Annotated in this window: 52 protein-coding genes and 2 pseudogenes (2 of these 54 running past the window's edge); 7 read left to right on the top strand and 47 right to left on the bottom strand. The window is 45.8% G+C overall.

The features are described from left to right. The 4 genes and pseudogenes from ACFSVM_RS24515 to ACFSVM_RS24530 all read left to right on the top strand — a co-directional run. On the top strand, positions 1-429 hold the 3' portion of the coding sequence (locus ACFSVM_RS24515) for a helix-turn-helix domain-containing protein (RefSeq protein ID WP_251629725.1). It extends 135 nt beyond the left edge of the window; the window shows 429 of its 564 coding nt (coding positions 136-564); the start codon falls outside the window, past its left edge; it ends in the stop codon at positions 427-429. Next, positions 422-586 carry a hypothetical protein gene (locus tag ACFSVM_RS24520; protein ID WP_251629723.1) on the top strand — a complete coding sequence of 55 codons (165 nt, stop codon included), beginning with the start codon at positions 422-424 and terminating at the stop codon, positions 584-586. Before ACFSVM_RS24515 ends, ACFSVM_RS24520 begins: the two co-directional genes overlap by 8 nt. Positions 587-641: 55 nt before the next feature. Continuing rightward, a complete protein-coding gene (locus ACFSVM_RS24525) occupies positions 642-1016 on the top strand; it encodes a hypothetical protein (RefSeq protein ID WP_379265095.1) in 375 nt (124 codons plus the stop codon). Positions 1017-1073: 57 nt separating this feature from the next. Beyond that, a pseudogene (locus ACFSVM_RS24530) lies at positions 1074-2111 on the top strand (recombinase family protein); the annotation flags it as partial. A 630-nt stretch (positions 2112-2741) separates the two neighbouring features. Here the strand turns inward: ACFSVM_RS24530 and rlmH are convergent. The 7 genes from rlmH to ACFSVM_RS24565 form a co-directional block, all read right to left on the bottom strand. Then, positions 2742-3221, bottom strand: coding sequence for a 23S rRNA (pseudouridine(1915)-N(3))-methyltransferase RlmH (gene rlmH / locus ACFSVM_RS24535; RefSeq protein WP_379265097.1), 480 nt, complete (start codon positions 3219-3221; stop codon positions 2742-2744). Positions 3222-3324: 103 nt separating this feature from the next. Next, the gene (locus ACFSVM_RS24540) at positions 3325-4521 is read right to left on the bottom strand and encodes an ATP-binding protein (RefSeq protein ID WP_379265244.1); all 1197 of its coding nucleotides are present in this window, start codon (positions 4519-4521) and stop codon (positions 3325-3327) included. A gap of 211 nt (positions 4522-4732) precedes the next feature. Further along, complete coding sequence (locus tag ACFSVM_RS24545; protein WP_379265099.1) at positions 4733-7636, bottom strand: glycoside hydrolase family 3 C-terminal domain-containing protein; 2904 nt, start codon at positions 7634-7636, stop codon at positions 4733-4735. A gap of 101 nt (positions 7637-7737) precedes the next feature. Next, the gene (locus ACFSVM_RS24550) at positions 7738-10962 is read right to left on the bottom strand and encodes a glycosyl hydrolase 53 family protein (protein WP_379265101.1); all 3225 of its coding nucleotides are present in this window, start codon (positions 10960-10962) and stop codon (positions 7738-7740) included. 258 nt (positions 10963-11220) lie between these two features. Next, positions 11221-11388, bottom strand: coding sequence for a CxxH/CxxC protein (locus ACFSVM_RS24555; RefSeq protein ID WP_076314175.1), 168 nt, complete (start codon positions 11386-11388; stop codon positions 11221-11223). 324 nt (positions 11389-11712) lie between these two features. Beyond that, positions 11713-12258: an SMI1/KNR4 family protein gene (locus ACFSVM_RS24560; protein ID WP_379265103.1), complete on the bottom strand. Its 546-nt coding sequence runs from the start codon at positions 12256-12258 to the stop codon at positions 11713-11715. Positions 12259-12978: 720 nt separating this feature from the next. Further along, a complete protein-coding gene (locus tag ACFSVM_RS24565; RefSeq protein ID WP_379265106.1) occupies positions 12979-14220 on the bottom strand; it encodes a S1C family serine protease in 1242 nt (413 codons plus the stop codon). A gap of 374 nt (positions 14221-14594) precedes the next feature. Here ACFSVM_RS24565 and ACFSVM_RS24570 point away from each other — a divergent pair, with 374 nt between their 5' ends. After that, positions 14595-14801 (top strand): hypothetical protein, encoded by a 207-nt coding sequence (locus tag ACFSVM_RS24570; protein ID WP_076314172.1) that lies wholly within the window; start codon positions 14595-14597, stop codon positions 14799-14801. On the opposite strand, the gene ACFSVM_RS24575 is transcribed toward ACFSVM_RS24570, so the two are convergent. From ACFSVM_RS24575 to ACFSVM_RS24755, 37 genes and pseudogenes are all read right to left on the bottom strand, one after another. Next, positions 14770-15576, bottom strand: a complete 807-nt coding sequence (locus ACFSVM_RS24575; protein ID WP_076314171.1) for an MBL fold metallo-hydrolase — start codon at positions 15574-15576, stop codon at positions 14770-14772. The two genes, ACFSVM_RS24570 and ACFSVM_RS24575, sit on opposite strands and share 32 nt — an antisense overlap. 13 nt (positions 15577-15589) lie before the next feature. Continuing rightward, complete coding sequence (yycI, locus tag ACFSVM_RS24580) at positions 15590-16330, bottom strand: two-component system regulatory protein YycI (RefSeq protein WP_379265109.1); 741 nt, start codon at positions 16328-16330, stop codon at positions 15590-15592. Positions 16331-16390: 60 nt separating this feature from the next. Next, complete coding sequence (locus tag ACFSVM_RS24585; protein WP_379265111.1) at positions 16391-17671, bottom strand: YycH family regulatory protein; 1281 nt, start codon at positions 17669-17671, stop codon at positions 16391-16393. Then, positions 17672-19495, bottom strand: coding sequence for a cell wall metabolism sensor histidine kinase WalK (gene walK, locus ACFSVM_RS24590; protein ID WP_076314168.1), 1824 nt, complete (start codon positions 19493-19495; stop codon positions 17672-17674). Continuing rightward, entirely contained in the window at positions 19496-20221 is a 726-nt protein-coding gene (yycF, locus tag ACFSVM_RS24595; RefSeq protein ID WP_076314167.1) for a response regulator YycF, read from the bottom strand. A gap of 165 nt (positions 20222-20386) precedes the next feature. Continuing rightward, a complete protein-coding gene (locus ACFSVM_RS24600; RefSeq protein ID WP_076314166.1) occupies positions 20387-21865 on the bottom strand; it encodes a M23 family metallopeptidase in 1479 nt (492 codons plus the stop codon). Between the two features lie 303 nt (positions 21866-22168). Continuing rightward, positions 22169-22936, bottom strand: coding sequence for a hypothetical protein (locus ACFSVM_RS24605; RefSeq protein WP_090725029.1), 768 nt, complete (start codon positions 22934-22936; stop codon positions 22169-22171). 287 nt (positions 22937-23223) lie between these two features. Next, positions 23224-24510, bottom strand: a complete 1287-nt coding sequence (locus ACFSVM_RS24610) for an adenylosuccinate synthase (protein ID WP_047912588.1) — start codon at positions 24508-24510, stop codon at positions 23224-23226. Positions 24511-24931: 421 nt separating this feature from the next. Next, entirely contained in the window at positions 24932-26293 is a 1362-nt protein-coding gene (dnaB, locus tag ACFSVM_RS24615; protein ID WP_047912587.1) for a replicative DNA helicase, read from the bottom strand. 1 nt (position 26294) lies between these two features. Further along, positions 26295-26738: a 50S ribosomal protein L9 gene (rplI, locus tag ACFSVM_RS24620; RefSeq protein ID WP_076314164.1), complete on the bottom strand. Its 444-nt coding sequence runs from the start codon at positions 26736-26738 to the stop codon at positions 26295-26297. Beyond that, positions 26735-28738: a DHH family phosphoesterase gene (locus tag ACFSVM_RS24625; protein ID WP_090725031.1), complete on the bottom strand. Its 2004-nt coding sequence runs from the start codon at positions 28736-28738 to the stop codon at positions 26735-26737. The genes rplI and ACFSVM_RS24625 overlap by 4 nt, the downstream gene beginning before the upstream one ends. 11 nt (positions 28739-28749) lie before the next feature. Then, positions 28750-29667 (bottom strand): DUF2232 domain-containing protein, encoded by a 918-nt coding sequence (locus ACFSVM_RS24630; RefSeq protein ID WP_076314162.1) that lies wholly within the window; start codon positions 29665-29667, stop codon positions 28750-28752. A 5-nt stretch (positions 29668-29672) separates the two neighbouring features. Next, the gene (locus ACFSVM_RS24635) at positions 29673-29975 is read right to left on the bottom strand and encodes a MazG-like family protein (protein ID WP_076314584.1); all 303 of its coding nucleotides are present in this window, start codon (positions 29973-29975) and stop codon (positions 29673-29675) included. Between the two features lie 130 nt (positions 29976-30105). Beyond that, positions 30106-30540 (bottom strand): CBS domain-containing protein, encoded by a 435-nt coding sequence (locus tag ACFSVM_RS24640; RefSeq protein WP_047912583.1) that lies wholly within the window; start codon positions 30538-30540, stop codon positions 30106-30108. A gap of 158 nt (positions 30541-30698) precedes the next feature. Continuing rightward, entirely contained in the window at positions 30699-31796 is a 1098-nt protein-coding gene (locus ACFSVM_RS24645; RefSeq protein WP_379265118.1) for an LCP family protein, read from the bottom strand. A gap of 259 nt (positions 31797-32055) precedes the next feature. Then, the gene (locus tag ACFSVM_RS24650; RefSeq protein WP_379265120.1) at positions 32056-33648 is read right to left on the bottom strand and encodes an MFS transporter; all 1593 of its coding nucleotides are present in this window, start codon (positions 33646-33648) and stop codon (positions 32056-32058) included. 293 nt (positions 33649-33941) lie between these two features. Beyond that, positions 33942-34874, bottom strand: coding sequence for a D-alanyl-D-alanine carboxypeptidase family protein (locus ACFSVM_RS24655; RefSeq protein WP_379265122.1), 933 nt, complete (start codon positions 34872-34874; stop codon positions 33942-33944). A 395-nt stretch (positions 34875-35269) separates the two neighbouring features. Beyond that, complete coding sequence (locus ACFSVM_RS24660) at positions 35270-36283, bottom strand: ABC transporter ATP-binding protein (RefSeq protein ID WP_379265124.1); 1014 nt, start codon at positions 36281-36283, stop codon at positions 35270-35272. Beyond that, the gene (locus ACFSVM_RS24665; RefSeq protein WP_379265126.1) at positions 36280-37257 is read right to left on the bottom strand and encodes an ABC transporter ATP-binding protein; all 978 of its coding nucleotides are present in this window, start codon (positions 37255-37257) and stop codon (positions 36280-36282) included. The genes ACFSVM_RS24660 and ACFSVM_RS24665 overlap by 4 nt, the downstream gene beginning before the upstream one ends. A 12-nt stretch (positions 37258-37269) precedes the next feature. Beyond that, entirely contained in the window at positions 37270-38193 is a 924-nt protein-coding gene (opp4C, locus tag ACFSVM_RS24670) for an oligopeptide ABC transporter permease (RefSeq protein WP_379265128.1), read from the bottom strand. Positions 38194-38205: 12 nt separating this feature from the next. Beyond that, a complete protein-coding gene (locus tag ACFSVM_RS24675) occupies positions 38206-39171 on the bottom strand; it encodes an ABC transporter permease (RefSeq protein ID WP_379265130.1) in 966 nt (321 codons plus the stop codon). A gap of 77 nt (positions 39172-39248) precedes the next feature. Continuing rightward, complete coding sequence (locus tag ACFSVM_RS24680) at positions 39249-41018, bottom strand: ABC transporter substrate-binding protein (RefSeq protein ID WP_379265132.1); 1770 nt, start codon at positions 41016-41018, stop codon at positions 39249-39251. Positions 41019-41975: 957 nt separating this feature from the next. After that, the gene (locus ACFSVM_RS24685) at positions 41976-42602 is read right to left on the bottom strand and encodes a M15 family metallopeptidase (protein ID WP_379265134.1); all 627 of its coding nucleotides are present in this window, start codon (positions 42600-42602) and stop codon (positions 41976-41978) included. Positions 42603-42837: 235 nt separating this feature from the next. Beyond that, positions 42838-43110 carry a 30S ribosomal protein S18 gene (gene rpsR / locus ACFSVM_RS24690; RefSeq protein ID WP_047912573.1) on the bottom strand — a complete coding sequence of 91 codons (273 nt, stop codon included), beginning with the start codon at positions 43108-43110 and terminating at the stop codon, positions 42838-42840. Positions 43111-44396: 1286 nt separating this feature from the next. Next, positions 44397-44744 (bottom strand): hypothetical protein, encoded by a 348-nt coding sequence (locus tag ACFSVM_RS24695; RefSeq protein WP_128630790.1) that lies wholly within the window; start codon positions 44742-44744, stop codon positions 44397-44399. A gap of 105 nt (positions 44745-44849) precedes the next feature. Further along, positions 44850-45287, bottom strand: coding sequence for an Hsp20/alpha crystallin family protein (locus ACFSVM_RS24700; protein WP_005836070.1), 438 nt, complete (start codon positions 45285-45287; stop codon positions 44850-44852). Positions 45288-45462: 175 nt separating this feature from the next. Then, complete coding sequence (locus ACFSVM_RS24705) at positions 45463-46215, bottom strand: sensor histidine kinase (RefSeq protein WP_379265137.1); 753 nt, start codon at positions 46213-46215, stop codon at positions 45463-45465. A gap of 156 nt (positions 46216-46371) precedes the next feature. Beyond that, the gene (locus ACFSVM_RS24710) at positions 46372-46506 is read right to left on the bottom strand and encodes a hypothetical protein (protein ID WP_379265139.1); all 135 of its coding nucleotides are present in this window, start codon (positions 46504-46506) and stop codon (positions 46372-46374) included. Between the two features lie 112 nt (positions 46507-46618). Then, positions 46619-47287: an ATP-binding protein gene (locus ACFSVM_RS24715; protein WP_379265141.1), complete on the bottom strand. Its 669-nt coding sequence runs from the start codon at positions 47285-47287 to the stop codon at positions 46619-46621. A gap of 22 nt (positions 47288-47309) precedes the next feature. Continuing rightward, positions 47310-47921, bottom strand: a complete 612-nt coding sequence (locus ACFSVM_RS24720) for a PAS domain-containing protein (RefSeq protein WP_379265143.1) — start codon at positions 47919-47921, stop codon at positions 47310-47312. Positions 47922-47936: 15 nt separating this feature from the next. Further along, entirely contained in the window at positions 47937-48494 is a 558-nt protein-coding gene (locus ACFSVM_RS24725; RefSeq protein WP_379265145.1) for a PAS domain S-box protein, read from the bottom strand. Between the two features lie 325 nt (positions 48495-48819). Continuing rightward, positions 48820-49746 carry a dipicolinate synthase subunit DpsA gene (dpsA, locus tag ACFSVM_RS24730; protein WP_379265147.1) on the bottom strand — a complete coding sequence of 309 codons (927 nt, stop codon included), beginning with the start codon at positions 49744-49746 and terminating at the stop codon, positions 48820-48822. Positions 49747-49782: 36 nt separating this feature from the next. Then, complete coding sequence (locus ACFSVM_RS24735; RefSeq protein ID WP_005832069.1) at positions 49783-50103, bottom strand: YunC family protein; 321 nt, start codon at positions 50101-50103, stop codon at positions 49783-49785. A 91-nt stretch (positions 50104-50194) separates the two neighbouring features. Continuing rightward, positions 50195-51712 carry a phospholipase D-like domain-containing protein gene (locus ACFSVM_RS24740; RefSeq protein ID WP_028406247.1) on the bottom strand — a complete coding sequence of 506 codons (1518 nt, stop codon included), beginning with the start codon at positions 51710-51712 and terminating at the stop codon, positions 50195-50197. Positions 51713-51783: 71 nt separating this feature from the next. Further along, positions 51784-51989 (bottom strand): annotated as a pseudogene (locus ACFSVM_RS24745) (DUF1657 domain-containing protein). Between the two features lie 47 nt (positions 51990-52036). Further along, positions 52037-52642: a CBO0543 family protein gene (locus tag ACFSVM_RS24750; protein WP_379265149.1), complete on the bottom strand. Its 606-nt coding sequence runs from the start codon at positions 52640-52642 to the stop codon at positions 52037-52039. 145 nt (positions 52643-52787) lie between these two features. Beyond that, complete coding sequence (locus ACFSVM_RS24755; protein ID WP_379265151.1) at positions 52788-53147, bottom strand: hypothetical protein; 360 nt, start codon at positions 53145-53147, stop codon at positions 52788-52790. Between the two features lie 901 nt (positions 53148-54048). Between ACFSVM_RS24755 and ACFSVM_RS24760 the strand changes: the two genes are divergently transcribed. Together ACFSVM_RS24760 and ACFSVM_RS24765 are read left to right on the top strand one after the other, a co-directional pair. After that, complete coding sequence (locus ACFSVM_RS24760) at positions 54049-54477, top strand: cell wall hydrolase (RefSeq protein WP_379265153.1); 429 nt, start codon at positions 54049-54051, stop codon at positions 54475-54477. Positions 54478-55478: 1001 nt separating this feature from the next. After that, positions 55479-55712: a hypothetical protein gene (locus tag ACFSVM_RS24765; RefSeq protein ID WP_379265155.1), complete on the top strand. Its 234-nt coding sequence runs from the start codon at positions 55479-55481 to the stop codon at positions 55710-55712. 142 nt (positions 55713-55854) lie between these two features. Here ACFSVM_RS24765 and ACFSVM_RS24770 read toward each other — a convergent pair whose 3' ends face one another. The 3 genes in view from ACFSVM_RS24770 to spoVAD are tightly spaced (at most 56 nt apart) and all read right to left on the bottom strand, a layout consistent with a single transcriptional unit that may run on beyond the window. Beyond that, a complete protein-coding gene (locus ACFSVM_RS24770) occupies positions 55855-56331 on the bottom strand; it encodes a YhcN/YlaJ family sporulation lipoprotein (RefSeq protein ID WP_144873617.1) in 477 nt (158 codons plus the stop codon). Between the two features lie 56 nt (positions 56332-56387). Then, entirely contained in the window at positions 56388-56738 is a 351-nt protein-coding gene (spoVAE, locus tag ACFSVM_RS24775) for a stage V sporulation protein AE (RefSeq protein WP_005832063.1), read from the bottom strand. Next, on the bottom strand, positions 56735-57671 hold the 3' portion of the coding sequence (spoVAD, locus tag ACFSVM_RS24780; protein WP_127510464.1) for a stage V sporulation protein AD. 83 nt of this gene lie beyond the right edge of the window; only the last 937 of its 1020 coding nucleotides appear in the window; its start codon lies off the right edge, out of view; its stop codon occupies positions 56735-56737. The genes spoVAE and spoVAD overlap by 4 nt, the downstream gene beginning before the upstream one ends.

Consider the following 57671-nt stretch of genomic DNA (forward strand, 5'->3'; position numbering starts at 1 on the left):
AAAGTGGCAAATGACATTGAGGTAGGTCCATCTGTACTAACCAAACTAGAGTCTGGATTTACTAAAAATCCAAATCTTGATTTGTTACAAAAGCTAAGCAATTACTTCAATGTTCCCATAATTGCTTTCTTTGATGAATATTATGTGTCCCCTTATCCATTTACTATCTTCGGTTTTAATCACTCAGGTTTGGACGTGGGACCACTATTTAGGGAGGCATATCAAATAGATTTATCTTGTACGATTTCCTCTCTAAATAGCGAATCCTCGGAAATCTTACAAGATAGTTTTCAAATAACGCCTTTGGAATACCAAGAAGTCAAGGAAGAATTTAAGTATATCCTTTATAAATTAGGCGAAAGAAAAAAAAGATGGGCTAAAATGCTAAAAGCTATGGATAAATTATCGGGAGGAATGCGTAATGAATGACGATGAAACAACCAAAATTGCACTACTTGTAAATGAGACTGTTCAAAAGAATCAAACCTATAATAAGGAAGCTTTCTTAAATCAAGTCATTCGGTTTATGTCCAAATCTATATATGATTGGGAGCAAGGAAATGTAGCAAGGGAAAAGGATGGATAGCTCTTTTTCCTGAACAATCAATGTAATAGCAAAAAAAATATAGGAGGAACAAAGAATGGATATCGTTTTACATCTACCAAACTGGAGAACACATGACTTAAGTCGTTGGGATACTTTGGAGGATTATCTTTTATTTATGGTCCAAGCAGTACAATTCACAAGTGGAAACAATAAAGAGTCACTTCTACAAACAATTGATGAACTACATCACTATTTAGAAAGAACCAATGGCCGAAGTGACCATTCATTGGTAGCTTTCCAGCTAAACTATCCAGAAGTTTACGGGGAATTGGAAAAAAAGAAATGGAGATTGTCTTATCTAGGTGATAAAGTGCCTTCCGATGTAAATGGTGCTATTAAAGAAAAAGAACTACCAGATGGTATAACTATGTTATATAGAGATGTAGGAAACCGTCCAGCACCTTTCTAAACTACAGGAAGAGGGCTCTCATGCCTTCTTCCATTTTTTATATGGAGGAATGTGAATATGATAAAAAAACTTCAAGCAGTGCTATATGCTCGTGTTAGTACAGAGGATCAGGCAAATGAAGGGTACAGTATAAAAGCACAGAAGGAATTGTTGACTGAATATGCGATGAAGCACAATATTACAATTATTGATGAATATATTGATGAGGGTAAAAGTGGAAAAAGTATCTCTGGACGCCCACAAATGACTCGCTTACTTGAGGATGCAAAACAGAAAAAATTTGATGCTGTTATGACATACAAATTAGATCGATTAGCAAGAAAGGTTCGAGATTCCTCCGAGATAGCAGAAATACTTAAAGAACAAAATGTACAACTAATTAGTTTATCTGAAAATATTGATACTACAACCCTTTATGGAAAGTTAGTTTATGATATCCTAAGTGCTATTGCTGAGAATGAACGTGAACAAATAGTTGGGCGTGTAAAAATGGGGATGACACAGAGAGCTAAAGAAGGAAAATGGAATGGCGGTCAATGTTTTGGTTATGATGCAAAAGATAAAAGGTTATTCAAAAATGAAGAAGAAGCCAAAATAGTAAAAGAAATCTATGATTATGCAGACCAAGGTTTCGGTTACAAAAAGATTGTAGGTATTCTTAATCGAAAGGGATACGTCACTAAAAGAGGAAATGCCTTTTCTATTGGTACATTGAAAGGCATCTTGGATAACCCAGTTTACATTGGAAAAATACGCTTTAATCAATATGAAAATTGGTCAGAAAAGAGACGATCAGGTAAAAACAAAGACGCCATTATTGTTAACGGTGAGCATGAAGCAATCATTCCTGAAGACTTATGGGAAAGGGTACAGCAGAAGCGCTCTGCCCGCTCATATAAAGCTGTACAATCTGACCAACCTTATATACTTACCAAACTAATTCGATGCCCACAATGCGGTGCTGGAATGGTAGCTGGTAAATCCAAAAGTGCGAATAAAACATACCGATACTATAAATGCGGTACCTTTCATAATAAAGGAGCATCAGAATGCTCTGCTAATAGCATTAATGCAGATCTTGCAGAACGCCAGGTTCTTGAGGAATTTAAGCTTATTTTGACAGAGTCTCAAATTCTTCAGCGACTCGTTCAAAAGATGAATAAGGAAAGAGAGCACGCAAAAGAACCACTAATGGAAGAAAAGAAACGCCTGGAAGCATCTATAAATAAATGCGAAAAGTATATTGCTAATATTACTGATAACCTAATGAAAGACCCTGAACTGTTGCCAATGTTCACTGAAAAATTAAAAGAACAACAACAAGCAAAACTTTCTTATCAGCAGCAACTAGAACACACCGAAGAAAAGCTAGCAAATACTACAAGTAAACCAGTAGACCTAATGGCACTGCTTTACTTTGTAAGAAATCTCGATAGCATTTTAGATCAGGCTGATAGTGAAGAAAAGAAAGAACTCCTTCGGATGATCATTAAGGAAATTGAAATTACGCCTGCGGCTCCATCTCCAAGAAAAGGAAGGCAAATAACAAAAATACACCTTCACTTTGATTTCACGCCAGCTGGTGTAAAAAAAAAGTCAAAAGACCTCATAAGGAAGATAGGAAGCTATGCTCATGATAATAAAGTGGATTTATCAGCTTTAGATAAGCATAATCCAACGGATAAAGAGATAAGGGACACATTGAAGTCCCTTTCTATTTTACCCTCACTTATGATACGGTTCACCCCGATTAATCTTCACCGCCCGGTAAATCTGCTCCACGAGCACAAGCCGCATCAGCTGGTGCGGCAGAGTCATTCGGCCGAAGCTCAGCTTCTGCTGCGCCCGCTTTAGCACAGCATCGGACAGCCCGTGGCTCCCGCCAATTACAAATACAATGTGGCTTGTCCCGTACGTTCCGAGCTTGTCCATCTCGGCAGCGAGATCCTCGGAGCTCCACAGCTGACCACCGATCGCAAGTGCAATCACATGTGCTTCGCTCTTCACATGGGACAGAATACGCTCGCCTTCACGTTCTTTGACGCCACGGACTTCGGCCTCGCTCATATTGTCCGGTGCTTTCTCATCAGGCACCTCAATGACTTGGAATTTGACATAAGGCCCTAACCGCTTCGTATACTCCTGAATGCCCTGCACTAAGTACTTCTCTTTTAACTTCCCTACCCCGATAATCTGGATCAACATGCTGTACTGCCTCCTGCTTATATTCAATCTGCTTTACACTGATCGTTATTTTTGATTGTGTATCTATTTTCTATATCAATGATATCCCTTTATGCCCATTGTATCATGCAGCCGGAATGAACAGCCGGAAGACGGTTCCCTGGCCTTTTTTGCTATCCACTTCAATTCTGCCCTTCAGCTTGTTGATCGTGCTGTATACCATGAGCATCCCAAGGCCCGTCCCCTCCTGCTTCGTGGAGTAATACGGCTTACCCAGTCTGGACAGTTCCTCCTTATCCATACCGACCCCTGTATCCTCGATACGAATAACAATGCTTCCTTTATGCTCCGAAATGTGAATGATCAGCTTGCCGCCGCCCTTTTCTTTCATCGATTCGATCGCATTTTTATATAGATTAATCAGACATTGCTGAATTTGGTGCTGATCGTAATTTGTGCTGAGCGAATTGTCATAATAACTCTCCACCTCAACATCATATATCATCGCATACGGCAGAATAATATTCGTTGTATACTCCAGGTCTTCACTTAGATCAGCGTACACCATGTTCTGGGACTGCGGTTTGGCGAAGGACAAATAGTCGCTCACAATCTTCTCAGCTCGTTTGAGCTCTTCCAGCGACAGCTTAATATATCCCCGTTCCTTCTCCGTCATCGTCTCCGATTTACTAAGCAGCTGTAAGAAACCACTGGTGACAGTCAGCGGATTTCGGATCTCATGAGATACACTGGCTGCAAGCTCACTGACGACGTTCAATCGTTCAGACTGCAACACGCGATCCCGATAATGGACATTGGCTATTATTTTTTCAATCAGCATCATTGCAATTGTCATAAACAGCGTATATGTCGCCAGCGCATGTCCAGCCAAGAGCCAGAAGGTGCCATCCACTTGCTCAATTACAATAATTAAGGTGATCAAGTACCAGAGCATCGTCACAAAAGCCGCCGCCGCCGCGCCTGCAATTCGCCTCTTGGGTGCCAGTCCCCGAAATCTTCTGCTATACAAAGGCGCCGCTATAAATATACTGGATGCAAACAAAATGGCTGGCAAGACGCCTTCTCCACCCACATATAATCTGCATACAATTAACGCCACATATAGAGGGAAGCTGCAGCGAAATCCGCCAAACAAGGCGACGAGCAGGAAAGGAATATACCTCAGATCAAACGTATACCCATACTCCAATCTAAATGGCATCAGCATACACAGACACATGGCCACAGTAGATAAAATGACTAATATTTTTTTGTTATAAGCAAAGGGTCTATTCTCAAAGAAGATTAAGAAAATGACCACCGGAAAGAGCAAAATCAAGAAATTCAACAACAACGTTTCGAGCAAAGTGGCTACTTCCTTTCGTCGGTATAGCAAGTCTATGTTACATTTGAATATATTACTCCACTTTCTCCTTCTAAGTAAATTAAACTGAATTATTTAAACATTGGGAAAAATAAACAAAAATAAAGCCAGATCCCCTTTATTCAAGGGAATCTGGCCTATTCATTATTTATTGAAATTGAATCGTACTCAGAGCTGCCTTACCGTTCAGCACAATATATACGTCCTGACGTCCGCTCACGCCTTCTACTGTCACCTTGTAATCACGCCAGCCTTGTGGTCCCGTGGACTCAAGCTCTACGCTTCCTGCCACCGGACCTTCCGGACCTTGCAGACGAAGCTCGGCTGTTGCCACACTTTGGCTCGCTGCACGCAGGGTTACACTGCTTACACCTTCACCAAATTCAGCATCCTGGAACACGATCCAGCCGGACTGCTCCTTCACTTCAACCGCACTGCCGCCTTCATGGCATTCTCCGATCAGTACACCTTCGTAATCATCATAGTTGAAGGCTTTCACTGGCTGCTTCAAATCACGCGGTGGAATGACTTCGCCCTCTACCGTAAGCTCTGCATTCACTCGCAGATCCGCAGAGGAAGCACCCGCCATGAACGTATAGCTGCCGCTCTCGATGCAGAAGCGCTCACGAGTTACGTCCCAGATTGCGATCTCGCTCAGTGGAAGCTTGAAGCTCACATCGGCAGATTCACCCGGCTGCAACAGCACCCGCTGGAACGCATGCAATTGCTTGAGTGGACGCTTCACACGAGACTGCTCCGCATGTCCATACAGCTGTACCACTTCTTCACCAGCACGTGTTCCTGTATTCGTAATGCGCACCGTAATGCCAACCTCACGATCCTGATCTGCTGATACTGTGTTCGTATCCAAGCTGATATGGTCGTAACGGAATGAGCTATACGATAAGCCGTGTCCGAATGGATACAGCACGTCACCCTGGAAATATTGGTACGTACGATCTCCCTTGATCACATCGTAATCCATAAATTCAGGAAGCTGATCTGTTGACTTGTACCAAGTCATGTTCAGGCGTCCCGCTGGATTCACATCACCGAAGAGTACATCAGCTACTGCATTTCCGAGCTCCTGGCCTGCATGGGTTGTGTACACAATCGCTGGTACATTCTCTTCCGTCCAGTTCAGAGCATATGGATAGCTAACGACAACAACAACAATCGTATTCGGATTGACCGATAGAACTTCCTTGATCAGCTGCTCTTGAGATGCCGGAAGTGTAATATCCGGACGGTCGATCGTTTCTTTACCGTTAATGAGCGGGTGGTTACCGACAAATACAACGGCAAGGTCTGCATCGGCTGCGGTCTCCTTCGCTGCTGCGAATTTATCCGTCAGCGTCTCCACCTCGAAGATGTCAGCAACGATCTTCTCTTCTCCACCTGCCACAGAAGCAGCGCCGGATACATTAATTTCGTTCGCTGTCTCTTCCGCACTGCCGGTACCGACGAGCAGCTCGCCGCTGTCTTTGTTCACGGTAACCGGTGTATCATTCCAAGTAGAGAAGGTAACCTGCTCAGCGTTTTCACCTTCTGGACGTACAAGGAAGACTTCCTTGGTGAACCATTCCCAGATCTGATCTGCAGATGCCTTCACAATGCGATCATCTGTGGTCAGGTACAGGCCGTTGTCCTCTGCAATGATCGTGTGGCTGTCCCAGCCCCAATCGGTCATTTCAAATACGGCAGCTTGATCAGCAGCTTCGCCCGTAGCAGCAAGAGAGGACTGATCCTCTTTGCGTACCTGCACATAGCGACCGCTGTCCTTCGCTTTCAGCTTCACGCGGTCTGTGCCGCCAGCAAACGTCGTTTCACCGCCATGGCTGCGCAGCTTGTCCTGAATACCTTGGAGCGGAGTAACTGCGTAAGGCAGCGAGCCGCTGTACCAGTCACGATAGACCGTGCCACCAAGCGGGCCAATGACAGCAACCTTCTTCAGCTTATCTGCTTGCAGCGGCAGGATATTTCCTTCGTTCTTGAGCAGAACCACGGCTTTGCCAGCTGCTTCTCTAGACAGCTTGGCATGCTCTGGATGCATAATGACCGACTCATCAATCGCTGCATACGGGTTGCCTTCCTCTGGATCAAATTCACCCAGGCGGAAACGAACGCGGAACGTATTGCGCAGTGCAACATCCAGATCGCTCTCGCTAAGCAGTCCTTCTTCTAGGGCTTCGCGAAGCGACTGCTTAATGAGTTCACCATCATCAGTAATGCTGTCAATGCCGCCTTCCTTAACGGAACGAGCTACTGCCTCTTTGTAAGTCTCCAGGTAGCCGTGATCGCGGACAGTACCGGATACATCAAACGCATCACTGACGACAAATCCGTCCATGCCCCATTCCTGCTTCACAATCGCGTTGACATCCGGGCTAAGGTTAGCCGGAACGCCGTTGATAGCATTATACGCCGTCATCATGGACTGGGCGCCGCCTTCTTTGAACGGAATCTCAAACGCTTTCAAATAATACTCACGCATATTACGCGGATCAATGCTGACCGAAGCATCACCGCGGCCTACTTCATTATTGTTAGCGATAAAATGCTTCAGTGTCGCAATCGCTTTCATATACTTCGGATGATCACCCTGCATTCCCTTAACAAGGGCAGATGCCAATTTACCAGCGAGGACCGGATCTTCACCGTAAGCTTCCTCTGTACGTCCCCAGCGCGGATCGCGTTCCATATCGACCGTTGGTGCCCATAAGGTCAGACCGTTGATCTCTGGATTTTTCTTATAAAAGCCCCGTGCTTCGTCTCCGATTGCGCTTCCAATTCGCTGCATCAGGTCCGTGTCCCACGTACATCCGAGACCGATTGGCTGCGGATATCCGGTTGCTTCTCCAAGCCATGCCATACCATGAGCTGCTTCCGTACCATGCTTGTAAGCCTTAACACCAAGGCGTTCTACTGCCGTTTGATATTGAATCATAAGTCCCACTTTTTCTTCCAAAGTGAAGCGAGAAACCAAGTCATTTACCCGTTCTTCAAGTGGAAGGGAAGTGTTCTGGAATGGATATTGTGTTGTACTCGACATATTGAATCCTCCTTCGGGTAGACTCCCTCAAGCGTATTTTATGACATATCCAATATAGGGGCTACCCAAATAATTAGAGGCGTTTTCATAGAATATTAGAGTTACTGTGCACGGCTGGAAGCCGCCTGGACCTCCTCATAAGCCCAATGGCTTGCCGGAACATCCAACCACAGTGGCTGCTGTACTGCATTCGCGTTTGTGCGTCCGAGCACTCGATTAATGACCGTAACGGCTTCCGCTCGGGTCAAATACTGATCAGGACGGAAGTGTCTGTCCGTTGTCCCCTTCATATACCCTGCCTCAGCAGCGAGTCGAATGTTTGATTCAGACCAATGATTTATGGCATCTGCAAAAAAGGTGGGTGCATCTTGACTCTTTATAGACTCCAGACCTGTCCATCGCACGACAATGGCTGCCATCTCTGCCCTTGTGATGGAGCGCCCTGGTCTAAACGTGCCATCGGGATAGCCAGACATTAAACCGCTCGCTGTTAATTGCTCTATTTCGCTAACAGCCCAACCAAGAGTATCGGTGTCCTTGTAACTCACAGCATACTCTGTTCGATTGTCAGCAGCCTGAACCCGATACAGCATCGCCGCCATCTCAGCTCGGGTAACGGCCTGACCTGGACGGAATGTACCATCTGGATACCCTGCTATATACGCATCTAGGAAGGGAGTATCCACGTTATCTCCCGTCTCCGATGGATCTTCACCGTCTACTTCACTCACATCGTCGTTCTGACCATTCCCATTCTCACCCACATTGCCGTCAGGAACAGTCCCTGTTCCAGAATCCCCACCCGGCTGCGGATTTGGTGTTGGTGTTGGATTTGGCTGTGGCTCTGGATTTGATCCTGACCCCGAACCCGGTTCATAAGCACGCTCGTGGCTCAAATAGAAGTCATCCAAGGTTCCCCATGCGCCTCCGTCCGCTTTTATGGATGCACCAATTGTGATTCTTCCCTCTGTAACTAGAATATCCTTGATTTCAGGCGTGCTCCACTGTGCCCATCCATTCACCGCTGTGTCTGCTCTCATCTCATTTCCATCCACTATAGCGTATAGATTCATATCCGCATTGGTCGCATCGCCGCCCTGAATATTCATCGACAAGCTATAATACCCAGGCTCAAGACCTTCTATCGTCTGCTGGGCCTTGAAATGGACCTGTTCTGCAGAATAGAAATGCAGCGAGTAGCTGCCCGTCTTGGCATCCATTGCATTGTTCTGATATTCCGTGTGCGGTGCTGCACCTTCCGGATAAGTAATGCTCCACATGCTCCGGTCACTCTGTTCAAAGCTTCCATTAACGATCCAATTTCTCTTCTTAATCTGCAGAAATGCCTGTACGCTATGCCCGCCTTCTGCCGTGCCTTCGATCACATAGCTGCCAGGGCCTGCTGTTATGGCATTACCTAGCTGCGCCTCATCCCAGGTTACCGCCACAGTCCCTGTTGTTCCATCATTGTAGGTCACACTTGTTACACTAGGTAATGAGAATGGTTCGCCCGCGATAGCCGATAGGTGTACGTCCTGAACGGCATCGATGACAATCGGGGCTACAGCACCCGTATGAACATATTTGAATACATTCAGTGATGGCAAGGGATGTCCTGCAAAATCAAACAACGCCTGATTATCCACGGCGCTTCCGCCATACCACTTCCCGGCATCATGCGGATCATATTCCGCTGCATAGCTGGATGCCCAGCCTGAACCATGTGCTTCCCAGATCGTTCTGTTCTGTTCAAGCTGATCCTCGGGACCCACCGGAAGCCATGCCGGTTCCCAGTAGAACACCCCAATGCCGGCTTCCCCTACCTTGGCTACTGCCTCAATGACATTACGTACCGAGGTAGCCTGTCCTTGAACCGTAATAGGATACTCAAGGGTTTGTCCTGAATTGCTTGGTGCTGTGTTACCGTGTCCGTCCCCATCCTGATCCGTATAGGTATATGAGGTTTCGGCTACCATGACCTTTTTGCCGTAAGTATCCGCAACCTCCGTCAGGACTGCTGTCAGGTTCGACAATGTTCCATGCCAAAATGGATAATAGGAGCTTGCAAACACATCATAATCTACATTATTTCTCTCAAGTTCTTCCGCATAGTGCATGTATCTTCCTGAGGTTTCAGGATTCGTAAAATGCAGGGCAACTAGAATTTCCGAATCCACCTCTCGAATGGCCCGGCTTCCTTCATTAAATAGCTCGCTGATATGTGACCATTCCGTCTCCCCTGCAAACTGTCCATTGGTTTCATTGCCAACCTGAACCATCCCGATATCAATGCCTTCGCTCCGCATCGCTTCCAGGCTGTCTTTCGTATATTGGTACAACGCTGCCTTCTTCTCATCCAAGCTCATGCCTTCCCATGCCTTCGGCGCTTTCTGCTTAGCCGGATCTGCCCAGAAATCGGAGTAATGAAAATCCACCAGCAGCTTCATTCCGTTAGCCGTTGCCCGCTTACCGATCTCAATCGCCCGAGCGAGGTCGTTATTACCGCCGCCATAACCATTGCCTGATGCGTCATAGGGATCGTTCCAGATCCGAACACGCACATAATTGACGCCTGCGTCATGCAGTGTTGTAAATATGTCCTGGGTATGACCTGCCTCATTATAGAACTGGACACCGCTCTCCTCTAACGCGATAATGCTGGAGATATCCACCCCCTTGATGAAGTCGGGAGACAGCCCTTCTACCTTTTGCACAAAAATATCTGCATCTACCGGCTTCGTCGTATCCGTGCTCACTTGTCTTAACTCGGCCTGATCGAGGTATCCCCAGGAACTTGGTGCACCGCTGATGATTGCCCCGATATTCAGATCCTCCGTCTCCTCTTCCAGAATGAATTGCAGACTCAGCTTGTCCCATTCGTTATAGCCCGTCGTAAGCACCTCATCTCCCATATCCGTTCCCGCGAACAAGGTTACACGACCCGCTCCAGCTGCATCGCCACCCATGGAATGCACTGATAGCTCATAGGTTCCTGCTGGCAGACTTGTAACCGATTGTGTAAGTGTAATTGTCTGCTCTCCATCCGCCGTATCCTTGATCCAGTACTTAAAGGCATGCTCTCCTTCAACCCGCTGGATATACTCATCATTTTCGTAAGCGTAGTGCTGAATATCGGTGTTGTCCCAATCAGCCGTCTCTACACGCCATGATCCATCTGTCCAAAAATCAGACTCAAATCCGCCATTTATAAGGTACGCATCCTGTGGGTTCGCATGTGCCACAGATCCTCCGATTCCAGCCGGTATACTGAATCCCGTAACCCCCACCATCGCAGCCAGTATAAGACTGCCTATCCTTTTTCCCATTCAATCATCCCCCATCATTTATCCCAATAAAATAAAAGCACACTCATGCTGATCCTAGTAATCAATCTCTCGAATATATGTAAGCGCTTTATAAATAATATATCAATGGGGGTGCCGGGCGTGAACGGATAATAAATGAACATTTCGTGTGCTAAAGCAACTACTTTGGCACAAGGCTCTATAAAACACAAAAAGAGCGCAGTAACACGCTCTTCTCCCATCCCTATAATGAACATCAAGCTCTAGCTTCCTACGATGCTACACGACCAGAAATTCCGCATTGTTGTCGCATTCGGAGCATTTCACCGGCGGATCCCAATCCGAGAATTCGGTTTCCTTCAGATCGACAATATCCGGTGCGTCCTCGAACTCATCGACGAACAAATCAATGGCATGCTCCACATGCTCTTTACATACGGTGTACATTCATTCAAGCATCCTTTCTGTCTTGAGGCCTTTCTTATATGGGGTCATCCTCTGTCTTCATGCAATACATGAATTAATAACCCCTTCTCCTGTTCTACCATACCTGTCCTAGAAAATAAACCCTTAATCCCTTCAAATCCTGTTTTCGTGTTGAAGAGAAGTGATCCTTCCTACTTATCTTGTCCCACAGGGAACCTTAATTATAAGTTTAAATAAAAATTCTATGTGAAATGAAGAACTTGTGATTGGCAAACAAGTTATTACAAATAATTATCCTCATATCACACAGATAAAAAAACATGGAGTGCCTGAACGCTCCATGTTTTAATCTACATTAAATTTCATTATCGCGGTACTTTCATCTTTATACATCTTCCAAAAAGGAAAGCCATAGGTACTGATAAACTTATCAAAAAAGGTTAATAGATTATCATCACTTAGTAACCACATATAGTCATCCCCTATAGCAGAGGTTACGAATAACTTGTACCCATCTTCATTAACCTGAAGCAAAATATGTTTAGATGATCCTTCAGCAGTAGCAATGACTAGCATGTTAGGCGGGTAGAAATCCTCAAATACAAAATAAAAATCCATTACATCTTTACATGAGCAAATTGCACATTCTGCATTGCCAAATCGTAGTCCATCAACAAGCATTAAGAAGCGTTTATACTCATTAGGTAAAATTAATCCACATTCTCTTTCAATCCAAGCTATTTCAGAGCTGGGAGCAGGCGGATTCAGTTTAAAGAAATAATCGACTACAACACCCAAATGATAGATTTTCGATTCATCTTTGCTGAACTTTCTGAGCATATCAATCAAAGACTCAATGGTTAAGGCTGGGCAAAATTCTTCTTCATTCATAGTTTTATCACTACCTCCCTGTGTATATATGTAGTAATCGTGGAACCAGGCTTGCTTGTTACACCTGGATGTTCTATGGTATCAAGTTAGGCCATTGAATATTTTCAGCTAACACAATTATATCAATGACCATCCATATATGTAATTATTTTCAATAATCACATCTTTCAATGTGATATAGTAGGCAGTATACATAAGGAGGGAAGCCCTATCCATTCCGATCTTAATTCTCTCTTGATAGTTACGTTCTTTATTCTAAATGTGCTGTATTACTTTCTGTTCTCCTGGAGCTTTGAAGTAGTCAGATCCGAGCCCGTGGAGAAAACAACCGCCTTGAAGAGGATAGATGTCGCAAGTGCGATAATTTCGATGGCTCTTGTCAGGTTAGCGTGTATATCATGGAACAGCCAAATGCCTTACTATTTTTCGCGTTTACCCTGATTCATGCCTATAATGCGTTTAAAGAATGGAAACTCAATCGACTCTCAAGAGAGTATTTACGCTCATTGTCACTATGTATCTTCAGTACTGCATACACCGTGACTGCCTTCGTCGTCTACCACTAAGCCAGCTGCAGCTCAGCCTAGGCAGCTTCATTCAATTCTTATGAGACTTCACATCTTGATCCACATAAAAAAAGTCCGACATCATCATGTCGGACTTCAGCAAAATGTGAGGAGCCAGCTGTCTAAGCTTCTACTCTCACCACTCATTCCACTATCATTCCACCGGCTTATCGGTCAGCTTCACCGTTGCTTCCTGCAGCTTCCCATCCCGGTAATAAGAGATGACCATCTCATCCCCGATCTTCTTCTTATCATACAGATACTTTCGCACATCCATCGTCGATTGGATCGGCTCTCCGTCAAATTCAACGATGACATCATTCAGCTTAAGTCCTGCTTCGCCCGCTGGTCCGGATGACTCCAGTACAAGAGCGCCTTCCTCTACCGAATCAGGCAGCTTCAGCTCCTTGCGCTGCTCCTCGTCAAGCGGTGCATAGGAGCTCGACAGATCAATTGTGTACACACCGAGGAAGGGTCTTGATACTTGGCCATCCTCCATCAGATCGGTCACAATCTTCATCACATCTTCTGTCGGAATCGCAAAGCCAAGGCCTTCAACCCCCATGTCTGCAATCTTCATCGTATTGATCCCGATCAGCTCACCCTGCATGTTGATCAGCGCTCCACCGCTGTTACCTTCATTGATTGCAGCATCGGTCTGAATGACATTCTGCTCCCAATCATATACTCCGTCCTGGTTAATCGATACAGGGATCATTCGGTTCGTATAGCTCACAATCCCCGAAGTCATCGTACCACCAAGACCCAGCGGATTACCGATCGCAAGCACGGTTTCTCCCCGGCGAATCTGCTTCGAATCACCGATTTCAACCGTTGTATTGATGCCTTTACTGTCAATGGACAGGACGGCTACATCGCTGATGCGATCCTTGCCGATGAGCTGTGCCTCCTTGGATACCCCATCCACAGTAACAGCCTCCAGATTATCTCCACTGTCCACAACATGATGATTGGTCATGATATAGGCGGTATCGCCTTCAATCTTAAAGATGACTCCTGATCCCAGAGCTGCATCCTCTATGCGGGAGCCGTCGATCTCACGATGGCTGACAATACTGACAACAGCAGGCCTTACCTTGTCACCGGCAGTAATAATGCGTTCATACGGATCACCTTGCGCTGTTCTAAGTGAAGTACCGGAGAAGGCCGTCTGAGCATCCCCCGGCATCGCAACGAGAGCGAATAGACCAACAGATACAACCGCACTAATCACCGAGCTAATAATGGCAACTTGAAGCATGGAAAGAGAGGAGGACCCTGATGTACTTACTGTTTTTGGCCAGAATTTCTTACGGCTGAATCTTACCCGCCCTATCGATTTTCCGGCCCGTTTCGATACTTTGGTGGAATAAAATTCGTCATCAAACAAACCCATTAAATCCTCTCCCCTTCGTATCACTACGCATCAAGACCTGTTCTTCTCGCCTTAACACTTGTTACATGGTTATATATCAAATCATCAAATGTATGAATCAAGACACTACTATATTAGACACCTCCGTTGCACAAAAAGTTTCTAGGAACTTTTTCCAGCACAACGACCCGTCTAGAACGAACAATAAGACATATACCTTAATTTCACCAAAAATTTGAAGATTCAAGCAGTCTTTCGTTCAATTCAAACAGCCTTTTTAGCATACCACGGCTCTATATTTCGTTACAGAGGAAAAAACAGGAATGATTCTATGCTCTCCTGACTACAATAGAATACAAGCCGAATTAAAGAGATTAATAGAAGGAGGTCTACACATGAATCGTGTCTACTCTGCAATGGAAGAGATCCAAATGGCAGCCAAGCTGGCTGATCTGAAGGAAGAGCATTATCGCAATACCCTCGCCCTCAGTGTAATCATCGAGCTGCTCGTCGAGAAGAATATTCTGACCCGTGAAGAGGTGGAGAAAAAAGCAGCCGAGCTCGACAGCTTTATGGAGAGCCCACCTTATCCCACGGTGTAGGCCGGTCATAATACGTCTCGCACAGCTGAAATTCACTGTCCTTGTAGAAGCAGCCCCGGTCCTCCATCGCACCGCGAACGGTCAACTTCGCCAGCTCCATCATATTATGGTCCCGGCTCAAATGTGCTAAATACGCTCGTTTGGTTCGGCCGTTCAGCAGCTCACTAAGTGCCGCACCTGCCGCTTCGTTAGACAAGTGTCCCAGATCACTCATGATACGGCGCTTCGTATTCCACGGGTACCGTCCCATCCGAAGCATGTCAATGTCGTGATTGGATTCGAGCACGAGCACATCTGCATCCGATATGGCAAGTCTAACCTTGTCGCTCATATAACCGAGATCGGTGGCTACACTCAGCTTCTCCTTGCCATCATAAAATGAATAACCCACCGGCTCGGCTGCATCATGAGAGATCCCGAAAGATTCCACACGCAGTGACTCAAACTCACGGACCTCTCCGCTCTCCATGATCCTGATGTTCTCCTCTGGAATTTTGCCAAGCGCCTTGTGCATCGCCTTCCAGGTATTCGTGTTTGCATAGATCGGTAAATTATATTTACGTGCCACTGCGCCTAGTCCTCGAATGTGGTCGGAATGCTCATGCGTTACCAAGATTCCATCCAGCTGAGACCCAAGCATGTCCCGTTCAAGCAGCAGCTCATCTATTCGTTTGGCACTCAGGCCAGCATCTATTAATAAAGCAGTATCCTCATTACGCACGACAGTCGCATTGCCTGTCGAACCGCTCGACAATACGGTAAAAGCGATCCCCATAGCTTAAAACTCCTTACGGTTTATCTGACTTCGGACTAATAACCTCTCCGCTGATGCCCTGCACATAATACTGCTGCCCGCTCTCGAGCACGAATCGCCATGCAGGGGCTGCGACCTGGCTGTCCGAGTTGAACTCCTCCCCATAATATCCGAGCTCAATATCCTGAACGACGGCTTCATCGGGCAAGAATAATTCAACCAATGTGCCAAGCGCCTTCGAAGCCGGAAGCACCTGTTGTTCTTCTTCAAATGTCGACATTTCAATCGGTGACAGCTCATAAGCCGTTATTTTTTGATTGGAATAATACAGTGCCAGGTCCACATGAAACAACGGCCATTTCTGTTCAGCCAGCGGATGCAGGATGAAACGATCCAGCACGTCTGGATTGGCCAGTGGATCGAGCTTATATTCCGCAATGTTCGGAATAAATGGCTGCAGTGCGGCTTCCATCTCCTGCTCAGAGAAGATCAGCTTGCTGTCGATCGGCTCTTCCAGCTGAATCGGCTTTGCTGCCTTGCTTCCATTCACATACCGATAGGTGAGCTTGGGCATGGCAGGTGTTTCACTTGGAATGGGAGCGAGAATCTCGATTCCCTTCTCTTCCATGAGCCGCTGTGTGCTCTCTCCCAGCGAGGTGAAGTCCAGACTTGAGCCCGCAGATTCCCGCGCATCCATCCAGAGCTGATATCCGAGTACCAGATTCAGCAGTAAAAAAGCATAGATTAACACATTCTTAGCACGGCCCCAATCCATTTCCTCACCTCATTTCATTATAGACCTTTGACAGCACAAGTCCAGGGTAGTGGAAGCACATCAAGAAGATGGAATCGTACTCACTTGACCGCTGGCCAGCGTGATTTCCCATACGGGAACCAGCTTCATTCCAGCCTCTGATACGACCGGCTGATAAGCCGGATTCAGCTTGATAACTTGCTGTTCGCCTGCTGCCGCCTTGATCTGTTCAGCCAGCTCGTCCCCATAAGGAAGCTGCACCATCTCCTTGCCGAGCTCCTCAGCTTCATTAAGATACAGCAGTGAACGCTCATATGTGGATACGAGCTCCTTCTGAACCTCGAGACGCATATGCTCATATCCATACTCCGGCAAATCGAGCACCGGATAACTCTCGTAATAGGGGAGTAGATGGACCTCCGTGCTGTCTCCATCTGAGTCAATTTGCATCTGGTACGTGCCATTAAATCCCCCATGCTGATTAACAAAATCAATCGCCGCAAGAGTATCCTTTGTCCGATCACCCTCGCTCGCCTGTACGGCTGCCGGGTCATTATAGCTGACCCAGCGCTGATTGAAATTCACCTGAAGACTACGCTTGCTGTCCGTATAGATTTCTGATCCATCCTTCTCCTGGATGTTCCGTGTCATGCTGGGATCGAAGAACAGGCTTCGCTGCATCTGCTCCACCGTGTACTGCTGGGTCCCCAGCTCGGCCTTAACCATCTCCAGTGCTTCTTCAGGAAGATAATATCCTCCACTAGTCAGCTTGTAGGGAGTCCAGCCTGCCCCGAAGTCGACATGCTGCTTAATATCCTGAACTGTAAGATCCACATCGGCAGCTTCGTACACCACGTCGCCCTGTGAACTAAAGAACAAGGCACGTGCCTTGTCATCACTATCTGTATATATCCAGATCTTATTGATTGTTTCAGCTTCAAATAATGGATCACTGCTGAGCTGCATCACTCTTTGCAGCAGTGCCACCGGCATCCCGCCTTCGAACGACAGCTCAATTCCCAGATTCTCTTTCTTCAGCTCATTCCAGTTCTCCGAGCTCACACTCTGTCTCTGAAATTCTCCGAAGCTGCGCCCGGCAAGGCGCGAATAAATCAGCTGATAGAAGGTTGATTCCGGGTAGAAAAGTGTGTGCCGGTCTTCACCCATATGAATAACCATGTGATCAGGGAAGATCAGATTCTCGATTCGCTGCTCCTGACCCATATTCTCCGTCTTGATATAATTGGAATCGCTCGTAACAACCGAATAACTGCCTGGCAGCCGGTAGATGAGAAAATAGCTCTGAAACAAGCTTGCGGTGATCAAGATTGCGAGCACGATCGTCTTGAATCTTTCCTTCATCTACAGCTCACTCCCTTCTTGCTCCAGCGGAAGTGTAAAGGTGACCTTCGTCCCTCTGCCCAGCTCCGATTCCAGCTCAATATCTCCCCCATGGGCTTTGACGATCTCGCGTGCAATAGATAGTCCAAGACCCGTTCCACCCATACTGCGCGATCTCCCCTTCTCAACCCGATAAAATCGTTCAAAAATACGGTCAATATCCTTCTTCGGTATGCCGATTCCGGTATCTTCCACGGATATAGCGACCGTATCTCCCATATGAGTCGCGGATAAAGTAACGCTGCCGCCCTCATGCGAGTACTTCAGCGCATTGGATACCAGGTTATCCAGCAGCTGGTCGATCTGATCCCGGTCCAGCGGCACCTCCGGCACATCCTGGTCCACGATAACCGCCACATTCATATACTTCTGCTGCATTTGGAAGGAGAACCGGTCGGCTACCTCATCCAGCACATCCATGATCACGGTCGGCTGCTTCCGCAGCGGTGCTTCATTGGAATCAAGCCGGGATAAATGAAGCAGGTCCGTGACAAGCCGAATCATACGCTCGGTTTCATTTTGAATAACCCCAACAAATCGTCCTCCGAGCTCCGGATCTTCAATGGCTCCATCATCCAGCGCTTCTGCGTAGCTCTTAATCGTCGTCAGCGGTGTACGCAGCTCATGAGACACGTTGGCCACGAATTCTCGCCGGGATGCCTCCAGCTCCTCCTGCTCGGTAACATCCTGCAGCACGATAATGGCCCCTGTTCGTTCTTGATCGCGCCGCTGCACCGGTGTGAAGGTAACCCGAATCACCACCGAATCGTTCTGACCAGATGGCTGGATTTGAAGCAGTGTTGACGCGGTAATTCCGCTCAGCATCGTCTCTGCTTCTTCAACCTCAAGCCCGAGTACGACTGCAAAATGCCTGCCGCTCATCGCAGCTTCATCCCGGCCCAGCATCATGCTGGCCCGTTTATTGACCAGAATGATCCGGCCGAGCTCATCGGTAGCGATTACGCCGTCACTCATATTTGCCAGAATAGAAGACAGCTTGTCCTTCTCCTCTTCATTCTCAGACAGTGCCGTTCTGAGCTGGCTCGTCATATAGTTAAAGGTGCTGCTGAGCTGCCCGATCTCATCCTTGCCGAGCACAGGCATCTTGGTGCTGAAATCCCCTTCTGCCACGGCGTTGGCCTTGCGTGTAAGCTCCTTGATAGGGGCTGTGATGGTATGGGATAGAATGACGCCCAGTACAGCGGTCAGTCCAAGTGCAATCAGCACCCCGGAGATAAATATGTTATTAATCCGCTCCATTGTCGTATACAGCTCATTCATCGATGCCGCGATATACACAGCACCTACGATTTTGCCCCCAGAGGAAACGGGCTTGGCCACGACTTTTTTGCGGACATTATCTTCGTCAATTATGTTTTCTTCGTTGTCGCGGATTCCTTGCAATGCACGGCTTACCACCGTCTGCGTGTTCTTGCGTCCGATATAATCGTTATGTGAGCTGAGCGTCGTTGTTAATACCCGTCCGCTTGCATCCAGAACCTGAATCTCGGCTCCGTTGATGTTAAAGAGATTGTTGACGAGCGTGCCCAGATTCTCTGTGCTATCCTCTTCTCCCTCACTGTCACCTGTAACCAGCGCTTCAGCAACCAGAACAGACAGCATTTCAGCTCGCGCATGCAAATCCTCTGTGAAATTGCTCGTGAGTGAAGTCTTCATCGCACTGACAAAATAAACCCCGATCAGCTGCATCGCCACCAGAATAAGCAGCACATATACAATGATCAGCTTCGCCTGCACTGTGCGGAAATAAGAGGTCCATTTCATCTACAAGACTCCGTTCTTCGATCCCCGAATCAAGTACCCCAGTCCTCGGCGGGTAACAATCGTTTCCGGTTTGCTCGGATTCTCTTCAATCTTCTCCCGCAGCCTTCGGACCGTCACATCGACTGTGCGGACATCGCCAAAGTATTCAAATCCCCATACCGCCTGAAGCAAATGCTCTCTTGTCATGACCTTGCCTGCGTTCTTGGCCATATAATAGAGCAGCTCATACTCTCGATGTGTAAGATCAAGAGCCTGTCCATTTCTGTAGGCTGTATACATATCTGTATCAAAATAAAGATCGTGCAGCTTCAGACCCTGTGCCTCTTCCTCTGTCTGCGGAGGCTCCGCTGCTGTCTCTGACTTCTGCTGTCTTCGCATCTGTGCCTTGACTCTTGCGAGCAGTTCGCGTGTGCTGAACGGCTTCGTCACGTAGTCGTCTGCTCCCAGCTCAAGCCCGAGCACTTTATCAATCTCGGAGTCCTTTGCTGTGAGCATAATAATCCGGGTTTCCAGCTGAGCCCGCACCTCCCGGCATACATCCATTCCATCCTTGCCAGGGAGCATCAGATCAAGCAAGATTAAATCCGGTCTTTCGGATAGAGCGAGCTCAACTGCTTGAATGCCATCAAATGCACAGATAACCTCGTATCCTTCTTTCTCTAAATTAAATTTCAGGATATCTGCAATCGGCTGTTCATCATCGACCACTAGAATCTTTCCCTGCATCCGTTCGCCCCACCTTTGATTTTGCGTCTTCTATAACTGCCTTTTTTATAATCGTATTCTCATTCTAACATACCTAAACTGGCAACTTCACTAGGTGAAAAGGGCTCTTTCCTCTGCTCATCAAAAAAGCATGATCTGTGTCTATACAGATCATGCTTTCCTATTTTAAGGGAGATATTTCATAGGATTTTGCGCTACACTATTCTTCTTGATTTCAAAGTGAAGATGTGTACCTGTGGAGCGTCCCGTATTCCCCATAATTCCAATGTTTTGGCCTTGATCAACAATCTGTCCTTCTTTGACTCCAATGCTGTCCAGATGACCATACACCGTCTCATATCCATTACGATGATTAATGATAATGACGTTACCATAGCCGCTTTGCTGTCCTGCAAAGGTTACAACTCCTTCGTCAGAAGCGGTAATGGATCTGTTACCCACGAGATCAATGCCTTTGTGCTGCTTGCCCCAGCGTTCGCCGAAGCCGCTGGTGATCGTTGCGTTGACTACTGGCCACTTGAAGATGCCGCTGCCTTCACCCGTCACCTTGGTCCCTTGGAGAACGACTTTAGATACTGAAGCCTCTATAACTTCCTGACCGAGCCATTCTTCTTTTACCAATTCGCCATTTTCTTTAGTAATCCGATACTCGACCTGCTTGAGCCCGGTTTGTCCTTCCCGTACGACCTTGGTAACACCTGACTCGAGTTCGTCTGTTTGACGGATCTCTACCTGTGGTTCCGTCTCGATCTCTTCGACTACGTTCTCGACCGTCGTTACCGTAAGCGGTGGTTTTGGAATTACAAGCGTCAGCTCTTCCCCGATCCGAAGACTGTCTTCTTCTAGTTCAGGATTCAGCTGCTTGAGAGCAGCGATCGTTGTGTTGTGATGCTGGGCGATATAACTCAGGGTATCCCCCTCCTTCACCACGTACACCGTCTTCTGCTCTTGTCCCTCCGTCAGTCGTTCAATCGCCTCGTCACTGGAGAGGACCTTGCTCGGATCGGTCTTCACTTCACTAAGCACGACCTGCTCTTCAAGCTCGACGGATTCCAGGCTGACCTGCTCCCCTTCAGGAGCTTGTGAACTATCGGAAGATAGCGCAGCTACTGTTCTGATCTTAGAAGCGGACTCAGCTGCTTTTTCTTCAGCTGTAATATATTTATTTTTAACATTCTGGATGACTTGATCCGCTGTCTTCTGGTCTTTTACAATCCCTATCGTCTTGCCATCAATCTTAAGCTTAACACCTTCCGCATAACCGGTCAGTAACCCGTTCAGCTTATTGAGTGTGGCTTCGCTGTCGATCTCAGGCTTGTATGCCTGCTCTTCCTTTAGCTCAACGTCGCTGATGTCCAGCTGCATAAGAGCATCGGGATATTGCTGCTGAAGCTGTTCTATTTTACTCTCATACAGCTTCGATAGCTCATTTTCACTTTTGACTGCTCCGATATGCTCTCCCTTAACATAAACATTGTAATAAGGGATCGTATTTGCAGTTACATACGTTTCACTCGCAAAGCCTGCTGACATGGTAACAAATAATCCTGCTGCCGTTACAAGAAGCCATTTCCGTGGCTTAGATAACTCCTTTTTCGGTAACGAGTTGTCAGAGCTCTTCATGTTGTCTTTCATACTGCTCATGATTTTCTCCTTTTCTCTGCCCTTTAAAAGTTCAAGCTATATTATTGCACTCCATTACATCACTTATGAGCCTTTTTATTCGTAGTTTCAATCCAAGCGGTAAACGATATGTATGATTTGATCGAACGTTCAGTCCTCACTTATCGCTTTGATTACTTAGATATATGAATAAAAGGTTGCTAAATAGTATCAAAAATTTAACCTTTTGCTTACTTGTTTACTTTACCACAGCCGGAAGTCCTAGATCAACTCACCAAAACATACCAAAAACCCGCGCAAAGCGCGGGTTTCCTGAACTTTCCTTTAAGGTGTCAATACGGCCATCAGCTCATTATATTCTTCCTCTGTTAAATATTTTGCAATCACTTGCTCCATGTTCTGCAGCTCTGTCTCTGTCAAACCGCCTTCCATCGTACTAGAGATCTTCTGCATTTCATCGGCAGGAATCTTATTCATGAGCAGCTCGAATACCGCTGTCTTATCCTCGGTGGAGATGGAGTCCTTCTGATCTGTAATGTCTTCTGGTGTCATGACCATCTGGTCATCCGGTTCAGCTGTACCTGCCTCGGCCCCTTCTTCTGTTGTGCTTGAGGAAGGGGTCTCAGGAGTCTCAGACGAGCTTCCTGATGGACTGCCTGTTGATTCCCCTCCATCAGCAACTTCACTGTCTGTTTCGCTGCTCCCTTCTTCCTCACTGTTTAATTCGGGATTGTTCGGATCAGCCTGACTTGTATCCGTCCCGTCTGTTTGACTCGGTTCATCGCCTGCACTAGCATCAGAATCTGCTTTGCCATCCATTCCATTTTGGGATGGATCTGGGCTCATACTGCCAACAGAAGCTGTATCCGAATTAGGCTCTGTGCTTTCGGAAGTGTCTGATGTCTGATTCATACCCATCGCACCTTGAAACACCGCAGCAAGATTGTTCGGCGCGCCTTCCCACGTGATATTGAAGCTGGCCAGCAGTGATGAAATATAAGATTGCACAATTAGTCCTGTTGTCAGCAGAGTCAGAGTGCTCACCAGGATGACGGTCAGCAGGAGCTGCCCCGTCCATTTTAGCCATTTCATTATGTTTACGCCTCCTCCTATCTATCTCCCCTCTTCGCCGCCTAATCTAGCAGATGAGCTGGATGCTTCAGTCAATCGTTAATTTTACGTTGTCTGATTCATCCCGAAGAAGGCTATAGCCTCAGTATTGACGTATTTCTCTCTATTCTATCCTTCGAATTTTCATATTTTCACAGCAGTACTAACGCTAATTCAGGAAAGCATACCAAAAACCCCCATCCTTTCTATACAAGAAGGGATGGGGATTCTGGATCTAGATATGAAGTAAACCTTTAGTTGTCTATAGATTAAACGTAGATTGGCAGTACTTGATTCGTCTGCTCACGATTACGGCCAACGGAGAAGATCGCGATTGGAATACCTGTCAACTCCGATACACGATTCACATAATTGCGAGTCGTTTCTGGCAGATCTTCGAGTGTCTTCGCTCCGGTAATGTCCTCGCTCCAGCCTGGCATTTCTTCATATACAGCTTCACATTCTGCCAGCATTTTGAGGCTTGCCGGATAATGAGTAATGAACTCACCGCGATACTTGTATCCGACGCAAATCTTAACGGTATCCAGACCTGTAAGTACATCAAGAGAATTCAGAGACAGCCCGGTAATACCGCTGACACGTCTAGCATGACGAACCACTACCGTATCAAACCAGCCCACCCGGCGAGCACGTCCAGTTACGGTACCATACTCATGACCTTTCTCGCGAATATAGTCTCCTACTTCGTTATTCAGCTCTGTAGGGAATGGTCCATCTCCGACACGTGTTGTGTAGGATTTCGCTACCCCGATAACTTGACTGATCTTCGACGGGCCGACTCCGGAACCGATACATACACCGCCAGCCGATGGGTTGGAGGACGTTACATACGGATAAGTACCTTGGTCGATATCCAGCATAACCCCTTGTGCACCCTCGAAGAGCACCTTCTTGTCTTCATCAATCGCATCGTTAAGAACAACGGAAGTATCCGTTACATATGGACGAATAAGTTCCGCATACTCCAGATACTGTTGCAAAATCTCTTCTACATCCAGCGCCTCTGCACCGTACACTTGCTCGATCACTTGATTCTTCTCCTTCACCATATGGCGAAGCTTCAATTCGAATTCCTCAGCATCCATCAGGTCAGCAATACGGATACCGTTACGGGCTGCTTTATCCATATACGCAGGGCCGATTCCCTTACGTGTCGTTCCGATCTTATTAGGACCCTTGCGATCTTCCTCAAGTGCATCCAGCACCATATGATATGGCATAATGACATGAGCACGGTCACTGATGACCAGATTCTTCGTGGAGAAGCCGTTCTCATGAATATAATTGATCTCTTCCAATAGAGCGGCTGGATTGACAACCATACCGTTCCCGATCACACACTTCTTATCCTCATAAAAAACACCGGATGGAATCAAGCTGAGCTTGTATTTCTTACCGTCAATCAGAATGGTATGACCGGCATTGTTACCACCCTGGTACCGTGCCACCACATCGGCGCTTTCCGCAAGATAATCTGTAATTTTGCCTTTGCCTTCGTCTCCCCATTGTGTACCCACAACGACTACTGTTGACATGTTCATTCCCCCGTGAGTGTCTTTTGCACTCCTTATTTTCTTAACACTTGAACTTAAATATACATTAATTAACGATTTCTATATCGCAGCCACTTCATGACTGCAGCTCTCGCAGACATTCGAATGTCCTAGATTTTCACAAGATTACGAACCGCCCTCATATCACGGCAAAAAGCCCTACCTTAATCGCCATTCCCCTCAGGAAATGACTGTTGCTGTAAGGTTTACCTCAAAAAGCAGCAATTCAAGTGTACCAGTCACTCCTATCAAAGTCAAATAAAAAAGCGAACATTAAATTATAAGTAAAATTTATCGTTCGGGATTTGCTGGACAACTCCGCTTAAAATGATAAAATCCACTCCCCACGGTGCAATCAGCACACGAGAAGTGGATTGATAGTTTAATAGGTAAGAATGCGTCGTCACCCGGCAAAGGCATCCGAATGCACGCGTTCATAATTAACGAATTTATTGAAGTTCTTCAAGAAGACCAGCTCGACAGTGCCCACCGGACCATTACGCTGCTTGGCTATAATAATCTCGATGATATTCTTCTTCTCCGTCTCCTGATTGTAGTAATCGTCGCGGTATAAGAAGGCTACAATATCGGCATCCTGCTCAATGGAACCGGATTCCCGAAGGTCACTCATCATCGGCCGTTTATCTTGGCGCTGCTCGACACCCCGGCTGAGCTGGGACAGAGCAATGACCGGCACATCCAGCTCCCGTGCAATCTGCTTAAGGGTACGGGAGATTTCTGATACTTCCTGCTGCCGGTTCTCCCCAGCCTTGCCTCGTCCCTGAATCAGCTGCAGGTAGTCGATGACGATCATCCCGAGCCCTTTTTCCTTCTTCAGACGGCGGCATTTAGCACGAATATCAGCCACGGTAATTCCTGGTGTATCATCAATATAAATTTCGGCTTCTGACAAAGCAGCGATGCCCATGGTCAGCTTGGACCAGTCGTCATCACTCTTGAACTCCCCGTTCCGCATTACGCCTGCATCGAGATTGGCTTCCGCACAGATCATACGCTGTACCAGCTGTGCGGCGGACATCTCAAGACTGAAGATCGCTACGGTCTCGTTCGCTCTAACCGCTACGTTCTGGGCAATGTTCAGGGCAAATGCCGTCTTCCCTACGGAAGGACGGGCAGCCACAATGATCAGGTCATTCCGCTGGAATCCGCTCGTCATCTTGTCCAGATCAACGAAGCCCGAAGGGATTCCTGTCGTATTCCCCTTGTTCTGATACAGTGACTCTACCTTCTCGAAGACCTCCATAACGACATCTCGGATGGCGATAAACCCACTGCTTGAGCGGCGGTTGGAGATCTCCAGAATGCGACGCTCTGCATCGCTGAGCATGCCGGATACGTCTTCCCCGCCGGCATATCCTTCGCTTACGATCTGCGTCGCTGTACGAATGAGTCTGCGCAGCATCGATTTTTCCTCGATGATCTGTGCATAATAATCAACATTAGCAGCGGTCGGCACCGCATGTGCCAGCTTGGCCAAATAGGTTACCCCGCCAATCTCATCTAACTGCCCTTTGTCCTGCAAGAGTGAGGTCAGTGTAATGAGATCAATGGGCTGATTGCCTTCTCCAAGCTCAATCATCGCTTCGTAGATCAGCTGATGGGGCTTGTCATAGAAATCATCGGTTGTCACCCGCTCCATAGAGGTAATGAGTGCTTCCGATTGAATAAGAATTGCACCTAGAACCGCTTGCTCGGCTTCCAGGTTTTGCGGCGGAACACGATCAAAATAAATCTCGCCGCCCATCTTATTCCTCCGTTACTTGGACCTTGAGCGTAGCTTTGACATCAGGGTGGAGCTTAACCGGAACCTGAGTCACTCCCAAGTTACGGATTGGCTCGTCCAGTTCAATTTTGCGTTTATCCACTTTGAAGCCTTGCCCTGCAAGTGCTTCTGCGATCTGCTTGCTCGTAATCGCTCCGAATAGACGTCCGCCTTCTCCGGCTTTTGCCTTCAGCACGATGGTTGCCTCTTCCAGCTTCTTGCCGAGTGCTACCGCATCGTCCTTTTCCTGCTGCTTGCGCTTCTCTTCAGCCGCATTCTGATTCTCTAGTGTTTTCATATTGCCATCCGTAGCCGCACGTGCTAAACCTCTTGGCAGCAAAAAGTTAGAAGCGTATCCTTCGGATACCTCTTTCACTTGACCTTTTTTTCCTTGACCTTTTACATCTTTTATAAAAATGACTTTCATTCGAACAACCCCTCTTCCTTCTCGATTTCAGCCAATACTTCCAGCAGTTTTTCCTCTGCTTCCCCAATCGACATTTCCAGCTGTACGGCAGCATTGGTCAAATGACCTCCGCCCCCCAAGCGTTCCATGACAACCTGTACATTCATCTTGCCGAGTGAACGGGCACTAATGCCAATCACGCCGTCCGGTCGTTCACTAACCACAAATGAAGCAACGACATCCGTCATGTTGAGCAGCGAGTCGGCTACCTGTGCAATCAGAAGCTGCGGAATTACCTGTCCCGGCTCCGTCACAGCGACCGCAATATGCCCATACATCATTTTAGCATGTTTTATGATTTCTGCTTTCGCAATATATTCCTGTAAATCTTCCTTCAGCAGCCGCTGAACCAGCATCGAATCGGCACCGTTTCTGCGCAAATACCCCGCTGCCTCGAACGTTCTTGAACCGGTGTGCATGGCAAAATGCTTCGTATCCACCGTTATTCCAGCCAGTAATGCTGTCGCCTCCAGTGGAGTGAGCTGCAGCTTATCATGAATATACTGCAGCAGCTCTGTGACCAGCTCTGCTGCTGATGAAGCATACGGCTCCAGATAGATCAGCACAGCATCGTTAATAAATTCCTCGCCTCTGCGGTGATGATCCACCACAACAACTCTGGAAATGGAGTCCACCAGCTTCGGCTCAATGGTCATGGAGGCCTTATGTGTATCCACGACAACGAGCAGACTGTGCTCGGTCATCATCTGCATGGCTTCCTCAGGCAGAATAAATGCCTCCAGCAGCCGCTCATCCTTCTTCACCTGCTCCATCAAGCGATCGATGGATGGGTTCGAACAATCCAGCACAATATAGCACTCTACATGATATAGATTAGCAGCTTTCCATAGTCCTATGGAAGCACCGATCGCATCCATATCTGGCATTTTGTGCCCCATGATGAAGACACGATCGCTCTCCTGCATTAAATCACGCAGGGCATGGGCAATCACTCTGGCTCTGACCCGGGTTCTCTTCTCCACTGCATTGGTCTTACCGCCGTAAAAAGAGAGCCGCTGTCCCGCCTTCACCGCTGCCTGATCACCGCCCCGGCCAAGTGCCATATCAAGAGACGATTGAGCCAGCTCGCCCAGCTCCCGGATATTCTCTGATCCAAAGGCGAGTCCCACACTCAGCGTCATCGGCACCTTCAGATCTGCTGTCATCTCCCTGATGTTATCCAATATAACAAATCTGCTCATCTCCAGCTGCTGAAGTGAGCTGTAATGAAGCACCATAAGGTATCGTTCGGACGATAATCTTCTTAGATAGATATGATAATCCTTAGCCCAAGCTGTAATTTCACTGGCAACACGGGCAATGAGTGCTGTTCGCTGCTGATCATCCATCCCCTGAGATGCTTCATCCAGATTATCAAGCATGATGATGCCGAGTGCAATCTTCTCATTCTCGTATTTCTCCCGTAAGGTAGCGAGCTCTGTTATCTCATAAATGTAAATGAGCCGTTCCTCGGGGTAATGAAACAGCTCATAGACCCGATCCAGCGTTTGATACTCAAATCTGATTTCATGAGCGTTTCCATGCGTATTTTCCTTGCTGCCATCCTTCTTATCCTTCTGCTTGAATGGAAGCTGCGGAAAAAAAGAAGTCAGTTCACTCCCGATCAGCGTCTTCTCTTCAAACATTCTGGATACATAAGGATTATGCCATTCAATTGAACGATCCTCACTATACAGCACGATGCCAAGCGGGATGCTCGCAGACACTTCGCCTTCAACTCTTTTGATCCGAAGATTTAGACTACCCATGTAATTGACCAGTTCTCTTCGGAATACGAACTCTTTCTTGACCATGATAAATCCGAGTACAGCGATAAGAACGAAGCAAACCAGACCCAGCGGCCAGTTATATGCAACCAGAAATGCATCCAGTATTAATAATAAAGCAAACGCCCAGACGGTCTGATAACCGTGCCAACGCTTTAACAGAAATTTAGGCATCATGGTTCATCCTATCGTTTTGGTTTCGAAATGGCTTCACGGAGCGGGAAGGCAAGGTCTATGATTCCGATAATCCGCATGGGTCCAATCAGAAACGTGGCAACAGCGAGCAGATACGGAATGACCGGATGCCATGATCTCGCATGTGCAGCAAAAAAGAAAAATCCGATGGCTTGAATCATGAAGCAGAAATTAATCAGCGGTGAGAAGTTGAGTGCAATCATCGTCAGAAAGCTGTTGTCTGTATTGCCAGCTACCAGCTGAAGAATAATGCCCAAGAAATAATACCATATCAAGGATCTTGGCAGTCTCCACTCACGGATTGGCTTAAGCCGGTTCACTCGGATTCCCATTCGGCCAAGAATAGGACGGGCAATAACATGGGTTAGAGAAGTCATCACCAGTGAAGTGACGATGAGCGCAAAAGGAATCATCTGAACGGTCGCGTTGCTCACTGCCTCCGCCATTTCTTCATCCATTACCAATCCATTCGTCAAGGCGTTGTTACCGCCCGATTCAGTTACCGGTGTCATCGTAAACTCGATCGTTTCACGAATATATTCAGAGAAATCAATTTGAAACAAAGTTGTGCTGATTAAGAGCAGTAGTAGAAATTCGGCCAGAATTGTGCCTGTTCCAAGCACCAAGGTGTTTAACGCAGGCTTTTGCTTCTTATAACAATGACCGATAAGAATCGCTGGAATTAAGAAAAATATACCAAATATTAAATAAATCGGACTTATGATCAGCCCAATCAAGAGTACGGGTATAACATGTACTAAGAATGACTTCAAATTTAATGAGGTATAAAGTATAACCCCTGGTAAAATAATCAGAAACACACTAATCGCTGTTAAAGGAGTTAACAGAGATAATAACAGAAGCAGATAAATCAGACTCCAAACAGCTGTTTTCCAGCGGAATTTCAAAATGTTCACCTCTTACGCATATGGTCTTCGAGAGCGGAAATGTCCTGGTACCAGTCCTCAAGCTGGTGACCTTCCTTCTTGTGCTTCTTGAGCTTCTCAACGAGCAGGTCATCCATATCTCTAAACGATATGCCGAGCCTCCGTCCCAGAATATAACTACTCATGATGAGACTCGCAAGGCTGTCACTGATTCGAGCGTTGCTTCCTTCCCATAGAGCCTTGAACAATCGTGACACTTGATCCAGCACTTCGGTTTTGAGCCATTCAATCACTTTTGCGCGCTTCGCGACATCTAGTTCTTTTGGCATGCTCATGCTCGTCACACTCCCGTAAAATGCTTTATTCTCCATTATAGCATAAGGGAATACCCATAAAAAGGCGACCCGCGGCCCTACAGCTTATAGGATGCAGTCAATCTCTAATGAATATGCCTGCTAGTTATAAATTTGCATCAGATTTCACAGAACCTCTAGACATGACATCTTCACAATACTCAATAATCTGGCTCCGTCTTACGATCCCGATGAACCGCTGCATATCATCCACGACAGGAACAAAATTCTGAACCTTCGCCAGCTTGATCAAGTCTTCCATGTTGGCATCAATCGATACAGGCTTGATATGTAAGCGCAGGGGTACATCCTTCAGCACATATTTTGAAGCGTTTTCAAATGTAATCTCTCCTCTGGAATTCTTCATATGCCACAGCAGGTCTCCCTCTGTCACCGTACCTTCGTACTTACCGTCCTTGCTGAGAATCGGTACCGCTGTAAATCTGTGATATTCCATCCGTTCAAGTGTCTGTCTGAGCGTTGCATCCGAGGTTACCGTGGCCACCTCTTGTTTCGGAAGCAAGAAAAAAGCAATATTCATATCGAGTTATTCCTCCTCTTTACACACAATTATAAGAACAACCCATTAGTATGGGATTTTGCGAAAAATAACTTCTTATTCCATTATATTCATATAAGACAACAAAATCAGCACCCGACCAAAAGAATGTCGTCAGTGCTGATTGTCGTACGTCTATGTTATTGAGATTGAGAAGGTATGGTTTCGCTGCTCTCTGTAACATCACTCTCGGTTTCGTCTTCTTTGTTAAAATCCTCCGGCTTGAGCAGTGTTTCTTCCGTCGTGTTTGGATCGAGCCAGTTTGCGATCATTTCTTTCGAATACTCATAATATTTCTCGTCGACTTCGGTATAAAATATACCGTCATCCTTTCTTACCCCTTCACCCATCATCGTGAAACTTAAAATTTCTGGGTTGCCTTGTGTAAGAACCTGCTTGGCAAGGTTAATAATAGATGTCGGATGCAAATCTGTCTGGAAATTCTCTCCCATAATATCAAACAGCTCTGGAATTTGGGAAATCTGATTCACATTCAACATGCGGTTTGCTACAGCGTTCAAGAAGATCTGCTGTCTCTCTGCACGTTTAAAATCGCTGTCTTCACGGTAACGAATGTAATACAATGCCTCTTCGCCACTGTAAATTGGTTTACCGCCTTCGATAGTAAACTGCACATGATTCGGATTTTTATTAACGATATCTTCGGTAATCGGAAGCTCTACGCCGCCGATAGCATCTACAACCTGCTGAATGGCCATAAAGTTGACCGTTGCGTAATTATTTACCTCATAGCCCAGGAATTTCTCGACCGTGTTAATCGCCATCTCCTCTTCGCCAAAGGCAAAAGCATGCGTAAGCTTGTCATAATCATTCATGCCGTCCTCATCTGCATCATGTCCAACGATCTCTACATAAGTGTCACGTGGAATGGAAACGAGCAGTACACGAGATTCCTGAGGGCGAACTACAGCGTAAATGACGGTATCTGAACGACCGCGAGTCTTCTCATACGGTCTTGCATCCGTACCTAACAGCAATACAGAGAAGGGCTCATCCTGATATACAACGGGCTCTGCGCTGGCACTTCCGGATGGTTTATATGATTTTTCAAGCTGGTTCTTGACCGTGCCTGACAAGAATAGATCAAATGCGGCTATAGCAATCTGTTGACGGAACGGATAAGCGACCGCGACTACAACGACAAGAGTCAGGAGAGTGATGAGTAAGCCTCTTCCTCTCCTTTTTCTACGATGCCTGTTTCTGCTTCTAGATCTCATAGTTCATTCCTTCTCTATTAGATTTGTAGATTCGTCTTATGTGAAAGCAACGTCATAACAGTATTATTTTCGGCACATTCTGCCTTAGAGTGTATCCCTCTATTATGATGGCCTATTATTTTTCATCCTGCAACTTGTACATTTTGCTATATTACCATAATAATCAGAAGTTAGGGATGCTGCAAATTGTCATATTTAAACGAAGAAGAAGCTCTTTCCGCAGAAAGGGCTTCTTCTCTTACAATTTCAATGATTGCTATTAATGTGATACCTGTCTATTCTCTTCCCTTTGATTCCTCTTCTTGCTGCGAATCTTTCCGGTCACTAGTGACGCCGCTGCCGTAAGGACACTGAAGATCAGAGCAGACCAGAATAAACTGCTGTACCCTTGGTTCACCGTCAAATCCAGTGCCTGTGTTAATGCATCCGAAATGGAGGTATCCGGGATGGAAGCGAAAGCTTCACGAATAGAGTTCACATCCGTTGAGGCCGTCTGTGTTTCCCCCACATATTGCTGCAGTACGGAAGGATCGGCCTGAATCCCCTTCTCTGCGAAACTCGCCTCTATGTTGGCACCAAAGCTTGAGAAGGAACGTGCAAGAAATCCGGCGAATACTGTTGGTGCAATGGCCATCGCCATCTGCCTGAATAACGAGCTGGTTGCAAGCGCAATGCCTCGTTCTGACTCCTTCGCATCCTCCGTAATAAGCACATTGACTGGTGCTCCGAGCATTACACTAAATCCAAGCCCGACAAACAAGCTTGTAATGACCATTTCCCATAAGCTGTCGACCCATAAGGCAAATAGAAGGAAGCCAAACGCACTTATTAAACCAGCTACCGTAAGTGTCCAGATCGGCCCTTTGCGATCTACGTACATCCCGCCAAGCGCCGAACCTACACCAGCAGCAAGGGCAAGCGGAGTGAACCAATACCCCGACGCCGTGCTGGATACACCAAGATACTGTTCCACGAATCCGGGAATGAAAATGACTGATGCCAGGATCGCGCCCGAGAAAAAGGCAATGAGCAGCGTCCACAAAAAAGACGGTACTCGAAGCATTTGGGTGGAAATGACCGGACTAGCTCCTTGAAGCTCCATTCTTTTTTCCCAATAATAAAACAGAATCAGCATGATCAGCCCGCCAGCAAAGTATCCATAAAATCCAGGTTCGCCCATGCTGGTCAATAGGCTGACTCCTTCAAGGTTCGTGAAGCTGAACATGACCCCGAGTACCCCTAAGGAGAGCAGACTGACACCGATCCAGTCCATCTTCGCAGTACTTAGCTCCTGCTCCTCACTAATGAATTTGTAGCCCAGAAGTAGTAGCAGTATTGCAATGGGCACATTAATGAGAAACAGCCAATGCCAGTTGCCCGTGAGCTGAAGCAGCAGAGAACCGACATTGGGTCCCAGTACGGCAGCTACTCCATTCATCGCACCCAGCATCCCTAGTGCTCCACCTTGTTTTTCTTTAGGGTAGGTACTGAGCACATAAGAGCTTGCAATAATGAAAATTCCGCCGCCCCCTAGGGCCTGAATTAGCCTTGCACCCAAGAACATTACAAAGTTTGGGCTTAATGCCACGAGCAATGATCCAAGCCCGAATAAAGCCACTTCGATCATAAACAGCTTCTTCCGCCCATATCGGTCCGACAGCTTGCCTGCAATCGGTACACTTATGGCGAGGCCTAGTGTGTATAAAGTGATTGTCCATGCTCCCCAGTTCGGTGATACACCGAATGAGGCGTTCAATGTTGTTAAAGAGGAAGTAATAATGCCATTATCCAAGGCAGCCATGAACACACCGACCGCAAAAATAATGAGCGGCCATTGTAATTTCTTTTTCATTCCTATCCCTCCGAGACCTAGGATTACAACTCAAGAACTATAATTAACCCAAGAGTCAATTATTATCATACGCCTATAAATTCAAAAGTAAAGAAAAAATTATGTAACTATAAACATATATTTAGGTTAGTTTTGCTTCTAAAATGATATATATTGTAACTTAAACACCCTCAGCTCGCTTTGCAAAAATAAAAAAAAGAGCGAGGTGGCTGTGTCTCCCTGCTCTTCCTTACTCATGCCTTTCTATTACAGCGGCTGATTTTCAATCCTGTTATCGGCTTAAATCAAAAAAGTTATATGGTTCGATCGACGGCCTGCCGCAGTGCCAATGCCCACTGCTTATGCCAACCTCCCGCCGTGTATCCGTGTGAGTATCCGTAGTTTAGCAAATCTCTAGCTTCGTTAAATCGTTGTTCCTGTGATTCGGCTCCAAGCACGACAGCAACTAGCCGCTTGCCGTTCTGCTCGGCAGTACCTGCATAACAATATCCGGCTTCCTCTGTATATCCTGTTCTGAGGCCATCCACCCCTTCATAGGAGTAAGGCCCGCTGATCTCTTCCAGCATCCAGTTGGTATTGCTCATATAGAGTCCTTTACCCTTTAATTCAACTTGCGGTCGACTTGCCATCTTCAGAATTTCCGGATGCTCCTGAATGAGATGGGCTGATAATAACGCAATATCACTCGCAGTCATATAATTGTCTGTAGGACCACCTGCCGAGGAAGTATTTCCTGTCACATTATGATATATCGTATGGACCGAGAGCCCTAATTCCTTGGCCTTGTCATTCATTCGATCAATGAATACATCCTCAGATCCCAAAGCATGCTCAGCGAGAGCAACAATCGCATCATTCGCCGAATATACCGATACAACTTCAAGCAGCTCTCTTACTGTAAACTGATCTCCTGGGCTAAGCGCCACCTGCTGTCCTTCGACTTCGTTAGCATTCTGGCTGATTTCAACTTGATCATTCCAGGAAATATGTCCTGCTGAGATCTCATCCATGATGATCAGCTGGGTCATCAATTTGGTAATACTCCCTGTTGGCAACGGAACATCACCATTGATGTTCATAATGACTTCTCCTGTATTTGCGTCCATCAACAATGCAGCATTCGATTGAATGGCGGGCTTCCCTACTAATATTCCCGGTCTGATGATAATCACAAACAGCGCAAGAATAACGACTATAGCACTGCTTCGCAGAATCCACTTTTTCATATAGCTTGTCCCCCATTCTCCTGAATATGCCGCATTTCATATGTTAATGTTGTTTTCTTCTATGTATATTGACTATCGTTATAGTTCTTATTAAACACTTCTATATATATATAGACGTATGAAATGACAATTTTGTCTGCACTTTTTTAAAATTTTTTCTCTTTTTTTCATTCCAATTTCTTACTGCTTCAAAAACGCCTGCTCTTCTATGAAACTATGCATCTTGATTCATTGGTCCTCCCTTGGCCCTGGCTTTCATATAATCCAATTAAAAAACAAAAAAGAGCATCATCTCCTCTACCCTATCGGATATGGAAATGATGCTCCTTAACAATTCAACTGATGATATTGTCCGTACGCAAGCAGGACCCCAAACCCAAGCTTGTGACGTAATTTTATGCGAAATGACAAGCAACATAGTGATTATTCCCCATGTTACGGTACTCTGGAATTTCCTGCTTGCAAATATCCGATGCGAGCGGGCAGCGAGTATGGAACTTACAGCCAGAAGGTGGGTTCGCCGGGCTTGGAATGTCGCCTTTCAGCACAATTCTCTCCCGTTTGATCGTCGGATCTGGAATCGGTACAGCAGACAGCAGTGCTTTGGTATAAGGATGAAGTGGATTCTGGAATAGATCATCCTTACTAGCCATCTCTACCATCGAGCCCAGATACATGACCCCGATTCGGTTGCACAAATGCTCGACAACACTAAGATCATGGGATATGAACAAATAAGTGAGCTGTTTCTCTGCCTGCAGATCACTCAGCAAGTTAATGATCTGAGCCTGGATCGATACATCCAGTGCAGATACAGGCTCGTCCGCCACAATAAAATCAGGGTTAAGGATGAGCGCGCGCGCTATGCCGATACGCTGACGCTGACCGCCTGAGAACTCATGCGGGAAACGATTGTAATGATAGCTCGACAGACCACAGATGCGAAGAATTTCTTCTACACGCTCCCGAAGCTCTTTTTTGGGAATAAGCTTATGATCCAGCAGTGCCTCACCAATTGCTTCTCCAACTTTAATCCGTGGATTCAGGGAACTGAACGGATCTTGAAATACAATCTGCATCTGCGGACGGATACTTCTCAGCTGCTGCTTAGACAGCTTATGGATATCCTGGCCTTTGAAAAGGACACTTCCCTCTGTTTTTTCCAATAGACGAAGAATGGTTCTGCCAATCGTACTCTTGCCGCAGCCAGACTCGCCGACCAGTCCAAAGGATTCGCCTTTATAGATCGTAAATGATACATCATCTACCGCTCTTACATTCCCAACCTGGCGCTGAAATACACCGCCTGTAATCGGGAAGTACTTCTTGAGGTTTTTGACCTCCATAAGCGGTTCTGCTAAATTACTTGGTCTTACTTCAGTTACTGTCGCACTAGTTACTTCTGTCATCGTACCTTCGCCTCCTCCTCGTACAGCCAGCAAGCCACTTTATGTCCTTGCTCATTCTTTCGAAGCGGCGGCTCCTTCTCCCGGCAAATGCTCATGCAGAACTCGCAGCGATCATGGAAATGACAGTTATTCTCCAAATCCACAGGGTTAGGTACCTGGCCTGGTATTGAGTAGAGACGCTCTTGTCTTTGGTTAATAATTGGCTTTGCTCTAAGTAATCCCTTGGTATAAGGGTGCTTCGGTTCTCTGAACAGCTCATATACGGAAGCTTCCTCGATGACTTTACCAGCATACATAACGACAACGTAATCCGCCATCTCGGCTACAACGCCAAGGTCATGGGTAATGAGCATGATCGAAGTGTTAAACTTCTCTTTAATATCCCGCATAAGATCAAGAATCTGAGCTTGGATCGTAACATCAAGCGCTGTGGTCGGCTCATCGGCAATCAGCAGCTTAGGATTACAGCTGAGGGCAATCGCAATCATAATCCGCTGACGCATGCCTCCACTCAGTTCATGAGGGTAGGAGTCTACAATTACCTCAGGACGTGGAATGCCAACAAGGCTGATCAGCTCAATGGCTCTCTTACGTGCTTCCTTCTTATCCAGCAGCTGATGCAGCATCAGCGGTTCACTAATTTGCTCCCCGATCGTGAGAACCGGGTTCAAGGAAGACATCGGCTCCTGGAATATGATTGATATCTCATTGCCCCGAAGCTTGCGCATTTCATTATTGCTCAGTTTCAATAAATCTCTGCCTTCGAACAAGATTTCTCCTCCAGCAGAAGGAGTATCGAGCAAGCGCATGAGGGACATCGCCGTTACACTCTTGCCGCAGCCTGATTCTCCAACGACGCATACGGTCTCGCCTTCTCGTATAGTAAAGCTGACGTCATCTACGGCTTTGACGATCCCGGCGGATGTATGAAAATGCGTTTTTAAGTTACGAAATTCTACAAGTTCTTTTGCCATGTTCGCATCTCCCTACTTTTTCATTTTAGGATCGAGCGCATCACGAAGCCCGTCACCGATTAAGTTAATGCCTATGACAGTTACCAGGATACAAACCCCTGGTGGAATCCATACCCAAGGTCTCTTACGGAATTCAATCAAACTATTGGCATCGGCTATCATATTGCCCCAGGATGGAGTAGGTGGTACAACGCCCAAGCCCAGGTAGCTAAGTGCTGATTCACTCAAGATCATGCTTGCGACGAGCAGAGTAGAGGATACAATAATGATAGGAACCGTATTCGGAATTAAGTGTCTAAATATTTTACGCCCATCCCGAAGTCCGAGCGCTTCTGTTGCCTGCATAAACTCCTGCTCACGGAGAGACAGGATCTGACCTCGTACCAATCTCGATAAGGATGTCCACCCCATTACCCCCATGATCAATACCAAGAAGAAAATACGATAACTTGGATGCACCTTTAAGTCGGACAATATCGCACCCATAATGATCAGTAATGGAAGCTGAGGAATCGCCATAAAGATCTCGGCAACCCGCATGATAATCGTATCTACAAATCTTCTATAGAATCCTGCCAATGCTCCTAGAACAGAGCCCAAAACAACGGCAACTAAGGTTGCTACAAATCCTACAAATAAGGATATTCTGCCGGCTAGCATAATTCGAAGCAAAATATCGCGGCCTAGCTTATCCGTGCCTAGCCAGTGCTGTGCATTCGGCGGTTGGTTCTTATTCGCTACAGCATAATCTGACAAGCTGTATGGCGAAAGCATAGGACCAACCAAACAGAATAAAACCATAAATACTAAAATAAAAAGTCCAAGCACAGCGAGTCGGTTGCGAGTAAATCGACGTATTGACATACGCCATGGAGAATCCGGCCGCTTGACTGGAACTTGAGTATTCGACTTAAGGGGTGCAGCCTCAATCGCCAATGTAATCTCCTCCTACTTTAACCTGATTCTAGGATCTGCAGTTCCATAGAGCACATCCGATAGCAGCGTACCTATTAAGGTTAGCGCCGAGATGAAGACGGTAAAACCAAGCATGAACGGATAATCCCGCATGTTGATTGATTCCATATACACTTGTCCAACACCTGGCCATACAAATACGCTCTCAAGAATGATGGCTCCTCCGAACAAGCCCGGAAGCTCGAATCCCATGATCGTAATTGCAGGAAGCAATGCATTGCGAAGCGCATGTTTAAAGATAACGGTTCTCTCTTTCAAGCCCTTTGCACGTGCTGTACGAACATAATCCTGGCGTATAACTTCCAGCATACTGGTTCTGAAATAACGAGTCAGACTTCCTGTGCTCAGCATGGTTAATACTAATACAGGTAAGAAGCTGTGATGAATAACATCAACAAGATAATCCCATGTTGACATATTAGACGCTCCTGCTGAACTCATCCCCCCTACAGGGAACCAGCCCAAATCTACGGACAAGAACTTGATTAATACAAGACCAATAAAGAAGGAAGGAAGAGACATACATAGGAATACGAACAAAGTTACGATCTTGTCAAAGAACGAATACTGAAATTTTGCAGAGAATACGCCGGTGAACACGGCTATAATCCAACTGAAGATCATACTGAAAAAGGCAATAACGAAAGAATTCCACACATAATCTCCAATAACATCTGTTACCGCCCGCTTATGCTGAAGTGACTCACCCATGTTCCCAGTAAGCATATTGCCTACCCAAGTAAAATACCGCTCTACTATGGGTTTATCCAGACCATATATTGCACGAAGCTGAGCCGCTCTTTCTTCTGTCATCTGCGGGTTTTGCTGTGAGGTAATGAAATCTCCAGGCACCAATGCTGTTATGGCAAACAAGATAATGGTGATTCCGATCATCGTCGGAATCATCTGCAGCAGCCTCCGGATAATGTACTGCTTCATAATATTCCTCCCGGTTAGAAAAGTAGATAAGCTCAGCTCTTGCCAGAGCTGAGCTTATCGTTATCATGCTGATTTAATTATTCTCCGATTTCGGCTTTGTACAGATCAATAGTGAAGTCTTTGTAAGGTGTGATTTCTAGGCCGTTAATGCGGCCATTGATCGCCCAGCCGTCACGTCTTTGGTACATCAAGATATCCGGAATCGTTGCATTAAGCTCTTGATATGCCTTAGCGTAGATTTCTTTACGCTTTTCGAGATCGAGTTCTGCTTTACCTTGTGCTGCCAGCTCATCATAGGCTGGATGAGAGTATCCAAGGCGGTTCTGAGCACCGTCTGTTGTATAAACCGTTGTATCTGGATCTGGAGTCAAGCCCCATGCCATGAAGAACATCTCAAAGTTTCCTGATTCAGCTTTTTCCGTAATTGCGTTGAAATCAAGCACCTCAGCTACAACTTCAATGCCAAGGTCTTTATAGTTCGCTGTCATGATTGGAAGTAGTGCATCTACCACGACGTTATCCGCTGTAGCAGAGAAGTCAATTTTAAATTTCTCACCGTCTTTCTCACGGATACCATCGGCACCTACAGTCCAGCCAGCTTCATCAAGAAGTGCTTTGGCCTTTTCGGTATCGAATGCATAAGCTTCAATGCCTTCATCTGTATAAGCCCAAGATTGCTTGGATTGCGGGATGTTGATAACATCAGCAAATTTGCCGTATACCGCTTCTACAATCTCAGCGCGATTAAGGCCATAAACCAAGGCTTGGCGCACTTTCACATCAGAGAATTTAGGACTTGTATGATTCATACCGATGTATCCATATCCATTCGTTGGGAAGATGTTCAGATCCAAGAATCCAAGAGCCTGAGCCATTTCAACGTTATCTTCATCGACTGTGAGCATATCCATGTCGATTTCACCGGATTCCAGCATCGCAAGTCTTGTTTCGTCGGTAGTCGTTTTGTAAATTACATTCTTAATTTTTGGTGCTCCCAAGTAGTAATCCGGGTTTGCTTCAAATACAACTTCTTGACCGGGAGCAAAGGATTTCAATACATATTGACCAGAACCGATTGGCTTGTCATTCAGAGCCTTGACTCCATCCAGGTTGCCTTGGGTATAGGACTCACCATAGTAATCAGATGGAATAAATGGAACTCCTGCCAAGTTTACTTGCGTCAAAGCTGTTGCTTCTGTAACTTCAACTTGAACCGTGTGATCATCAACAATGGTTACACCAGAGATTTCATCTGCCTTGCCATCATAGTACTCTTGTCCACCTTTGATCTTCCAAGAGAGTGGATCAGACTGACCATCATAGCTGCTGTCATGGTACATTTTAAGAGCTAAGTAATAGTCATTTACGGTTACTGGAGAACCGTTTGTATATTTCAGATCTGGCTTCAGCTTGAAGGTGTATTGCAAACCATCTTCACTAACCTCGATGCTCTCCGCAAGTCGAGGAGAGTAAGTGCCGTCAGCATTAATACCTTGGAAGGATTCAAAAATAAGATCGTTTACCCATATATCATAGGTTGTACTTGCAAAGAGAGGATTAAAAATACCTGCAGGGGATGTAACCCCTACAATTAAAGTGTCGGTACGGTTTGTTGCTGTTCCTGGATTCATCGACATATCCGTCGCTTCAAACAAACCATCATTTTGCGTAGCATCTTCTGCTGCTGGCTCTTCTGCCGGCTCTTCTGGTGTCTCTGCCGGTTCAGTTGTTTCTGCAGGTGTTTCCCCCGTCGTTGGTTCTTCAGCTGTTGATCCGCCGGAGCATGCTGCCAGCACAGTAACCAGCATGAGCATGATCACAAGCATTAGCGAAAATCTCTTTCTCATGAAAATCCTCCTCGTAAAATTCTATAATGCTTGTTGCTTATAAATTATCAGGATAATTATGTATGAATACTTATCCATGAATAATTACAGAGGTGAGTAAATTTAATCATGATGCACTGTTGTGAATGAAAGAAATAGAGCGAAATGCTAGTTTGTACATGTTAGGAAGATGTGTAGAGTAAATATTGTTTAAAAATTGATGGTTAGTCTCGTAATATGTGGGCTTCTCTAGTTGTGGAGTGGATCTAAATAAATCGATGGTCTTATTGCTAAGTCTATGAGGTCAAAATGCGAAAAGGATAGAAACTTTTAGACCAAAGGTCAATAAATGTAAGATGAACCTACTTTTTCAAATCTGAATAAGTTATTGTAATAATACGTGTAAATATTACTAACGTCAATAATTTTTTCGTATTTTCATTAAAAATGTTGTTTAAAAGACCTGTGACGGGGTATATAGACCTGATTATATAGATCTAGACTTCTAGATTGTGTTGAGGACTTTCTTCTTAAAATATCTGTTTTTAACTTTAAACATGACATACCTTTCACACAAAACAGCTGATTTCAGCTTAAAATGTGTTAGGAAATGTTATATTATATAACATATAATTAGCTTTGTTGATTTGGATTTATTTGCTATGATGATTCTGAAATGAGGTAGAAAGTGGATTTGTGTGATAAACTAGCGTGGTTCAGGTTCTTCAAAGTAAATTAACATATGCTTTATACTTCTATTATATTTGTTGATTATAATAGAACTTTTTTCCTATTATACAATTATCTTTATTAATTTCAAGTCAAAAATGATGAATCTCACGAATAAATCGAAAAATGATGGAGGCTGCTACCATTTCATCACATACTATGAAAAGAAGTAAGCTCTACCATACACAGAGCTTACTTCTCCTATATTTATTATTTTCTTACTTAGCGTTAAATTGATAATTAATAGAGTTATTCGCTTGCTTCCAAATCTTCTGGCTCGATCTCATAACCTGGGGGTCTCTTCCCACGCTGTAGTTCAGCGATACTATAGCCAAAGTCATACTGCAGATGCGGATAATCAGGGAAATTGGCCCAGTCCCCGCCCCACTCAAACCCAAGACTTTTGGCAATGGTGACGACTTCCATCCAGTCGGATTCACCATTGTTGTTCCCATCATACTCCATGTCCCATATCACCTTGTCTTCAGATACCCGGATTGCAAAATCTATTGCCAAGCCATAGTTATGATAGGATTCCCCTCCACGAGCAGAGGTGACAATCTGGCCTTCCGTCGTTCTACCTTGCTCATACAGCTCATTTTGCCTCTCTTCACTGCGGTGACCTTCTGTGATCATAATTTGTATTCCTTTTTGCTTTGCTAACTCCACCAGCTGTGATTTCTTTGCCGCCACTTCAGGATGGAGCTCTGTTACATGTTTTGGCTCGTCTTCTTCAAACAATGGAGTAGGACTTCCCCAATCTATATTAAATGATTCCGTTTGAGAGATATAATAGACAAGGCCCAATACGAGAAAAACAAAAAAAATAGGCCCACTAGATCTTCGCTTCTGTTTATACTGCCGCTGTCTGTTCATAACCACTCCTCAAGCTTTTTTTACTTATGCAGCTTCTTTATTCCTTCTAAATTTCTATGATCGCTTTTATCTGAAACGATGTAAGAATTCATAATTCTATTATTTCTACGATTTTAGATGAATGATGAAAGCTATGTATTCTATTATATTCGTTCTTCCTTTCCAGGAACAACCCTACAAAAAAAGGACAGCCTGCTAAGTAGCAGACTGTCCTTTCCGTTCACTGAATCGTTAACTATTCAGTTGTGTACGGAAGCAATGCGATTTGACGGGAGCGTTTAACTGCAATCGTCAACATGCGTTGGTATTTTGCGCTTGTGCCAGTTACACGGCGTGGCAAAATTTTTCCGCGCTCACTGATAAATTTACGAAGCAGATCCGTATCTTTATAGTCAATGTGAGTAATTTTGTTAACAGTGAAGAAGCACACTTTACGACGTTTGTTACGGCCGCCGCGGCGAGCCGGTCTTTTATCGTTGTCTCCGCCTTCTCTTTGTTTGAAGCTCATGCTATTCAGTCCTTCCTAATTAAAATGGCAATATTGAAGAACGTACACTGTGTAATTCCCCGATACCCCTTGTTCTAATTGAGTTTTTATTGATTACACACACGTCGCTGTGTAAATCGTGAATTCACTTTTCTTAAATTACCACAAATACATCTAAAAATCAAATGTTTAATCGGGCCACGTTCCGCCTCGATAATTGTACGTACTTATACAACCTCCTCGGTGTATATACTAATGGTGGGGTACAGTCCCCTCCTTGCATTTAGAGCAAATAGGCTACCACGATTGTTAGTTATGGTAGTCTATTTGTCTCTCCAGAACTAAACAGGCAGAAATTTAAACGTTCCCAGACGAAAGATGTATATGTAATTTTTGTACTAAGCCCTCGTTGTCCTGTTATTTTTCATACTATACGCTAACTTTCCGTAGACGGTTTCCTGTTTTTCATCCTCTCCTTCAGCGATACTTTAATGCGATAAAAGCTGTCGGCGCCAGCGCCTTGGTAGCCTGTACGAGAAGTGATACAGCGACTCTAATGGTATCCTTCGCATATGCGGGTGGCGGCATCGGTTAGTTCGTCGTCGGTATGAGCGGCCGACAGAGAAAAGTGGACTGCGCGCCGTCCCGGCGGGCAAGCCGGTTATCAATCATACCACGCCCTGGCCAAAGAAGGCTTTGAACACGTCGCAAAAAATACGAATTAGCCGCGAGATGAAGGACGAAGTGTACAATCTGCTTTTTCCTAGCACCAAAATCCCTAATCAGATAGGCGAAAAAAATCCCCCGCCTATGAAGGCAGGATCCTCATTCAATTTACTCTGGACATTTGGAAAAATTCGCTGAACCATATCGCTAAATTCTTCGAAAAATCCGCTAAACGGGTCTTCCTTGCTCAACATCCCTCACGTATCGGTTCACGTGTTCCACAAAATCGGGGTTCGTGGTACATACACATTTTTAATGGTCAGATCCTCGCCTCTTGCTGGGCAATTCGGCATGGTTCAACAATTCAAGTTTCACGGGAGTGAAATTCCTTTTTGCAACCAGAAAAGCGATGGACAAATGTCCGCCGCTAAAAGCTTACCCTGTTTTCTTTGCAAATAGTCGCAAATGCCGCGCAAGAGGCAGCATGCCGAACGTGACTTGCACCTCTGCCTCGCCCAGCGCCTTCAGCATCCCGGGCAAACCAGCGCGCCTTGGCTTGGATGGTTTTGGGGTATACGCATCGTCAAGTGAAAAAACGACCGCCTTCTTTTTAAAGAATACGATCGTTTTCACTTGCTGTTTTATTGATATTGCCGTGGCTGCAAATTCTGATTCTGCCAGCTCTGAGCCGTTGGCCAGCCCGCACTCTGCAAGCCGGGTTGTTGTTGCGCTGTTTGTTGAAGCTGAGAACAAATTTGCATCGCCTGCTGCATCTGCTGTATGGCAGTTTGATGTCCTTGCAGAACAAATTGAATGGTTTGAACCGCTTGACGTTCTTTCTGGGCCAGCTGATCCAGTTGGGCGGCGTTTTGCTGCTCCTGTTGCAACATTTGCTGATACATGTTGCTCGATTGCTGCGTTTGCTGGATCAACTGTTGAATAATCTGCGCGCATTGGCTTGCTTGCTGTGAAAGGTTTTGTTGATACACGATCATTGACCTCCTTCAATATGGTAGGACTTCGTCCCCCAAAGGTTATTTTGTGCAAGCGCCCATTTTTCATGTAACGCCTATATTGTGATCTCACACTTCATTTTAATGAAACTGCACATCAATTTGCCGTTGGGTATCGGCTTTTAATTTCGGCATTCGAACTTCAAGGACACCGCTGCGATACGTTGCTGTCGTTCCTTCCGTTTGAACGCGTGATGGCAAAGACACCGACCGTTGGAATCGTCCGACAAACCGTTCTTTGCGGTGTATTTGTTCCTGTTTCACTTCATTCGCTTGCTTTATGGTCCCACTAATTGTAAGCATGTTTTCATCCACATCGATATGAAGGTCTTCTTTTTTATCCAAACCAGGGATTTCACAAGAAGCAATCACTTCATGTTCATTCTCAAATACATCAATACGAGGGGTTGCAAATCCTAGACGCGCGCCGATTTCCGGAAGACCTTCGTTAAAAATTTTTTCCAAATCCCTTCTCCATAGATCGGTATTGCGAAACGAATCCCAAGGAATGAGCGGCATGTAATTTCCTCCATTGTCATCATTTTTTCAAGCTTTATTTTGTACTCTTCGGGAAATATTATTCTTTGCTACCCTGCATTGTTGAATTGAAATATGCTTTTTTGGGTCGCGACTCCCGGCAAGAGCCCCTGAAAAAATTGTTGAGAGTTTGTTTACCGCAATGTTACCGACACATTTAAACTGTTCCCTTAAATGCGGGTAATTGAACAATAACGTTTGTGCCTAGATCAGAGCTATCGATTTTCAAAGAGCCTCCCATTTTTTCGATCATAACTTGACTAAAACTGAGCCCAAATCCAATGGCGTCCTGTTTACTTGTAATAAACGGTAGGATGATTCGGGACTGCAGATCTTCTGGAATTCCTGCTCCTTGATCGCGAACAATGATGTGGATGTGATTATCCGTAATGTTAATTCGGAGCGTTAAGACAGAACCTGGGGGACTTGCATCTAATGCATTGTTAATGATTTCTTGCAGCGCCGCTCGCAGCAACTTGGGGTGTCCAAACACAAAACCGTTTTGCTCCGGAAATTCCAGAGCGAAACGTACTGTTTTCTCCAATGCTTGGACCTGTATATCTGGAATCCATTCTTGCATAAATGAAAGAAGAGAAATAGGAACAAATTTCCATTCGAAAGGTTTTCCAAAGAGCAAAAATCGCTGCAACGCTTTGTCGATCGTCTGAATTTGCTCATCAAGCAGTTTAAAGTATCCGCCCAATTTCTGATGAGGTGGAGATGCCGCGAATTGTAAAACGGAAACATGATCCTTCAAACTTTTTTCCAGAAGTTGAAGCGTCCCTTTGATTACCGTTAAAGGATTTAGAATGATATTGGCTGTGCCCGCCGCCATATGCACAATGGTTTCCCTTCTTTCTTTCTCGCATTGTATTTTCACGTACTGTTGAAAATCTTGGATATCGGCCATCAGAACAAAACATTCCCCTTTTAGCTGCGGGTATACATAGGTGATCATGGATCGTACTTTGCCATCTAACCTCTCTTGCACGAGTACTCCCGAGTAATTCTTTTTATCCTGCAGTACTTGCCCCACGATCGATTGTAATGCCGAGTGTTCAGGGAATTATTCTCCGGAGGTTACTGTGTACCAGGTATTCATGGTTGTATTTAAAAATAAAATTTTGGCTTCTGAATCGACGATAGCCAGTCCAATATCCATTTGATCTGAATTCATGAGGAACTCTACGATTTGCCTCATCACCATTAACTTCCTTCCCGGCCACTTATCGTGTGCAGAACTACAGTAAAAAAGCCAGCTAATTTCTCGTCACGAAGTGGAACCCGATTTCTAAGATTATACCTATAAGCCGTTACAGAGCGATGGGAAAGGATACGGTAAAAGTTGTACCTTCGCCAACCTCGCTTGCAACCTCAATATTCGCATTGTGATACTCTGCAATCTGATAACAAATGGATAGCCCGAGACCTGTCCCTGTCTCTTTCTGTGTAAAAAAAGGTTGTCCGATCTTTTGCAACAATTCTTGCGGAATTCCAACACCATTATCCCTTATGCTTACTTTAACCCATTCATCGCATTGCACTTGTTCGATCCAGACGGTTCCCCCTTCAGGCATCGCTTCAATGGCATTCTTAATCAAATTAATAAATAACTGTTTGATTTTATTTCCATCGCACCGGATCTGACCCGCTATGGATAATTTGTCTGCCTGATGAGCAGATTGCTCGGCTGCATCAAATTCGGTAATATCATGCATGACACAAATGCCGCCCACAATTTTATTTTGAACAATGATCGGCTTCCCATGACAGAGAATGAGGCGATGCTCGCCATTCGACTTTTTAACCACCATTTCTAAATCCCGGAAACTTTCGCCTCGATACGCCCGATAAAGCGGGACGCGTTCCTTGCTCAACAGCGTTTTTCCATCTGTTTGATACAATCCGTATACAGAACTCCAGTGTTCGGGCGAAAGAGGTATCTTTACAAAGTCGTGCAATTGTCTTGCGGCTCTATTCATACTTGTCAATATCCCATTTTCATCACAAATCACAACGCCGACATCCCATTGTTTCTACAATATCACTCATGACACGTTCTTGAGTAGCTAGGACGTCTTCCAGCGTCTTTCGGCTCGTTATATCCCGAAAAACCTTTACTATCTCACGAACATTGCCCGAATCGTACCGCAGCGTGTTGCTTACGACCTCCACCCAAACAGAGGAGCCGTCTCTTCGACGTAATCGTAAAATGTTGCTATAACCGTCTTCATTCATCCACTCTTGCGAGCCCAATTTTTCTATATCGGGAGGATAGAACAGTTCCCAGACAGGTCTTCCTATCAATTCCGTTGCATCATAACCCAGCAATGGTTTGCACGCCGGCGATATGTAGTAGATAATGCCATTGATATTCAGTGTAGCAATCATTTCCCCCGTATGGTCCGCTAACAAACGATATTTTTTCTCGCTATGCTTCAGGGCCTTTTCCATACTGGATTGCAGGGTAATATCCCTTGCGATGCAATGCAGCCCTACGAGTTCATTCTGAATGAAATTCGGGATATGCAATACGCTGAATTTTAATATTTGGCCGTCTTTCGCTTCAATTGAAGTTTCCATTTCAAACGGGGCATTGGTATACGTTTCCGTCACGTGCTCCAGACTTTTCTAAATGATGTCTCCAAGTGTTCTTTCCAATTCGTATAAGTCATAGCCCAATAATTTCGTGCAGGCGCGGTTCACATAGCTGATACTTCCATCCAACATGACGTCGTAAACAAGATCGGAATGATTGTCAGCAAGCATTCTGAATTTATCCGCGTATTCCTCGTTCAATTCAACAAGCCTTTTGCGATACGTGATCTCCTGAATCTGGATCAAGAATATCCTTTCCGGATATTCCTCCACTTCGATGATCGATAGGGTTGTCGTTCCCCATTTGTGTCTGCCGTCAAGACAAATATAACGATTTTCCATTTCGACATAATCGGAATTACCGCCTAACAAGTCATTGATGGATCCGTTATATAATGGAACGTCTTCCGTATAAATGATATCATGTATTCTCATTCGCAGCAGTTCTTGTTCTGTATAGCCCAGCATGTTGCATAGCGAGCGATTGACCATTTCCACTTCCCCGCCGAGCCGAACCATAGCTTTTCCGACAAGTGTATAATGAAATGCGTGGTGGGCGACAGGATGCGAAAGCAAATCTGAAATATCCATTGTGCAAGTAACCTCCGACTGTGCAATAAGCGTATAGTTGCATACGTAACGTTCTTCTGTTAAGAACCTATGTATGTACTCTATTATATAGGTCATTTGTAACAGTTGGAACAAGATTCCGAGACCAACTTAACTTGGAGTCCCCGAACGCTAGCCATGGAAACGGAACCGACTTGTGATCTGCGAAAGAGCCGCTTCACCACGCACTTCATCATCCGAATTCTTACGAAAATAAGACGGAGGCCGGCAAAGTTGCCAGCCTCTATGATCAAGTATACACAAGTAATCACACCTTCAATTGATTCGTTATTCAGTGTTCACGATCTCATATCCCGGAAGGACAGGAAAGTATGTCCATTTGCTCTCGGTTTCGACTCCGTTCGTCCTGGATCAATTGACATAACGTACTCGCCAATATACGTCCAGCCGTTCTTGGCGCGACCAATCCCGGTAAACTTGGTGCCAACAAGGCCTTGATTCCACGTTTTTCGGCAAAACGAAAATCAGTCCCGCCAGGTTTGGAAGCTAGATCAATAATGATTGCGTGATGCGGTATACGAGTTAGCACACGAGATGTAAGGATTAGCGCCGCAACCGTGTTAAAAATAATATCCGCATTTGCGCCTTCTTCGTACAAATCTTTCGTATAAAACGGCTCAATCCCCATCTCCAAGGCACGTGCAAACTGCTCCGGTTTCTGCAAACCTGCTTTGACGCGTGCCCCCAGGCGGTGAAGCATACCGGCTAACGTAAGACCGACTCTCCCCAATCCCAGAACCATACAACGCGAACCATGTATGGTAATATCCGTATGTTGAATGGCCATCATTAAAGCGCCTTCTGCAGTGGGAATTGAATTGTATATGGCAACATCGTCCCTATTGAGCAATTCAATCAGATCGATACCCACTTCCGAGCAAAGGTTCTTCAAGTAGGACTTAGCTATGCCGGAATAAACTTTTGCATGTTTAGGCAAACAGGACATATATTCTTTGTTCAGCATTAGCGTTTCGGTCGAAAATGAAGACTCTATTTTGCCATGGTCATCCGTACCAACAACCGGTAAAATCAATACATCCGCCTTGCTAAGTACTTCCTTCGTAAGCTTTGCGTGCCGGACTTCATGAAGTTGTTCCTTCACATCTTCATAACCGATTAATACAACATTGGCATCCAGGTCAGTAAATGAGCGAATAATTTCAAGATGCCGGGCATCGCCTCCAAGAATAACAACATGCATACCCGTTAACAAACAATCCCCTACTTTCCTTAAAAAATGGCCTGAAAACTAACGGTAATTAACTGCGTCTGTCATCTTTACAAGCGCGTCTGACCCTTTCATTCCGGGATGAATTCCATGTAATTCCGCCTCTAGGGTAACCATATCAAGAGGGGCGTCCAGCAATTGCTCTATCGTTCGTACCCCGACTGCACGTCCTGCGACAATTCGACGTTCTTTTAATTTTTCATTTAACAGCCGAATATCCAGTGCGCCGCACATGATATATCCGTGTTCAGTTGTGATAGCCAGTAGTGTTGTTTTGGGCAGAGTGACCTCAATGCCGATAACCTGATGCCCTTTCACTTCAATCGGTTTGATTATAATCATCTATGATGCAGCTCCTTTTTCTATACTATATATATGCCGGGGGTGATACCTGCACCATAGACGAATGCCTAAATCCAATATTGCTTGTGTATTATAACAAAGGAGACAACAAACGCGCCGCTTGATCAAGCATCCGCTCGGATGAAGGTCGATTCACGTGATCTTCCAAACGATAGGGAGTCGCCTCGGCAAGATCCCGTTCGAATTGTTCCGTTAGTTCCCGAGCCACATCGGAGTGATACATCACTGCGCAGATTTCGTAGTTTAAACGATAGCTCCGGAGATCATAGTTGGAAGAACCGAGTTCGGCAATCTCGCCATCGATAATCATGACTTTCGCGTGCAAGACCCCTTTGTTATACTGAAACACATGGACCCCCGCCTCCACCAGTTCGCCGTAATACGTACGGCTGGCAGCGCCTGCAACTTTAGGAATCACCCGCTGCGGCACCAGTAATCTCACTCGAACCCCACGCGCCGCGGCTGTTTTGATGGCCATCAGGATATCCGCGTCGGGAATAAAATAAGGATTGACGATGTCGATGGATCGGGTCGCCTGGGTTAGACAAATGAAATGCATTTCCCGAATGACCGGAGTAGGCAGCGAGGGATTGCCTTCAAACATCTGGATATACACAGAAGGTGTATCTTCGGGTGAGGAAGCTTTCGCTATACGCGTGCTTTCCGTCGTTCCAAGCTCCGATCCCCACTCCCATCCGAATGCAGATCGCTCTGTTTTGCCAAAAGGAAAAGGATATTCGTTGTTGGGATGCGAACGTTGCACAGATTCAGGGTTGTTTCTTGCCGTTATTGGCGTATGGGGGATGTCCGGTGACGCCAATTTCCAATGGGCTTCAAAAACCGCCTTCGCATCATTCGCTGATTCGCCGGTTATCCGCATATGGGTATCGCGCCAGAATCCGGTATTCGGCTTCATTCCGGTATACTCATCCCCCACGTTGATTCCTCCCATAAATGTCTCCTTTCCGTCAATAATGACGATTTTGCAATGATCGCGGTAAGTCAAGTTGGATAGAATCCAGGGAAATCGCAAAGGGAAAATAGTCCTGCATTCAATGCCCGCCTCCTTCATCCGACGAATTGCATGTTTGGGAAACGACCGGCTTCCCAAGCCATCCCTTATAAAACGAATATTCACACCGGATAAAGCACGGTCAATCAGTGCGTCTGTGATCCGATTTCCAATATGGTCATTCCGATATATGTAATATTCAAGCTCAATCGTTTTTTGTGCGGATTGAATCGATTGCAGGAGTCTGCCGTAAGTTTCCATCCCGTTCGTGAGGATTTGGACAGAACCTGTTCGAAGGCTACTAACCGATAAGGGCTGTAAAGACCGGGCGATAACAGCTGCGGAATGGCCGCACAACGGAGGCAAAACGATCGGATTCTGATGCGATGAAACCAGCTTGTCCCGCCGCATTTGCACCGGATTCGTGACGAAAAGGTAACAAACGAAACCGATCATCGGAAATACCAGTCCGACTGTCATCCATGTCAGCGCCTTGGCGGGGCGGCGCACCTCCCGAACCGCAATAATGAGTAACAATGCTGTATTAACAATCCATAGTCCTGCGATCCATGCCAAGAAAATCAGCCTCCAATTATATAAACGATGAAAAAAGTTGCAGCCATGCCGAGAGACCGGCATGGCTTTTTTTAGAACCCTTTATACTGCGGTTCTTCTTGTTCAATTTGTTGCAACCGCGGAACGACCTGGTCAATGATGTTTGTGTCTGTTGTGCTGCGTTTGTGAATGTGGTTTTGGCCTGCTGGTTTTGTGTATTTAACGCAAACTGTTCAAAGCTGGCCTGCGCGCTTTTCAGCGAAGCTACAGCTGTTTTCAATTGAGAAGCTACCGTCATATCGATCACCTCCTGCAATAGCATCCGTATGTAATATGTCAACCCGTTCAAACGTGTATGAATGGTAACATATGGCGACTGGTTCTTGCCGGTTTAAGGTCCGGACTTACCGCAATCGATGCCTTTTCTGGCAATGCTTGAAGACATAAAATACAGCCCGACATAGATCGGAAATGAATAGATATGCTTCCAGTGAATGGGATGATATAAATCTGCCATTTGTGAGATCGGCTCGGCCACAAAAGCGGAAAACCCCCAAATAGGAGGGCCTTTATCAGCGGGTTTACTTCCGGCTTGTACTGGTTCAAGAACATCACTGTGACGGGAAGAAGTGAAAAATTCCATGGAAAATTAGCCGGCATGAACGGGATGACTTCCCAGTGGTAATGCCAGAGACCCATGGAAATCCCAAGCTGATCCAGCCACGACGACACGATAATTATCGTAAACCCGGATAGTAGAAACTGTCCTGTTGCTCGTTGGTCCCGAATTCCGATCCAAATCAGCCAAGGACATATGGATAAACCTACTCCCAACCACCATTGGCGTGTAAACAGGACGTGATTGCGCCAAATTTCAGTCATGTTGCGGTGTGCTTCAACAATCAATTGATAGGCTTGTTCAATCGCATGATGAATCTGGTTTTCGTCCACCGATGTCACCCCTTTCCGTTTATGTGGGGACCTGCCATTATGCAATCTGTTGATAAGACGATGTACCCGCGATACAGCATCCTGCACGGATTATTTTATATCCGCCAAGGCCAGATGTTTGGACGATGACGGATATGTGCCTGCTTCATCTGCGCGAGTTTCCATATAGAATATTTGACGTTACAAATACGCCGACCGGCGGCAGCGAAGTTGAAGACGGTTGGGGCGGGACATAGCCGCTATACTCCGGCAAGTTGATATCAGTTGTCGCTACCCAGGTTCCATATTCGCCCGCCTGTAAAGAGGGGGGGAGCATTCGAAGGCGTCCGGTGAGGACCAAATGCCGAAGTTGAATCTGGACATCGTCATAGATGGTTAAATGACCGGAATAGGCAGCGTAGGGGGAATGAAACACGATCTGCTGCGCGCTTTCATTCCAGCTTCCTTCAATCGGAATCGGCGTTCCGCGAAATTGGATAGTGCCTTGAACTCGTTGGTCCGGCAAAACGCGCATCACAAGCTTGCCCCATACAACCGGCCTGCCGGCGACGGATGCATAAACTCCCCAAATGGAAAAGGGGGGTAATACCTTTGATATGGATTGCGAGGCATCGGCCACGACTCATCACTCCTCTTATTCGGTTACGCCATTATATGCGTCCACGGTAAAAATGCCCGTCACGGGGCTTGGATTCCTTTACAGATAACCGAACATGATCAAGTAAAAGAAGATCGACAATACCGTCACCGGGATGCTCCAAACCGGCTTTGTATGATGAAAACGAAGCATGAGAAACATGTGTACGTCAAAAAAAAAGCGACCACCAGCAATTCCAGCCGCGGGAGTAGGTAATATAACCGAGGCGATATCCGACCCATTCAACACCGATATAAATCAGCACCCACTTTGCAATGTGAACCGCAGCCTTCCATTCGACTTCCGGAAAACGGGTGAGGTAGAGAAAAGCAGTTAAAGGATATATGCAAAAGGTGTGAAGCATAACAACGCTGGTATAGTTGAATACTGGATCGGGTTCCAAACGCCACAAATAAAATTTTTCATGCGAGAAGAATTCGTAAAGCAATTGAAAACAAGCTAGGTATACCATCGTTGGATAGCACTGGGAAAACTGTATCCACCGACCCCACCGCCACGCCGCGAATACCGTCCATAACGCAATGGCTAAATGAATACTCACAACTCACCTTCAGATGTTATTTATCATGTGCTGGCGCAGTTACATGTAGGCGGTTTTAAGTTATCCAAAAAAAGAGTAGTTAATTCAGGCAATTAACAATCCGTAAGGTGAAACTTGCGAGATTGTGCGTCGGATAGCGGTATGAATATTAAGCAAGCACTAAATAGAACAATGGGAATATATTGAATACTAAAATGAGGTGATACAATGGCCGTTGTCAAAGCCAGGGCAAGTGATATAGATCTGTTGGCAAGATTGCTTCGAGCCGAAGCGGAAGGGGAAGGCGAACAAGGAATGCTGCTCGTCGGGGCTGTAGGAATTAATCGGATTCGGGCAAACTGCTCCGATTTTAAAGGCATTCGTACGATTCCGCAAATGGTATTTCAGCCGCATGCGTTTGAAGCAACCATACACGGTTACTTTTATCAAAAGGCAAGGGACAAAGATAGACGCCTTGCACGAAAGTCAATTAACGGTGAGCGACCATGGCCTGCTAAATTCTCTTTGTGGTATTTCAAACCCCCCGCAAATTGCCCTTCGACATGGTACAATCAGCCTTTTGTCGGAAGATACAAAAGCCACTGCTTTTACGAACCGACAGGTGTAGAATGCGAAAATATTTACAATACTTTTTAAACATATAAGACGCAGGCCTAATCCGGTCAGCGTCTTATATGTATTAAGCGCAATAAACTACTACAGTTTGATGATCTCTTCACTTTCTTTAACGTACAATGAAAATTCCATTCTAATCTAACCGGTTGCATTCAACGGATTTTGGGATTTTTTCCAACCTGGCAGCAATCATGAATGTTCCTCAAACATTGATTCTCCCAGGCGTTGCAGAAGTCCTCATACACTTTCTCTACGCCGTCGTCGGATATCATGTGTCTGGCCAGAAAGTCGTACCAGAACTGATCGAAGGACAGGGGCATCCGGGTTCCATATTGGGAACAAAGGGTTATATAACGGTCCCAGATTTTGATTCGGAATGCTGCCAATTCATCACATCGCTCTATATGCAGGAGGAAGAAATGCGAAGAGGACCCCGAAACCGAAGTACTTTTCGCCATGCGATTTATTACTTTAATTGCGGGCTATCGAGTAGCCCTAGTCTGTCCGCGTCGTCGGGAAGTATCTCTGCATAACCGTTTGGAGTAATACTTTGCAGGTATGGGGATCTTCCAGTTTTGGTTCGTGTATGCCAATGCCAGTACCAACCGGCCAATCAGTTCTTTATTGACCAGCCAACACAACTCATTGTACTTCTCCAAGGCATTGAGGAAATTACTGAGTTGATGGAGCAGGGAGAATCGGCGTCTTTTTGAACATTTACACGAATCCGATGATGTCCCAAAGTTGATCCTTCGGTAGGCGTAAAATCCGATTTTGGTATCTTGATTTCTTACCGTATACCAGAGGAGTGTTTTGAGGAATGGAAGAGGGTGTCCAAAGGCAGGCCAGCCGATATGTCCGGCATCACCTACGAGAAGTTTCTGATCCGATCGGAAGATCTTCTTCGCTTACATTCCACAGTTCGGCCATTTCCTTGATATGCTTTGGACCAAAAGGGTAAGATCGATGGTTCACCAACCGAAGCGCCGACCGTCTACTGACTCCGATGATGTATAAAGGATATGAATATCGGAATAATATCAGTTACATATTCTGAAAATGGCAAATGGAAAGGAGAAAATATGGAAAAAAGCGAACTTAAATCACAATTTAAACACCGAATCAAAACGGCAAGTAATAAATCTCCAATAGTATTGGATGGCAAGGCAAGTAAAAAAGTTCCAAACGAGCCGAGTGTCATGGAGAGAACCAAAGAGGCGCTGGAGAATATCGGAACACAAATAAACAGCATCTGACACGTATTGAACAAAACGATATGCTTGGGTGGCTTTCGCTCATGCTCGAAAGAACGACAAAAATAAAAACGGTCGGTTAGGATGAACCCCTGACCGACCCTAATTTTATACAGGTTTCCAAGCATATGTGACATAGATGAGCCTATCGTGCATTCGGAAATATTCGTTGCACGAGTTCATTGAATTCTTCAAGGAAACCTGTGATCGGCCTTCCTTGTTGCACATCAACGACATACGCATTGATTCGTTCAACGAAATTCGGATTGGTAGAAACATATACGTTTTGGATACTCGGCTCAGTTTCCTTCACTTTGAACGCGATTTGATCTTCTATCTCCCTGCTTAACTGGTTTTGACCGCCATCTAATACCGCTGCAACATACGCGTTTTTTTGTGTAACCAGCACGTTGGCCTGCTTAACCCCAGGGATCGACACGATTTTTAGCGCTGCCTGATCCGCCACTTCAATACGGTCATTTCCCTTCTTTAACTCTACCTGCTGCTCTACTCGGGTGCCTTGTTGCCTCATCTCATTATGATCGGTGCAACCCGTCAAAACAATCAGAAGCATTCCAAGCGTCAGGCCCATAACCATCTTTACGTTCCCTTTGTTTGCCATTGTAACTTTCTCCTTGTCAAAGTATTCTCTTTCCACATTCTTGCGGAGGCCCCGTATTATCCTTTGGGCTTTACGAACAATGCAGCGAGAAACGAAAAAATAATCGCTGCGGATATTCCGGCACTGGTCACTTCGAAAATTCCGGTGATGATCCCAATCCAGCCATTGCTCTTTAGTTCTTGAAGCGCACCATGGACAAGCGCGTTACCAAAGCTTGTAATCGGGACCGATGCTCCTGCCCCGGCAAATTCAATCAGCGGATCATACCATCCAATTCCGTCGACAATCGCGCCCAATACAACAAGCAGGGTCATGGTGTGGGCCGGTGTAAGTTTCAAGACATCAAAACAAAATTGTCCGAAAACACAGATTGCACCTCCCACCAAAAAAGCCCAAAGAAAAATCATAATATCTCCCTTCCTGCCTCTATGGATACGGCATGAGCGATACAAGGAATGCTTTCCCCTTGTTGAAATGAAATCGGGGATAGCAGCGCCCCCGTAGCGACAACGAGGATTCGTTTCAGTTCACCTCTTCGCATCCGATTTAGCAAATGTCCATAGGTAACAACTGCCGAACAACCGCAGCCGCTTGCTCCGGCTTGAACCATTTGGGTTTCATAATCGTAAATCATCATCCCGCAATCGGAATATTCGGTTTGTTCGATGGGAAAGTTATGTTTCTTAAACAATTTACAGGCGATTTCATATCCGACTTTCGCAAGATCGCCGGTAACGATCAAATCGTAATAACCCGGTTCAATTCCCAAATCTCGAACATGCGCCTCAATGGTGTCTACCGCTGCAGGAGCCATCGCTGCGCCCATATTAAACGGATCTTTAATGCCCATATCGATAACCCGGCCAATGGTGGCAGATGTAACAACCGGTCCGTCACCTTCCATGGATACGATGGCAGCACCGGCCCCGGTTACCGTATATTGGGCGGTTGGCGGTTTTTGCGAACCGTACTCGGTCGGATATCGGAACTGTTTCTCCGCACTGGAATCATGGCTGCATGTCCCCGCCAACACAAATTTCGCCGAACCGGAATTTACAAGGTTAGCTGCTAATGCCAGACTTTCCATCGAGGTTGAACAAGCCCCAAACACACCGATGTAAGGGATCGATAATGTTCGCGCGGCAAAACTGCTGCTAATGATTTGATTCATCAAATCCCCGCCTATGTAAAACTGTACTTGTTCCTTTGTCAACCCCGCATTTTCAATAGCCAGTTTTGCCGCTTCTTCAATCAATACCTTTTCTGCTTTCTCCCAGCTCTTTTGTCCCATCATGGATTCTCCATGGACAATGTCAAAATCTTTGGCCAGCGGGCCTCTT

The organism is Paenibacillus shunpengii, assembly GCF_042684905.1.
Lineage (GTDB): Bacteria > Bacillota > Bacilli > Paenibacillales > Paenibacillaceae > Paenibacillus > Paenibacillus shunpengii.

Coding starts and splice junctions, on each gene's coding strand:
- ACFSVM_RS24660 (WP_379265124.1), bottom strand. CDS start 36,283: ATGACAGAAGTAACTAGTGCGACAGTAACTGAAGTAAGACCAAGTAAT.
- walK (WP_076314168.1), bottom strand. CDS start 19,495: ATGAAATGGACCTCTTATTTCCGCACAGTGCAGGCGAAGCTGATCATT.
- rlmH (WP_379265097.1), bottom strand. CDS start 3,221: ATGTTGATCCAGATTATCGGGGTAGGGAAGTTAAAAGAGAAGTACTTA.
- ACFSVM_RS24680 (WP_379265132.1), bottom strand. CDS start 41,018: ATGAGAAAGAGATTTTCGCTAATGCTTGTGATCATGCTCATGCTGGTT.
- ACFSVM_RS24545 (WP_379265099.1), bottom strand. CDS start 7,636: ATGTCGAGTACAACACAATATCCATTCCAGAACACTTCCCTTCCACTT.
- ACFSVM_RS24605 (WP_090725029.1), bottom strand. CDS start 22,936: ATGAAATGGCTAAAATGGACGGGGCAGCTCCTGCTGACCGTCATCCTG.
- ACFSVM_RS24675 (WP_379265130.1), bottom strand. CDS start 39,171: ATGAAGCAGTACATTATCCGGAGGCTGCTGCAGATGATTCCGACGATG.
- ACFSVM_RS24760 (WP_379265153.1), top strand. CDS start 54,049: ATGGCCGTTGTCAAAGCCAGGGCAAGTGATATAGATCTGTTGGCAAGA.
- ACFSVM_RS24585 (WP_379265111.1), bottom strand. CDS start 17,671: ATGAAGGAAAGATTCAAGACGATCGTGCTCGCAATCTTGATCACCGCA.
- ACFSVM_RS24665 (WP_379265126.1), bottom strand. CDS start 37,257: ATGGCAAAAGAACTTGTAGAATTTCGTAACTTAAAAACGCATTTTCAT.
- ACFSVM_RS24725 (WP_379265145.1), bottom strand. CDS start 48,494: ATGGATATTTCAGATTTGCTTTCGCATCCTGTCGCCCACCACGCATTT.
- ACFSVM_RS24765 (WP_379265155.1), top strand. CDS start 55,479: ATGAATATCGGAATAATATCAGTTACATATTCTGAAAATGGCAAATGG.
- ACFSVM_RS24625 (WP_090725031.1), bottom strand. CDS start 28,738: ATGCCTAAATTTCTGTTAAAGCGTTGGCACGGTTATCAGACCGTCTGG.
- rpsR (WP_047912573.1), bottom strand. CDS start 43,110: ATGAGCTTCAAACAAAGAGAAGGCGGAGACAACGATAAAAGACCGGCT.
- ACFSVM_RS24525 (WP_379265095.1), top strand. CDS start 642: ATGGATATCGTTTTACATCTACCAAACTGGAGAACACATGACTTAAGT.
- ACFSVM_RS24570 (WP_076314172.1), top strand. CDS start 14,595: ATGAATCGTGTCTACTCTGCAATGGAAGAGATCCAAATGGCAGCCAAG.
- ACFSVM_RS24555 (WP_076314175.1), bottom strand. CDS start 11,388: ATGTACACCGTATGTAAAGAGCATGTGGAGCATGCCATTGATTTGTTC.
- rplI (WP_076314164.1), bottom strand. CDS start 26,738: ATGAAAGTCATTTTTATAAAAGATGTAAAAGGTCAAGGAAAAAAAGGT.
- ACFSVM_RS24640 (WP_047912583.1), bottom strand. CDS start 30,540: ATGAATATTGCTTTTTTCTTGCTTCCGAAACAAGAGGTGGCCACGGTA.
- ACFSVM_RS24650 (WP_379265120.1), bottom strand. CDS start 33,648: ATGAAAAAGAAATTACAATGGCCGCTCATTATTTTTGCGGTCGGTGTG.
- ACFSVM_RS24600 (WP_076314166.1), bottom strand. CDS start 21,865: ATGAGCAGTATGAAAGACAACATGAAGAGCTCTGACAACTCGTTACCG.
- ACFSVM_RS24685 (WP_379265134.1), bottom strand. CDS start 42,602: ATGAACAGACAGCGGCAGTATAAACAGAAGCGAAGATCTAGTGGGCCT.
- ACFSVM_RS24635 (WP_076314584.1), bottom strand. CDS start 29,975: ATGCCAAAAGAACTAGATGTCGCGAAGCGCGCAAAAGTGATTGAATGG.
- ACFSVM_RS24735 (WP_005832069.1), bottom strand. CDS start 50,103: ATGATTATAATCAAACCGATTGAAGTGAAAGGGCATCAGGTTATCGGC.
- ACFSVM_RS24520 (WP_251629723.1), top strand. CDS start 422: ATGAATGACGATGAAACAACCAAAATTGCACTACTTGTAAATGAGACT.
- ACFSVM_RS24710 (WP_379265139.1), bottom strand. CDS start 46,506: ATGAGGCAAATCGTAGAGTTCCTCATGAATTCAGATCAAATGGATATT.
- spoVAE (WP_005832063.1), bottom strand. CDS start 56,738: ATGATTTTTCTTTGGGCTTTTTTGGTGGGAGGTGCAATCTGTGTTTTC.
- ACFSVM_RS24705 (WP_379265137.1), bottom strand. CDS start 46,215: ATGGCCGATATCCAAGATTTTCAACAGTACGTGAAAATACAATGCGAG.
- yycI (WP_379265109.1), bottom strand. CDS start 16,330: ATGGATTGGGGCCGTGCTAAGAATGTGTTAATCTATGCTTTTTTACTG.
- ACFSVM_RS24565 (WP_379265106.1), bottom strand. CDS start 14,220: ATGGGTTTGTTTGATGACGAATTTTATTCCACCAAAGTATCGAAACGG.
- ACFSVM_RS24655 (WP_379265122.1), bottom strand. CDS start 34,874: ATGAAAAAGTGGATTCTGCGAAGCAGTGCTATAGTCGTTATTCTTGCG.
- ACFSVM_RS24575 (WP_076314171.1), bottom strand. CDS start 15,576: ATGGGGATCGCTTTTACCGTATTGTCGAGCGGTTCGACAGGCAATGCG.
- dnaB (WP_047912587.1), bottom strand. CDS start 26,293: ATGGGCGGCGAGATTTATTTTGATCGTGTTCCGCCGCAAAACCTGGAA.
- ACFSVM_RS24550 (WP_379265101.1), bottom strand. CDS start 10,962: ATGGGAAAAAGGATAGGCAGTCTTATACTGGCTGCGATGGTGGGGGTT.
- yycF (WP_076314167.1), bottom strand. CDS start 20,221: ATGCAGGGAAAGATTCTAGTGGTCGATGATGAACAGCCGATTGCAGAT.
- ACFSVM_RS24610 (WP_047912588.1), bottom strand. CDS start 24,510: ATGTCAACAGTAGTCGTTGTGGGTACACAATGGGGAGACGAAGGCAAA.
- ACFSVM_RS24715 (WP_379265141.1), bottom strand. CDS start 47,287: ATGAATAGAGCCGCAAGACAATTGCACGACTTTGTAAAGATACCTCTT.
- ACFSVM_RS24560 (WP_379265103.1), bottom strand. CDS start 12,258: ATGAATGAAGAAGAATTTTGCCCAGCCTTAACCATTGAGTCTTTGATT.
- ACFSVM_RS24770 (WP_144873617.1), bottom strand. CDS start 56,331: ATGGCAAACAAAGGGAACGTAAAGATGGTTATGGGCCTGACGCTTGGA.
- ACFSVM_RS24700 (WP_005836070.1), bottom strand. CDS start 45,287: ATGCCGCTCATTCCTTGGGATTCGTTTCGCAATACCGATCTATGGAGA.
- ACFSVM_RS24645 (WP_379265118.1), bottom strand. CDS start 31,796: ATGAGATCTAGAAGCAGAAACAGGCATCGTAGAAAAAGGAGAGGAAGA.